The 56,255-nt window shown below is 70.3% G+C and carries 54 protein-coding genes (2 of these 54 running past the window's edge); 37 read left to right on the top strand and 17 right to left on the bottom strand.

Features of this window, described 5'->3' with window-relative positions; translation table 11 throughout:
* A protein-coding gene (locus tag INT51_RS22800; RefSeq protein WP_370540778.1) for a GNAT family N-acetyltransferase crosses the window boundary here: on the top strand, positions 1–64 show its 3' end. The gene continues 959 nt to the left of window position 1, outside the view; 64 of the gene's 1,023 nt are visible here — the last part of the coding sequence; its start codon lies beyond the left edge, outside the window; its stop codon occupies positions 62–64.
* 28 nt (positions 65–92) lie between these two features.
* Here the strand turns inward: INT51_RS22800 and hutG are convergent, their stop codons facing one another.
* A complete protein-coding gene (gene hutG, locus INT51_RS03325) occupies positions 93–1,106 on the bottom strand; it encodes a formimidoylglutamase (RefSeq protein WP_193103781.1) in 1,014 nt (337 codons plus the stop codon).
* A gap of 42 nt (positions 1,107–1,148) precedes the next feature.
* On the opposite strand from hutG, the gene INT51_RS03320 reads away from it, so the two are divergent.
* The 6 genes from INT51_RS03320 to INT51_RS03295 all read left to right on the top strand — a co-directional run bounded on the left by INT51_RS03320 (position 1,149) and on the right by INT51_RS03295 (position 8,440).
* Positions 1,149–1,961: an IclR family transcriptional regulator gene (locus INT51_RS03320; protein WP_193103780.1), complete on the top strand. Its 813-nt coding sequence runs from the start codon at positions 1,149–1,151 to the stop codon at positions 1,959–1,961.
* Between the two features lie 109 nt (positions 1,962–2,070).
* Positions 2,071–2,970: a formate/nitrite transporter family protein gene (locus tag INT51_RS03315; RefSeq protein WP_193103779.1), complete on the top strand. Its 900-nt coding sequence runs from the start codon at positions 2,071–2,073 to the stop codon at positions 2,968–2,970.
* A gap of 9 nt (positions 2,971–2,979) precedes the next feature.
* Positions 2,980–3,867 carry an alpha/beta fold hydrolase gene (locus INT51_RS03310; protein ID WP_193103778.1) on the top strand — a complete coding sequence of 296 codons (888 nt, stop codon included), beginning with the start codon at positions 2,980–2,982 and terminating at the stop codon, positions 3,865–3,867.
* A 131-nt stretch (positions 3,868–3,998) separates the two neighbouring features.
* Complete coding sequence (gene hutU, locus INT51_RS03305; protein ID WP_193103777.1) at positions 3,999–5,681, top strand: urocanate hydratase; 1,683 nt, start codon at positions 3,999–4,001, stop codon at positions 5,679–5,681.
* 69 nt (positions 5,682–5,750) lie between these two features.
* Positions 5,751–7,013, top strand: coding sequence for an imidazolonepropionase (gene hutI, locus INT51_RS03300; protein ID WP_193103776.1), 1,263 nt, complete (start codon positions 5,751–5,753; stop codon positions 7,011–7,013).
* An 11-nt stretch (positions 7,014–7,024) separates the two neighbouring features.
* The gene (locus tag INT51_RS03295; protein WP_193103775.1) at positions 7,025–8,440 is read left to right on the top strand and encodes a YjiH family protein; all 1,416 of its coding nucleotides are present in this window, start codon (positions 7,025–7,027) and stop codon (positions 8,438–8,440) included.
* Positions 8,441–8,475: 35 nt separating this feature from the next.
* Here the strand turns inward: INT51_RS03295 and INT51_RS03290 are convergent, their stop codons facing one another.
* Entirely contained in the window at positions 8,476–8,988 is a 513-nt protein-coding gene (locus INT51_RS03290) for a hypothetical protein (protein WP_193103774.1), read from the bottom strand.
* A 50-nt stretch (positions 8,989–9,038) separates the two neighbouring features.
* Here INT51_RS03290 and hutH point away from each other — a divergent pair, with 50 nt between their 5' ends.
* The 3 genes from hutH to INT51_RS03275 all read left to right on the top strand — a co-directional run bounded on the left by hutH (position 9,039) and on the right by INT51_RS03275 (position 12,118).
* Entirely contained in the window at positions 9,039–10,607 is a 1,569-nt protein-coding gene (gene hutH, locus INT51_RS03285) for a histidine ammonia-lyase (protein WP_193103773.1), read from the top strand.
* Between the two features lie 105 nt (positions 10,608–10,712).
* Positions 10,713–11,714: a TerC/Alx family metal homeostasis membrane protein gene (locus INT51_RS03280; RefSeq protein ID WP_193103772.1), complete on the top strand. Its 1,002-nt coding sequence runs from the start codon at positions 10,713–10,715 to the stop codon at positions 11,712–11,714.
* Positions 11,715–11,878: 164 nt separating this feature from the next.
* Positions 11,879–12,118: a lysoplasmalogenase family protein gene (locus tag INT51_RS03275; protein ID WP_304502064.1), complete on the top strand. Its 240-nt coding sequence runs from the start codon at positions 11,879–11,881 to the stop codon at positions 12,116–12,118.
* A 33-nt stretch (positions 12,119–12,151) separates the two neighbouring features.
* Here the strand turns inward: INT51_RS03275 and INT51_RS03270 are convergent, their stop codons facing one another.
* Positions 12,152–13,537 carry a TerC family protein gene (locus INT51_RS03270; protein ID WP_193103770.1) on the bottom strand — a complete coding sequence of 462 codons (1,386 nt, stop codon included), beginning with the start codon at positions 13,535–13,537 and terminating at the stop codon, positions 12,152–12,154.
* Positions 13,538–13,749: 212 nt separating this feature from the next.
* Between INT51_RS03270 and INT51_RS03265 the strand changes: the two genes are divergently transcribed.
* Positions 13,750–14,238, top strand: coding sequence for a hypothetical protein (locus INT51_RS03265; protein WP_193103769.1), 489 nt, complete (start codon positions 13,750–13,752; stop codon positions 14,236–14,238).
* 9 nt (positions 14,239–14,247) lie between these two features.
* Positions 14,248–15,930 (top strand): metallophosphoesterase, encoded by a 1,683-nt coding sequence (locus INT51_RS03260; protein WP_193103768.1) that lies wholly within the window; start codon positions 14,248–14,250, stop codon positions 15,928–15,930.
* Positions 15,931–16,021: 91 nt separating this feature from the next.
* Here the strand turns inward: INT51_RS03260 and INT51_RS03255 are convergent, their stop codons facing one another.
* On the bottom strand, positions 16,022–16,804 hold the full coding sequence (locus INT51_RS03255; RefSeq protein WP_193103767.1) for an ABC transporter permease: 783 nt from the start codon (positions 16,802–16,804) through the stop codon (positions 16,022–16,024).
* Positions 16,801–17,775, bottom strand: a complete 975-nt coding sequence (locus INT51_RS03250; protein ID WP_226831899.1) for an ATP-binding cassette domain-containing protein — start codon at positions 17,773–17,775, stop codon at positions 16,801–16,803. Before INT51_RS03250 ends, INT51_RS03255 begins: the two co-directional genes overlap by 4 nt.
* Positions 17,776–17,845: 70 nt before the next feature.
* On the opposite strand from INT51_RS03250, the gene INT51_RS03245 reads away from it, so the two are divergent.
* From INT51_RS03245 to INT51_RS03230, 4 genes are all read left to right on the top strand, one after another.
* Complete coding sequence (locus INT51_RS03245) at positions 17,846–18,619, top strand: TetR/AcrR family transcriptional regulator (RefSeq protein ID WP_226831898.1); 774 nt, start codon at positions 17,846–17,848, stop codon at positions 18,617–18,619.
* Between the two features lie 159 nt (positions 18,620–18,778).
* Entirely contained in the window at positions 18,779–19,987 is a 1,209-nt protein-coding gene (locus INT51_RS03240; protein WP_193103766.1) for a PLP-dependent aminotransferase family protein, read from the top strand.
* A gap of 116 nt (positions 19,988–20,103) precedes the next feature.
* Positions 20,104–21,039 (top strand): CPBP family intramembrane glutamic endopeptidase, encoded by a 936-nt coding sequence (locus INT51_RS03235; protein ID WP_193103765.1) that lies wholly within the window; start codon positions 20,104–20,106, stop codon positions 21,037–21,039.
* Between the two features lie 37 nt (positions 21,040–21,076).
* The gene (locus INT51_RS03230) at positions 21,077–21,244 is read left to right on the top strand and encodes a hypothetical protein (protein ID WP_193103764.1); all 168 of its coding nucleotides are present in this window, start codon (positions 21,077–21,079) and stop codon (positions 21,242–21,244) included.
* A 29-nt stretch (positions 21,245–21,273) separates the two neighbouring features.
* Here the strand turns inward: INT51_RS03230 and INT51_RS03225 are convergent, their stop codons facing one another.
* From INT51_RS03225 to INT51_RS03215, 3 genes are all read right to left on the bottom strand, one after another.
* Positions 21,274–22,074: an SDR family oxidoreductase gene (locus INT51_RS03225; protein ID WP_193103763.1), complete on the bottom strand. Its 801-nt coding sequence runs from the start codon at positions 22,072–22,074 to the stop codon at positions 21,274–21,276.
* A gap of 82 nt (positions 22,075–22,156) precedes the next feature.
* Positions 22,157–22,705, bottom strand: coding sequence for a DUF488 family protein (locus INT51_RS03220; protein ID WP_193103762.1), 549 nt, complete (start codon positions 22,703–22,705; stop codon positions 22,157–22,159).
* A 29-nt stretch (positions 22,706–22,734) separates the two neighbouring features.
* A complete protein-coding gene (locus INT51_RS03215) occupies positions 22,735–23,349 on the bottom strand; it encodes a TetR/AcrR family transcriptional regulator (protein WP_193103761.1) in 615 nt (204 codons plus the stop codon).
* 97 nt (positions 23,350–23,446) lie between these two features.
* Here INT51_RS03215 and INT51_RS03210 point away from each other — a divergent pair, with 97 nt between their 5' ends.
* Entirely contained in the window at positions 23,447–24,235 is a 789-nt protein-coding gene (locus INT51_RS03210) for an SDR family oxidoreductase (protein WP_193103760.1), read from the top strand.
* A gap of 133 nt (positions 24,236–24,368) precedes the next feature.
* Here INT51_RS03210 and INT51_RS03205 read toward each other — a convergent pair whose 3' ends face one another.
* Both INT51_RS03205 and INT51_RS03200 read right to left on the bottom strand, forming a co-directional pair.
* The gene (locus tag INT51_RS03205) at positions 24,369–25,010 is read right to left on the bottom strand and encodes a cysteine hydrolase family protein (protein WP_193103759.1); all 642 of its coding nucleotides are present in this window, start codon (positions 25,008–25,010) and stop codon (positions 24,369–24,371) included.
* Positions 25,007–25,969, bottom strand: coding sequence for a DMT family transporter (locus tag INT51_RS03200; protein WP_304502063.1), 963 nt, complete (start codon positions 25,967–25,969; stop codon positions 25,007–25,009). Before INT51_RS03200 ends, INT51_RS03205 begins: the two co-directional genes overlap by 4 nt.
* Before the next feature lie 82 nt (positions 25,970–26,051).
* Between INT51_RS03200 and INT51_RS03195 the strand changes: the two genes are divergently transcribed.
* Positions 26,052–26,987 carry a LysR family transcriptional regulator gene (locus INT51_RS03195; protein WP_193103757.1) on the top strand — a complete coding sequence of 312 codons (936 nt, stop codon included), beginning with the start codon at positions 26,052–26,054 and terminating at the stop codon, positions 26,985–26,987.
* A gap of 23 nt (positions 26,988–27,010) precedes the next feature.
* Here INT51_RS03195 and INT51_RS03190 read toward each other — a convergent pair whose 3' ends face one another.
* Together INT51_RS03190 and INT51_RS03185 are read right to left on the bottom strand one after the other, a co-directional pair.
* Positions 27,011–27,769 (bottom strand): alpha/beta fold hydrolase, encoded by a 759-nt coding sequence (locus tag INT51_RS03190; protein WP_193103756.1) that lies wholly within the window; start codon positions 27,767–27,769, stop codon positions 27,011–27,013.
* Between the two features lie 89 nt (positions 27,770–27,858).
* The gene (locus INT51_RS03185) at positions 27,859–29,361 is read right to left on the bottom strand and encodes a cytosine permease (RefSeq protein WP_193103755.1); all 1,503 of its coding nucleotides are present in this window, start codon (positions 29,359–29,361) and stop codon (positions 27,859–27,861) included.
* Positions 29,362–29,650: 289 nt separating this feature from the next.
* Here INT51_RS03185 and INT51_RS03180 point away from each other — a divergent pair, with 289 nt between their 5' ends.
* Positions 29,651–30,730, top strand: a complete 1,080-nt coding sequence (locus INT51_RS03180) for an FUSC family protein (RefSeq protein WP_193103754.1) — start codon at positions 29,651–29,653, stop codon at positions 30,728–30,730.
* A gap of 42 nt (positions 30,731–30,772) precedes the next feature.
* On the top strand, positions 30,773–31,579 hold the full coding sequence (locus INT51_RS03175) for a methyltransferase domain-containing protein (RefSeq protein WP_193103753.1): 807 nt from the start codon (positions 30,773–30,775) through the stop codon (positions 31,577–31,579).
* Between the two features lie 73 nt (positions 31,580–31,652).
* On the opposite strand, the gene INT51_RS03170 is transcribed toward INT51_RS03175, so the two are convergent.
* On the bottom strand, positions 31,653–32,615 hold the full coding sequence (locus tag INT51_RS03170; protein WP_226831897.1) for a DMT family transporter: 963 nt from the start codon (positions 32,613–32,615) through the stop codon (positions 31,653–31,655).
* 39 nt (positions 32,616–32,654) lie between these two features.
* Here INT51_RS03170 and INT51_RS03165 point away from each other — a divergent pair, with 39 nt between their 5' ends.
* Positions 32,655–33,074 (top strand): DoxX family membrane protein, encoded by a 420-nt coding sequence (locus tag INT51_RS03165; RefSeq protein WP_193103752.1) that lies wholly within the window; start codon positions 32,655–32,657, stop codon positions 33,072–33,074.
* A 49-nt stretch (positions 33,075–33,123) separates the two neighbouring features.
* Here INT51_RS03165 and INT51_RS03160 read toward each other — a convergent pair whose 3' ends face one another.
* Entirely contained in the window at positions 33,124–34,419 is a 1,296-nt protein-coding gene (locus INT51_RS03160) for an RNA polymerase sigma factor (RefSeq protein ID WP_193103751.1), read from the bottom strand.
* A gap of 4 nt (positions 34,420–34,423) precedes the next feature.
* Positions 34,424–34,774, bottom strand: a complete 351-nt coding sequence (locus INT51_RS03155) for a YciI family protein (RefSeq protein ID WP_193103750.1) — start codon at positions 34,772–34,774, stop codon at positions 34,424–34,426.
* A 172-nt stretch (positions 34,775–34,946) separates the two neighbouring features.
* On the opposite strand from INT51_RS03155, the gene INT51_RS03150 reads away from it, so the two are divergent.
* Positions 34,947–35,681, top strand: coding sequence for a phosphatase PAP2 family protein (locus tag INT51_RS03150; protein WP_193103749.1), 735 nt, complete (start codon positions 34,947–34,949; stop codon positions 35,679–35,681).
* A 211-nt stretch (positions 35,682–35,892) separates the two neighbouring features.
* Here INT51_RS03150 and INT51_RS03145 read toward each other — a convergent pair whose 3' ends face one another.
* Positions 35,893–36,837 (bottom strand): hypothetical protein, encoded by a 945-nt coding sequence (locus INT51_RS03145; RefSeq protein WP_193103748.1) that lies wholly within the window; start codon positions 36,835–36,837, stop codon positions 35,893–35,895.
* A gap of 283 nt (positions 36,838–37,120) precedes the next feature.
* On the opposite strand from INT51_RS03145, the gene INT51_RS03140 reads away from it, so the two are divergent.
* The 4 genes from INT51_RS03140 (at position 37,121) to INT51_RS03125 (ending at position 41,074) form a co-directional block, all read left to right on the top strand.
* Positions 37,121–38,125: a siderophore ABC transporter substrate-binding protein gene (locus tag INT51_RS03140; protein WP_193103747.1), complete on the top strand. Its 1,005-nt coding sequence runs from the start codon at positions 37,121–37,123 to the stop codon at positions 38,123–38,125.
* Between the two features lie 66 nt (positions 38,126–38,191).
* Positions 38,192–39,193: an ABC transporter permease gene (locus INT51_RS03135; protein WP_193103746.1), complete on the top strand. Its 1,002-nt coding sequence runs from the start codon at positions 38,192–38,194 to the stop codon at positions 39,191–39,193.
* The gene (locus INT51_RS03130) at positions 39,186–40,322 is read left to right on the top strand and encodes an iron chelate uptake ABC transporter family permease subunit (RefSeq protein ID WP_193103745.1); all 1,137 of its coding nucleotides are present in this window, start codon (positions 39,186–39,188) and stop codon (positions 40,320–40,322) included. The genes INT51_RS03135 and INT51_RS03130 overlap by 8 nt, the downstream gene beginning before the upstream one ends.
* Positions 40,319–41,074 (top strand): ABC transporter ATP-binding protein, encoded by a 756-nt coding sequence (locus tag INT51_RS03125; RefSeq protein ID WP_193103744.1) that lies wholly within the window; start codon positions 40,319–40,321, stop codon positions 41,072–41,074. Before INT51_RS03130 ends, INT51_RS03125 begins: the two co-directional genes overlap by 4 nt.
* Before the next feature lie 205 nt (positions 41,075–41,279).
* Here INT51_RS03125 and INT51_RS03120 read toward each other — a convergent pair whose 3' ends face one another.
* The gene (locus INT51_RS03120) at positions 41,280–42,116 is read right to left on the bottom strand and encodes an aldo/keto reductase (RefSeq protein ID WP_193103743.1); all 837 of its coding nucleotides are present in this window, start codon (positions 42,114–42,116) and stop codon (positions 41,280–41,282) included.
* A 115-nt stretch (positions 42,117–42,231) separates the two neighbouring features.
* Here INT51_RS03120 and INT51_RS03115 point away from each other — a divergent pair, with 115 nt between their 5' ends.
* The 11 genes from INT51_RS03115 to INT51_RS03065 all read left to right on the top strand — a co-directional run.
* Positions 42,232–43,893, top strand: coding sequence for an LssY C-terminal domain-containing protein (locus INT51_RS03115; RefSeq protein WP_193103742.1), 1,662 nt, complete (start codon positions 42,232–42,234; stop codon positions 43,891–43,893).
* 124 nt (positions 43,894–44,017) lie between these two features.
* Positions 44,018–45,484: an APC family permease gene (locus INT51_RS03110; protein WP_193103741.1), complete on the top strand. Its 1,467-nt coding sequence runs from the start codon at positions 44,018–44,020 to the stop codon at positions 45,482–45,484.
* Positions 45,485–45,566: 82 nt separating this feature from the next.
* Positions 45,567–45,980, top strand: a complete 414-nt coding sequence (locus INT51_RS03105) for a universal stress protein (protein WP_193103740.1) — start codon at positions 45,567–45,569, stop codon at positions 45,978–45,980.
* A gap of 143 nt (positions 45,981–46,123) precedes the next feature.
* Positions 46,124–48,724 carry an alkaline phosphatase PhoX gene (locus tag INT51_RS03100; protein ID WP_193103739.1) on the top strand — a complete coding sequence of 867 codons (2,601 nt, stop codon included), beginning with the start codon at positions 46,124–46,126 and terminating at the stop codon, positions 48,722–48,724.
* A gap of 256 nt (positions 48,725–48,980) precedes the next feature.
* Positions 48,981–52,103, top strand: a complete 3,123-nt coding sequence (locus INT51_RS03095) for a DUF4040 family protein (RefSeq protein WP_193103738.1) — start codon at positions 48,981–48,983, stop codon at positions 52,101–52,103.
* The gene (locus tag INT51_RS03090; RefSeq protein WP_193103737.1) at positions 52,100–52,432 is read left to right on the top strand and encodes a sodium:proton antiporter; all 333 of its coding nucleotides are present in this window, start codon (positions 52,100–52,102) and stop codon (positions 52,430–52,432) included. The genes INT51_RS03095 and INT51_RS03090 overlap by 4 nt, the downstream gene beginning before the upstream one ends.
* On the top strand, positions 52,429–53,970 hold the full coding sequence (locus INT51_RS03085; RefSeq protein ID WP_193103736.1) for a monovalent cation/H+ antiporter subunit D family protein: 1,542 nt from the start codon (positions 52,429–52,431) through the stop codon (positions 53,968–53,970). Before INT51_RS03090 ends, INT51_RS03085 begins: the two co-directional genes overlap by 4 nt.
* Positions 53,967–54,449, top strand: a complete 483-nt coding sequence (locus tag INT51_RS03080; protein ID WP_193103735.1) for a Na+/H+ antiporter subunit E — start codon at positions 53,967–53,969, stop codon at positions 54,447–54,449. The genes INT51_RS03085 and INT51_RS03080 overlap by 4 nt, the downstream gene beginning before the upstream one ends.
* Positions 54,446–54,706, top strand: a complete 261-nt coding sequence (locus INT51_RS03075; RefSeq protein WP_193103734.1) for a monovalent cation/H+ antiporter complex subunit F — start codon at positions 54,446–54,448, stop codon at positions 54,704–54,706. The genes INT51_RS03080 and INT51_RS03075 overlap by 4 nt, the downstream gene beginning before the upstream one ends.
* A complete protein-coding gene (locus INT51_RS03070; protein ID WP_193103733.1) occupies positions 54,703–55,098 on the top strand; it encodes a monovalent cation/H(+) antiporter subunit G in 396 nt (131 codons plus the stop codon). The genes INT51_RS03075 and INT51_RS03070 overlap by 4 nt, the downstream gene beginning before the upstream one ends.
* Positions 55,099–55,420: 322 nt before the next feature.
* Positions 55,421–56,255, top strand: partial view of an MFS transporter gene (locus INT51_RS03065; RefSeq protein ID WP_304502062.1) — the 5' portion only. The gene runs 587 nt beyond the window's last position; the window shows 835 of its 1,422 coding nt (coding positions 1–835); its start codon is at positions 55,421–55,423; its stop codon lies off the right edge, out of view.

The raw sequence follows: 56,255 nt of genomic DNA, 5'->3' as shown, positions 1-56,255 counted from the left end.
GCTCGGCTTCGTCGAGGCCCACGAGCACGACGCGGAGCTGCGCTCCTTCGTGCGCCTGCAGTAGCCGTTCTTCCCCGGCGTCACCGGGTCGCTCAGGCGCCTATGGCTCCCACCAGACGCACCGCATCGTCGATCAGCCGGGCGGCGGAGCGCGCGGTGCGGCCATCGATGTCGAGGCTCGGGTTCAGCTCGACCACGTCGAGCAGGGCCAGTTTGCCGCTGCCCGCCGCAGCCCGTACCGCGGCCGCGATGAGGGGGAGCGGGACCCCGTAGGCCGCTGGCGCCGAGACCCCGGGCGCGGTGGCGGCGGGCAGCACGTCGAGGTCGATGGTCAGGTAGAGCACATCCAGGTCAGCGGTGAACTCCTCGACGAAGCGACGGATCCCATCGACCCCTGCGGCCAGGCACTGCTCATCGGTCCACCAGCGCACGCTGAGCTCCAGCGCCCGCGCGAACAGGGCGCCGGTGTTCGACGGCTCTGCGATCCCCAGCACCGCGTACTGCAGCTGACGACCAGCCGCCTGCTCGGCGACGGCCATCTGCGCGAAGGGCGTGCCGGACGTGGGGCGCGGCTCCTCGCGCAGGTCGAAGTGGGCATCGAGGTTCAGCACGCCCCATCGCCGGCCTGCGGTCGGGCCGATCCCGGAGTCGGCCAGGCCGATGTACGAGGACCAGGCGGTCTCGTGGCCGCCGCCGAGCACCACCGTCAGTCGCGACCCTGCCCGGTCCAGGGCCGCCGTGGTGAGCGCGGCGGCGCTGGCCTGCCCGCCCTCGAGGTCCACGCCGAGCGTCTCGGCGTCGCCCAGATCGTGCAGCTCCACCTCACCGAGGGCGAGCGGACCGTGCAGGGCCAGGGGGGCGAGGGCCCGGCGCAGTGCAGCCGGTCCGTGGGCCGCGCCGACCCGGCCGCGGTTGCGGCGCACGCCCTCCTCGGAGCGGAACCCCAGCAGTGCGACGTGCGGCGCGGCGGGATCCGGGTCGCCGCCTGCGGAGAGCTCATGGGTGTCCACCACCTGCACGCTCCGGTGCCAGCGGGCGTGCTCGGGGCCGTGACCGTCGTGCCGACCGGTCCAGACGCTGGCCGCGTCACCGGGGGTGTTCGTCATCGAGGCTCCTCACGCCGTCGCCGGGTGGCATCCTGAACCATCATGGCACCTCCGAAAGCTCCGGCCGCCGACGCGACGCTGCGCCTGCTGACCTATCTCGCCTCGCGCCGCTCCCCGGTCCCCGCGGTGCGCATCGCCGAACAGCTCGACCTCCCGCGCTCGCGCACCTACGACCTGCTCGCGACCCTCGTCGAGCACGGGTACGTCATGCATCTGGGCGACGAGCGCCTCTACGGGCTCGGGCCCGCAGCGCACGAGCTCTCCGGCGCCTACCTGCGGCAGGAGCCGCTCGCACGTCTCGGCCGACGCGTCATCGAGACGATGGTCGATGACGTCGGGGAGTCCGGCCATCTCGCGGTGCTGCACGGCCGCGACGTGCTCTACGTGATCGAGGAGAGGGCCCGCAACCGGCCCAGTCTGGTCACCGACGTCGGTGTGCGCCTGGCCGCGCACCTCACCGCCAGCGGCCGCGCGATCCTCGCCGAGCTCCCGCCTGCTCAGCTGCGCACACTCTACGGCCGCGATGCCGACTTCACCTCCCGCACCGGCGTGCCCGGACCGGAGACGCCGCGCGGCCTGCGCGAGCTGCTCACGCGGGTGCGTCGTGACGGCATCGCCCGGGAGGCCGGGGAGGTCACCGACGAGCTCGCCTCGGTGGCCGCCGTGGTGCGCGATCACGCCGGCTGGCCGGCGGCGGCCGTCGCGCTCACCTTCGTCGAGAGCCGGATCGACGAGGAGGGCCAGGAGCGTCTGGCCCGGGCAGTGCGCGCCGCGGCCCAGGAGCTCACCCGCCGCCTCCTCGGGCGGCCCGAGGGTCATCCGGCCGGACGCCCCGAACCATCTGCCGGAAAGTAGTCGGACTGGTGCCTCGCCTGATCGTGCGAGTGGCCCGGTGACTCTCCGTTCACGGTCGTTCCTGCTGGTAGCGTGCGCCGCAGTCGGATCCGCAGAGGAGGCGCCGCCCATGAGCGACGAGACGCAGCAGGGCGGGAAGGCTCCTGATCACCGTGCGCACGACGGTTCGGCGGGAGACCAGGTGCGTGAGCGCGTCCAGCTCGGCGAGTCCGACGAGGCGGTCGAGGACAAGCTGGTCGAGGAGTTCCGCAGCACCGTCGAAGAGGGTGCGAACCGCCTGAACCGGACCTGGCGCGCCCTGATCATCACGGGCCTGTTCGGTGGGATCGACGTGGGGCTCGGGCTGATGGCCATGCTCGCCGTGCTCGCGGCCACCGACTCGAAGCTGTTGGCCGGGCTGGCGTTCGGCATCGGCCTGTATGCGCTGCGCCTCGCGCACTCGGAGCTGTTCACCGAGGACTTCCTGGTGCCCATCAACGCGATCGCCGCCGGCCACGGCACCTGGAGGCAGCTGCTGCGACTGTGGACGGTGACGCTGGTGACGAACCTGGCCGGCGGCTGGTTGTTCGCGTGGTTCATCGTCGCCGCCTTCCCCCGCTTCGACGCCGTGCTGATCGAGGCCGGCCGCGGGTACATGGAGAAGGGCCTGACGCTCGAGACGGCGGCACTGGCGCTGCTGGCGGGCTTCACCATCACCCTCGCGACACGGATGTCGCAGGGGTCCAGCGAGGGCATCACCACCTTGGCGAACGCCCTGATCAGCGGTTTCCTCGTGGTGGGTCTCGGCATGCTGCACGGAGCGCTGAACTCCGCGGTGATCTTCGGGGCGATGCACGCGGGGGCCGACATCACCTACACCTCCTGGCTCGTGTGGTTCGCCTGGGTGATCCCCTTGAACATGGCCGGCGGGCTGGTGATGCTCACCCTGCCGCGCCTCGTGCGCACCCGGGAGCTGCTGGCGCGGGAGCGCGCCGCGCAGCGGGAGAGACGTGCCGCGAGCACGGGATAGCGTCGGGTCATGGACTTCGTGACGATGAGCGACGGCGCTCGCCTGGCGACCTGGACCGATCCGGGCCCGGCGGAGGCGCCGGCCGTGATCCTCGTCCACGGCGGCCCGGGGTTGTGGGACTACCTCGCCCCGCTCGCCGGGCTGCTCGCCGGGCGGGCCGTGGTCCACCGTTACGACCAGCGCCGCTGTGGCAGCTCGACCGGTCCCGAGGGTGCCGAGGCACGCGCTGTCGGAGCTCGCCCCGGCGCTGCCACGGCGCCCGCGGATCTCACCATGGAGCGCTTCGTGGCAGACATCGAGGAGCTGCGAGCAGCGTTCGGTCACGAGCACGTGGTGCTGATCGGGCACTCCTTCGGCGCAACTCTCGCTCTCGCCTACGCCGGCGTGCACCCCGAGCGGGTGATCGCCCTGGGTTACGTCGACGGGGTCGGGGTCGGGAACTGGCGCGCCCCGTACCGCACCGAGCGCATGCGCCGCCTCGCGCCCTGGGCGGAGCGCTTCGCACAGCTCGACGGGCGCGAGCGCACCGCTGCGGAGGAGATCGAGTGGCGGCGACTGCAGTGGGCGACGGACTACGCCGACCCGCGGGCCGGCTACGACCTCGCCCTGCCGATGGCGCGCTCCCCGCACCGGATCAATCGCTCGGCGAATCAGGCCCTGACCTTCGATGACATGGACCAGATCACCTGGGCGACGGCAGTGCGCTGCCCCATCACCTTCATCCACGGCTCCGCGGATCCCCGCCCCGTCGGCCCTGTGGTGGCGCTCGCCGCTCACACCCGTGCGCCCCGCAAACGGATCGTGCCCGACGCCGGGCACCTCCCGTGGGTCGAGCAGCCCCAGCGGATGCAGGAGCTCCTCGCAGAGGTCGTGGTCTCCGCGAGTCACCGCGACTGACCAGGTCACTGCCCGCACCTCGACCCTCGTGTCCGGCATCCCGGACACAACCGGTCTGCGGGGCCTTCACCAGCGCCGGTGGCAATGGTGTCCTGGGTGGAACGACCGTCCCCGCGACCCAGGAGCCGATGATGACCCTTCCCGGAGCCCGCCCCGTCCGCGCCCCCCGCGGCACCGCCCTCACCGCGAAGTCCTGGCAGACCGAGGCGCCGCTGCGGATGCTCATGAACAACCTCGACCCCGAGGTCGCCGAGCGCCCCGACGACCTGGTCGTCTACGGCGGCACCGGCCGCGCCGCCCGCTCCTGGGAGGCCTACGACGCACTCGTCGAGACGCTCGAGGACCTCGAGGACGACGAGACGCTGCTGGTCCAGTCCGGCAAGCCCGTCGGCGTGCTGCGCACGAACGAGTGGGCGCCGAGGGTGCTGCTGGCCAACTCCAACCTCGTCGGTGACTGGGCGACCTGGCCCGAGTTCCGCAAGCTCGAGGCCGAGGGCCTGACCATGTACGGGCAGATGACTGCCGGCTCCTGGATCTACATCGCCACCCAGGGCATCCTCCAGGGCACCTACGAGACCTTCGCCGCCGTCGCCGAGAAGCGCTTCGGCGGCACCCTCGCCGGCACCATCACGCTGACCGGCGGCTGCGGCGGCATGGGCGGCGCGCAGCCCCTGGCCGTCACCCTCAACGACGGCGTGTGCCTGATCGCCGACGTGGACCGCACCCGCCTTCAGCGGCGCGTCGCCAAGCGCTACTGCCACGAGATCGCCGACGACCTCGAGGACGCGATCGCCCGTGCCAACGCCGCCACGGCGCAGAAGCGCGGGCTCTCGATCGGCATCGTCGGCAATGCGGCCGAGGTCTTCCCCGCGCTGCTGGAGCGCCACCGCGCCGGCGACATCCACATCGACGTGGTCACCGATCAGACCAGCGCCCACGACCCTCTGTCCTACCTGCCCACCGAGGTGAGCGTGGAGGACTGGCAGCGCGAGGCCGACTCGGATCCTGAGGGCTTCACCAAGAAGTCCCGCGAATCCATGGCCCGCCAGGTCCGGGCCATGGTCGAGTTCCAGGACGCCGGCGCCGAGGTCTTCGACTACGGCAACTCGATCCGCGACGAGGCCCGCCAGGCCGGCTACGACCGTGCCTTCGAGTTCCCCGGTTTCGTCCCCGCCTACGTGCGCCCCCTGTTCTGCGAGGGCATGGGGCCCTTCCGCTGGGTGGCGCTGTCCGGGGACCCCGAGGACATCGCCGTCACCGACGCGGCGCTCAAGGAGCTGTTCCCCGAGAACGAGCACCTGCACCGCTGGCTCGACGCCGCCGCCGAGTACGTCGAGTTCGAGGGGCTGCCTGCCCGCATCTGCTGGCTCGGATACGGCGAGCGCCACCGCGCGGGGATGCTCTTCAACGACCTCGTGCGCGACGGGAAGGTCAAGGCCCCGATCGTCATCGGTCGCGACCACCTCGACTCCGGCTCCGTCGCTTCCCCGTACCGCGAGACGGAGTCCATGCTGGACGGCTCCGACGCGATCGCCGACTGGCCGCTGCTGAACGCCCTGACCGCCACCTCCTCCGGCGCCACCTGGGTATCCATCCACCACGGCGGCGGCGTCGGCATCGGCCGCTCGATCCACGCCGGCCAGGTGGGTCTGGCCGACGGCACCGAGCTCGCCGGCCGCAAGCTGGAGCGCCTGCTGACCAATGACCCCGCCATGGGCGTGATCCGCCACGTCGACGCCGGCTACTCGCGGGCCGACCACGTCGCCCACGAGCGGGGGGTGCGCGTCCCGATGACCCCCACCCGCAGGGACTGACCCCGCCCTCACCGCGTGCGCGACCAACCCCCCCCCCGCACGACCCCTCATCGCCCAGGAGGCACGCCCATGACGAGCACCCTGATCACCGGCATCAGCGAGCTGTGGACCCTGGATCCCGCACTCGATGACCCCGCCCGCCCCGGCCGGGTCACCGACGAGCAGGTCCACCGGAAGGCGGCCCTGGTCCTCGAGGACGGCGTCGTCGCCTGGAGTGGCCCGGCCGCGCAGGCCCCGCCGGCCGACGCCGCCGTGGACCTCGGTGGGCGTGCCGTCCTGCCCGGGTGGGTCGACTCCCATACGCACCTGATCTTCGACGGCGATCGGGCCGCGGAGTTCGAGGCGCGCATGGCCGGGCAGGCGTACGCCGCCGGCGGCATCGGCGTGACCACCGGGGCCACCCGCTCGGCCTCCGAGGAGCGCCTGCGCTCCCTGGTGCGCTCGCGCGTCGCCGAAGCGGTCGCGGGCGGAACCACCTGCCTGGAGACGAAGACCGGGTACGGCCTCACCGTGGAGCAGGAGCTGCGCGCGGCCCGTCTCGCCTCGGCCCTGGTGGAGGCGGGCGAGCTCGACGAGGTCACCTTCCTCGGTGCGCATCTGGTGCCGAGCGAGTTCGCCGGGAGGGCTGAGGAGTACGTCGACCTGGTCACCGGCGACATGCTCGCCGCGGTCGCCCCGCACGTGCGCTGGATCGATGTGTTCTGCGAGGACGGCGCCTTCGACCCGGAGCAGTCGCAGCGGGTGCTGCGCGCCGGAGCCGAAGCGGGACTCGGCCTGCGGGTCCACGGTCACCAGCTGGGCCGCTCCGGTGGCGTCGCCCTCGCAGTCGAGCTCGGAGCGGCGAGCGTGGACCACGTGAACCACATGGAGGACTCCGACGTCGAGGCGCTCGCGGCGACTGCCGATCGCGACACCCGCCCCGGGAGCGCGGCGGGCCACCTCGCCGTCGATGCCGGGCCCACGGTCGCCACCGTGCTGCCGGCCTGCGACCTCTCCACCCGCGCGCCGCTCGCCCCGGCCCGCCGTCTGCTGGACGCGGGCGCGGCCGTCGCGATCGCCTCGAACTGCAACCCGGGCACCAGCTATACGAGCTCGATGAGCTTCTGCGTGGCCACCGCGGTGCTGCAGATGCACCTGTCCCTGGCCGAGGCGATCCGCGCCGCTACCCGCGGCGGGGCCCTCGCCCTGCGCCGCGAGGACGTCGGCCACCTCGCGGTCGGGGCCCGCGCCGACCTGCACGTGCTCGACGCCCCCGCCGCCATCGACCTCGCCTACCGGCCGGGCATGCCGCTCACCCACCAGGTGTGGCGCGCCGGGGCCCTGATCTCCTGAGGAGGCCGTCGATGACGACGCCTGATTCCCTCGCGACCCCCGACGACTCCCGCCCCGGCGCAGGAGACGAGTTCTTCACCGGCTCCGCTGCGGACCGCGCCGGCTCCGTGATCTGCGCGGACGGGAGCGAGCGCGCGATCCCTCCGCACCGCTGGCGCTTCCTCGTCTACAGCGTGGTCGGCCTGGCCATGTTCTTCGCGTCGATCGAGATCGGCGGCACGTCCACCATCCCTGTGGACCACGTCCTGACCCTGGTGCAGTGGGTGCTGGGCCCCCTCGTCCCGTGGGTGGTGGTGGCCCTGGTGCTGCTGGGGACGATCCGTCCCTTCATCACCGGGTCCTGGCGCAAGGGCGCACTGCGCACCTGCTTCGCGGTCGTGAACGTCGTCGGCCTGGTGGTCGCGGTGTGCGCTGCGGCCGGCTACTACCCCGGGCCCCTCGCGAACCCCGACATCGGACCCTTCCTGTGGGAGAAGCTCGCCATCCCCGTGGGCCTCATCGTGCCGGTCGGCGCGGTGTTCCTCGCGCTGCTGATCAACTACGGGCTGATGGAGTTCATCGGCGTGCTGGTGCAGCCGATCATGCGCCCCGTGTGGAAGGTTCCCGGCCGCGCCGCGGTCGATGCGGTCGCCTCCTTCGTCGGCTCCTACTCGCTGGCCCTGCTGATCACGGACAAGGTCTACCGCGAAGGTCGGTACACCGGCCGGGAGGCGTCGATCATCGCGACCGGCTTCTCGACGGTCTCGGCGACCTTCATGGTGATCGTGGCCAGCACCCTGGATCTGATGCATCACTGGACGCTCTACTTCTTCCTCACCCTCGCGGTGACCTTCGCGGTCACGGCGATCACCGTGCGGATCCCTCCGCTGCGAGGGGTGGCCGATGTCCCCGTCGAGGGCGTGGAGCATGCGCCGGAGCCGGTGGCGCACGGCAACCGCTTCGCCCACGCCTGGGACGAGGCGATGCGGGCCCTCGCCGGAGCGCCCGGTCTGGTGCGCGGCACCTGGTCGACCGTCAAGGACGGCGTGCTGATGAGCTCCGCGATCGTCCCCTCGATCCTCTCGATCGGGCTGGCGGGCCTGCTGCTCGCGACCTATACCCCGGTGTTCGACCTGCTCGGCTGGTTGTTCGTGCCGTTCGCATTCGTGGTGGGTCTGCCGGACCCGGCTCTCGCCGGGAAGGCCGCCGCGGTGGGCATCGCGGAGATGTTCCTGCCGGCCACCGTGGTCGCCGGCCACGAGTCGGAGGTGCTGCGCTTCACGATCGGCGTCACCGCCGTCTCGCAGATCATCTTCTTCTCGGCTCTGGTGCCCTCGATCCTGGCCACCTCGATCCCCGTCAGCGTGGGCCGGCTGGTGGTGCTCTGGTTCGAGCGTGTGGCGCTGACGATCCTGATCACCGCGCCCCTGGCGCACCTGCTGCTATGAGCGCGGTGCAGCGATCAGTGCCCAGCGCCCGGGCCCTACCGGCCCCGCCACGCGTCGTAGGGGCCCCAGTCGAACATGGTGCGGTGCGCATGGACCTTCCGGCCGTCACGACCTTCCACCGTCAGGGTGCGGACGCCGCGGCTCTCGTATCCTCTGACGTCCGTGATGTCGGCATACCGCACGGTGCGGGTCCCGCCGAAGAAACCGCGCCGGGTGAAAGCCTCCGGCCCCGCCTCGACGCAGATGATCACGGTGCCCCAGTGCAGGACCACCGCGCCCAGCATCACCAGAGTGCTGGCGAGCAGCCGTCCGCGGAGGCCCGCAGGGTCCGAGCCGTCGGTCGCGCCGGTCGCAGCCAGCACCGCGCCGATTGCCAGCAGGAGCGTGGCGAGCGCCGCGGCCCACACCGGCATCCGCCTCCGAGTGGGACGGCGGCGATCCACCCGGAGCACGACATAGATCACCAGCAGCCCGATGCCCGCCGTGAACACACCGAGCAGCACCACGGAAAGCACCCCCGCGATCGGATCCGCCCACAGCTGTTCCACCGCTCCAGACTACGACCGCACTTCCCGTTCCTCCCAGGAGTTGATCCCCGATGACCAGCACGACCACCCGCCCCACCGACGACCCCACCGTCGCCCTCTCCAGCTCCGGTCTCACCGCCGCGGACGTCCTCGCCGTCGCTCGGCACCACGCCCGCGTGGACCTCGACCCTTCCGCCCGTGAGCAGGTCGCCTCCGTGCGCGCGCATATCGACGCGCTCGCCGCCGGCGAGACCCCCGTCTACGGCGTCTCCACCGGCTTCGGCGCACTCGCCGACACCTCGATCCCGCCCAGCATGCGCCACGCCCTGCAGCGCTCCCTGATCCGTTCCCACGCCGCCGGCGCCGGCCCGGAGGTGGAGACCGAGGTGATCCGCGCCCTGATGCTGCTGCGAGCCCGCACCCTCGCCTCCGGTCGCACCGGAGTGCGCCCCGTCGTGGTCGAGACGATCCTCGCCCTGCTCAACGCCCAGATCACCCCGATCGTCCACGAGTACGGCTCCTTGGGCTGCTCGGGCGACCTCGCGCCGCTGTCGCACTGCGCGATCGTGCTCATGGGGGAGGGACGCGCCCGGGACCGCGACGGCGTGGAGCGCCCCGTGCCCGAGCTGCTCGCCGAGGCCGGTATCGAACCCGTGCTGCTGGAGGAGAAGGAGGGCCTGGCTCTCATCAACGGCACCGACGGCATGCTGGGCATGCTGCTGATGGCGATCGCCGACCTCGACGAGCTGGTGCGGACCGCCGATCTCGCCACGGCTCTCACGGTGCAGGGGCTGCGTGGTCGCGACAGTGTGTTCAGGCCCGAGCTGCATGCGCCGCTGCGCCCGCATCCGGGCCAGGCGGCATCGGCCGCGAACATCTTCGCGGTGCTCGCCGGGTCCCCGATCGTCGCCGACGTCGCCGCCGAGGGCTCCCGCGTGCAGGATGCGTACTCGCTGCGCTGCGCCCCGCAGGTCGCCGGCGGTGTGCGCGACACCCTCGAGCACGCCCGGACCGTCGCCGAGCGGGAGCTGGCCGCATCGATCGACAACCCCGTCGTGCTCGAGGACGGCACCGTCACCTCCAACGGCAACTTCCACGGCGCCCCGGTCGCCTACGTGCTCGACTTCCTCGCCGTGGTCTCCGCGGATCTCGCCTCGATCGCCGAGCGTCGCACCGACCGGATGCTCGACAAGTCCCGCTCGCACGGGCTGCCGCCCTTCCTGGCCGACGATCCGGGCGTGGACTCCGGCTTCATGATCGTCCAGTACACCCAGGCGGGATTGGTCTCGGAGATGAAGCGGCTCGCGGTCCCGGCGAGCGTGGACTCGATCCCGTCCTCCGCGATGCAGGAGGACCACGTGTCGATGGGCTGGCACGCTGCCCGGAAGCTGCGCACGAGCGTGCAGAACCTGCGCCTCGTGCTCGCCATCGAGCTGCTCACCGCGGCCCGCGCGATCGACCTGCGCGCGCCGCTGACTCCGTCGGCCGCCTCGGTCGCAGCGATCGAGGTGCTGCGCCGCACGGTCGAGGGTCCCGGGTCGGACCGCTTCCTGGCCCCCGACATCGCCGAGGCCGAGGCGCGGCTGCTGGACGGGACGGTGCTCGCCGCCGCTGAGGAGGTGACCGGGCCGCTTCGGTGAGCGGGCGGTCGATCCGGGCCACATCAGGGGGTGGTGGAGGAGTACCCTGTCTCGGTCCGTCTCGGTTCCACGGGGCGAGAAGCCCTCACAGTCGGAAGAAGGCCCATGGGAGAACTGAGCCTCGGCTTCGAGATCACGGCCCTGGTCGTGCTCGTCGCCATCCTCGTCACGGATCTGCTCCTGGTCCTGAAGCGCCCCCATGTGCCCTCCATGCAGGAGTGCGCCCGGTGGATCGGGTTCTATGTCAGCCTCGCACTGGTCTTCGCGGTGGTCCTGTACTTCGTGGGCGGTATGGCGCCGGCCTCCGAGTTCGTCACCGGCTGGCTGCTCGAGTACTCGCTGAGCGTCGACAACCTGTTCGTCTTCATCGTGATCATGGCGAAGTTCGCCGTGCCGAAGCGCTACCAGCAGGAAGCGTTGATGGTGGGCATCATCATCGCGCTGATCGCGCGCGCCATCTTCATCCTGGCGGGCTCGGTGATCATCGAGAACTTCGCCGGCGTCTTCTACCTGTTCGGCGTGTTCCTGCTGTGGACCGCCTGGAAGCAGACGAGGGAGGACGAGGACGGCGGCTCCGACTCGTTCATCATGCGGGCGGTGCGCAAGGTCCTCCCTGTCTCCGACGCCTACGACGGGAAGAAGCTGCGCACGGTCGTGGACGGGAAGAAGCTGTTCACGCCGATGCTGCTCGTGTTCATCACCATCGGCCTGACCGACGTGATGTTCGCGCTCGACTCGATCCCCGCGATCTTCGCAGTCACCCAGAACCCGTTCCTCGTCTTCACCGCGAACCTCTTCGCGCTGATGGGGCTGCGCCAGCTGTACTTCCTGCTGGGTGGCCTCGTCGACCGCCTGGCCTACCTCAAGTACGGGATCGCCGTGGTGCTCGGCTTCATCGGCATCAAGCTGCTGATCCACGCGATCCACGAGGCACCGATCGAGTTCGTGCCCGGCTTCTCGACGCTGGAGAAGATCCCCGAGGTGCCGATCTGGCTCTCGCTGGCCGTCATCGTTGTGGCCATGGGGGCGGCGGTGCTGGCGTCGATTCTCTTCGCGCCGAAGACCCCTACACAGGCCGACGAGAGCGGCGTGGACGCGGATCACTGAGCCCTCGCTCCGCCGCCGACTGATGTCGCGCACCGTGAGCCGACCGTCGGGCCGCTGCGGTGACCTGGCCACGCCGAGGCGGGACGGTCGGCCCACGGGTTCGCCCGCAGTCCGCCTGATGCTCACACGCCGTGGGGGCAGGGGCCAGCTGTCCGAGCGGGGAGGTGCCGGCAACCACGTCGACAGCCGCGCTCGCGACCGGACTCGGTCCCGTGGCGGGTATCGGGGGAGCGGTCTTCGTCGTCTCCGACGCGCTCATCGCAGTGGATGCCTTCGACGTACTGCCGCTGCCGGCCCAGGGATTCTGGGTGGTGAGCACCTACGTCCTCGCCCAGCCACTGCTCGTGCTGGCGGCGCGTCACGACCCCGGTGCCCGACGGATGCAGAAGGCGCCCCCCGGATGATCCGGGGAGCGCCTTCTGCGAGACGGCCGGGGCTTAAGCCTTGAACGCGGTGCGAGCTGCTTCGCGCTCGCGGTGCTTGGCCTCCTTCTCGGCGAGAGCGGCCTCCTCCTCCGCGACGGTGGTGACATTGCCGTTGGGGTCGGTCGAGACGGTGCCGTCGGCCCGGGTGACGACGAGGCCCTCGGGCTGCTTGTCGGAGCGCTCGCTGCGCTCATTGAAGCTGACACGCGTGTCATGGACCTTGTGGGCGTCCGCGAGCAGCTCACGCACGTTCTTCTCGGCGACGACCATGTCCTGGAATCTCGCGGGCAGGCCGTCCACGATCTTCTCGTGCTCGATCATGCGTTCGTACATCGTGTCGCGCTTGGCCTCGAAGGCCGCATAGGTCATCTCCACGTAGGCGAGGGCCTCGCGGTGCGCGTTGTTGACGGCCGCCTGGGCCCGCCCCTTCGGCGACAGCAGCGACCACAGCACTGTGAGGATCAGGACGCCGAGGATCACGGTCAGCGACACCGGCGTGGAGACCTCGGACACGTTGAAGGGCTCGCCGCCATTGATGAACGGGAGTTCGTTGGTGTGCAGCGCATGCAGGACGAGCTTCACGCCGATGAAGGCGAGGATGATCGACAGGCCGTAGGAGAGGTAGACCAGGCGGTCGAGCAGTCCGTCGATGAGGAAGTACAGCTGGCGCAGGCCCAGCAGTGAGAAGGCCGTCGCGGTGAACACGATGAAGGTGTTCTGGGTGAGGCCGAAGATCGCCGGGATCGAGTCCAGGGCGAACAGCAGGTCGGTGCCGCCGATAGCGATCATGACCAGCAGCATCGGGGTGAGGACGCGCTTGCCGTTCTCGATGGTGAACAGCTTGTCGCCGTCGTACTCGTCGCTCGCCGGCAGGACCTTCTTGACCACGCGGACGAAGAAGCTGTCCTTCTGCTCCTCCTCACCGTCGTCGCCCCCGCTGCGCAACTCGTCGAGGAGCATTTTGCCAGCGGTGACCAGGAGAATGGCGCCGAAGATGTAGAAGGTGAAGGAGAGGAGTTCGATCGCTGCGGCGCCGATCGCGATCATGCCCGAGCGGGCGATGATCGCGAAGGTGATGCCGAACAGCAGCACCTTCTGCTGATCCTCACGGGGCACCGCGAAGGCACCGATGATGATGAGGAACACGAAGAGGTTGTCGACCGAGAGGGCCTTCTCGGTGACGTACCCAGCAAAGTACTCGGTGCCCATGACCGTGCCGCCGAAGACCAGGACGGCGACGCCGAACAGCAGGGCGATGCCGACGTAGATCGAGGACCAGACCGCTGCTTCGCCGATGGTGGGGATATGCGCCTTGCGCACATGGAAGAAGTAGTCGAAGGCCAGAAGCCCCAGGATCAGCACGATCGTGAGGATCCAGATCAGGGGGGAGACAGTCATGTTCCTGCTTTCCTGGGTCGCGTGATGGACCCGGGTCTCTCCACCTGTCGAGTCGCTCGACAGGCCACTGCACTCGGAGAACCTTCGTCAGTCCTCGTGATGACGTGTGCAGCGTGGCGGATACTCCCCCGTTGCCAGTACGAACTCTATCGGACCCCGGCCAGGACCGGATGCGAGGGTTCTCACGCCCCGGTGCCGATCCTCCCTCGGCAGTGCGTACCGCGATAGTCCGGGTGTGCCCTGCCGCACCCGTCGTCGACGGCCGGTACAGCGTCGAGCAACTGATCGCGGGCTCGGACAGCTCGAACTTCTACACGCCCGATCGTCCTGCGATCGCCGACACCTACGGCGGGCCGTCCGAGACGGTCCTGGGCGAGGAGCTGTGGACGCTGATCGAGTTCCTACCCGGCTTCTCGATACTGGAGAAGATCCCCGAGGTGCCGATCCGGCTCTCGCTGACGGTGATCGTGGTATCCATGGCGACCGCGACCGTTGCCCCGCTCCTGTTCCACCGAAGCACTCCGACCACTCCGAGCAGAAGGCCGAGAGTGAGTCCTCCTCGGACGAGTGACGTCGGGGCGGCCCGCGGGTTCGCCCGCAGTCCGCGTGATGGTCACCCGCTGTTGGGGCGGGGGCCAGCTGCCCGAGAGGGGAGGTGCCTAGCCTCGGGCGTGATCGTTCACGTCCAGCTGCCCCGATGAGGAGACCTCATGCCTGTCCCGTCCCCTATGGACCGACGCACCGTCCTGCGACTGCCGATCGGCGTCGGTGCGATCGGCGCCGGTGCGGGCGCGTTCGCCGCCTCGGCCTCCGCGGCTCCGGCCGCTCCGACGGTTCCTGTCTCGGACGAGGCCTGGACCTTCGGCCTGATGTGCGACACCCAGTGGGGTGCCGACGCCGACGGGGAGAACCCCGGCTCCATCGCCGGAGGCCTCCAGCGGCTGATCGACGAGCGCATGATCGAGCAGGGTGTCGCCTTCCTGATCCAGGTCGGCGACAACGTCGACGTGGAGGACGACCGGTACAACGATCGCCCCGACGTGCGCACCCTTCCGATCAAGGGCGAGCTCGTCCAGCCCCTGTACGACGCCGGGATCGGCTTCTACACCCTGCGCGGCAACCACGAGTCCTCGCAGACCGCCGCCCAGGAGCTGCCGCAGGTCTTCCCCCAGCACCTCGGCGAGGGCGAGAACCCGCTGGGCGGCGCCACGGACTTCTCCTCCCCGTCCGATCTGCTCGCGGGACTGTCGTACTCCTTCGACGTGAAGAACGTCCGGATCATCATGCTGGACCAGTTCACCCGCCCCGACGGCTCGGGCTCGACGGGGGACAACATCCTGGACCAGCTCGACTGGATCGAGGAGCGCGTGATGAGCCGCGGCGAGGGCATGCACTGCATCATCGCCGCCCACAAGAACCTCGTCGGCGGCAACCATGTTGATTGCTTGTTCGGCTCGGACCCCTCTGACAACCCGGATGGCGTCGATCGTTTCCTGCGGATCTGCGACGAGGGCGGCGTCGCCTTCGTCTGGGGCGGGCACGACCACCACCACAAGCGCTCCGTCATCACCAGCGCCGACGGCAGGCACAGCGTCGAGCAGCTGATCGCGGGCTCGGACAGTTCGAAGTTCTACACGCCTGATCGTCCCGCGATCGCCGACACCTACGGCGGGCCGTCCGAGACGGTCCTCGCCGAGGAGCTGTGGACGCTGACCCACTACGTCATCACCGTCGACGGCCCGAACCTGAGTGTCGACTTCTTCTCCATGAGCACGGGCGTCGACTACGGCCCGGCGTCCCTCTCCGCGACCCCGCCGGAGACCGGCTGGTCCTGGCGCGAGAGCTGGGGCACCTCGCTGAACGGCGCGAGCTTCGTGGTCGCCCCCGGTGAGCAGTACACCGCGGTGACCGACGAGTTCGAGGGCTCCACCGCCTCGATCATCGACGGGACGAACACCTCCGAGCTGACCGACTACGCCGGGCGCGTCATGTCCCGGCGCATCGTCACCGGCTGGGAGCCCGCGCAGGCCGGGGACGCCTCCCACCGTCTCCACCTCCGGGGGATGCACCACAACATCGCACTGCACGACGAGGAGCTCACCGGGCAGCTGCCTGACCAGGACGAGACCGGCCAGGGGGACCGCTTCGTCCTCGAGCTCACCGGCGATGCCCGCACCTTCCGCGCGGACGGCAGCTACGGGCTGGCCCAGCGCACCGACAGCGGCCGCTGGGTCAATGCCGTGGACAGGAATCACGCGGGCACCAAGGAGTTCGTCAAGGGCGCCTACCGCGAGGGCCACGAGGTCGGCACCTACGGCGTGGATCCCCGCACCAAGAAGGCCTGGGCCGTGCTCGACCACGGCGGAGTCTTCGCCCTGCGTCGCGGGATCTGAGGGCGCTCCGAGAAGTAGAGGTCGAGGGCCGGATGTCGTCGCCCCCGGGGCAGAGCCACTGATCGGTTCTGCCCCGGGGGCGACGACGATCTCACCGGCGCAGCCGCCGGTACGCCCTCGCGGACAGCGGCACGAACACCACCAGCAGGACCGCCGGCCACGTCACCGCGGCGAGCAGGGCGTGCTCGGCGAGCCATCCGGTGGTCATCCCGGTCGGGTTGCCGAAGAGACCGCGGATCGCCGTTGCCGTGGCGGAGAGCGGGTTCAGGGTCGAGATCCACCCCAGCCATCCCGGCATGAACTCGGGGGAGACGAAGGCCGTGGACAGGAATCCGGCCGGCCACACCAGGGCCTGCACCGCCATGGTCGCCCCCTCTGTGCGCCCCAGGGTCAGGCCCAGGAAGATCCCCACCCACAGCATCGCCAGGCGCAGCCACAGGAGCAGCAGCACGGCGAGCACGGCGGCGCTCGCGGATCCGGTGATCCGCCATCCGATCGCGAGGCCGCCACCGAACAGCACGGCAAGTTCGACGAGGGCCGTGGTCATATCCGCGCCCACTCGACCCAGGGCCACCGCGGGGGAGGAGATCGGCAGCGATCGGAAGCGGTCGGTCACTCCCTTCTTCGCGTCCGTGGCCATTGCAGTCATGGTTGCCTCGAGACCGAACAGCATGGTCACCGCGAGCATGCCCGGGAGCAGGTAGGAGATGTACTCGCCTCCTCCGGGCAGTTGGATGGAGCCGCCGAGGATCACGGCGAACATCAGCAGCAGCATGATGGTGAACGCCAGGTTCATCACCGGGGTCCAGGGCTGGCGCCGCCAATGGCGCAGATCGCGCTCGGCGATGATGAGGCCTTCGCGAAGGACGGTCATCGGGTCTCCTCCTCGGTGAGGGCGAGGAAGACCTCGTCCAGGGTCGGTCGGCGCAGGGCCAGGTCGTCGGGCGTGATCCCGGCGGCATCGAGCCGTCGCACCACGTCGATCAGGTCCGGGGCGCCGTGCGGGGCGGGGACCGTGACGAGGCCCGCCTCCTCGTCGGTGGTGGGGGCTTGTCCATCGGGGGCGGTGAGCGTCGCCGCCACGTGCGAGGCGCTGTCGCCGACCGGGACGGTGACCTCCACCCGGTCGCCTCCGCGTCGACCCTTGAGCTCGCGCGGGCTCCCCTCGGCGATGACCCGCCCGGAGCGCATGATCGAGATGGTTCCCGCCAGCAGATCGGCCTCCTCGAGGTACTGCGTGGTCAGCAGCACCGTGGTCCCGCGCGCGGCGATCGCGGTGACCGCGGCCCAGACGTCGAGGCGGCCACGGGGGTCCAGGCCCGTGGTCGGCTCGTCCAGGAACAGCACCTGCGGTTCGGCGATCATGCCGGCGGCGATGTCCAGCCTCCGACGCATCCCTCCCGAGAACGTCGAGACCGCCCGCTGTGCGGCATCGGCGAGTCCGAACAGCTCGAGCAGCTCGTCGGCCCGACGATGCGCCTCGCGGCGACCCGCTCCGTGCAGCATCCCGAACATCACGAGGTTCTCGTGCGCACCGAGGATCTCATCGACGGCGGGCTGCTGCCCGACCAGCCCGATCCGGCGCCTTACCTGCGCGCCCTGGGTGCGGACGTCGGCCCCGGCCACCTCCGCCGTGCCGGAGTCGATGTCCAGAAGCGTGGTCAATGCCCCCACCGCGGTGGACTTCCCGGCGCCGTTGGGTCCCAGCAGGCCGTGGATCGTTCCCGTGGCGACCTCGAGGTCGAAGCCGTCCAGCGCCGCGATCGATCCGTAGTGCTTGTGCACCCCGTGCGCCCTGATCGCCGCACCGCCGTGCGCGGCGCGGTCCTGTCTCATCCGTTCCATCTGCTCTCCAAGTCTCTACACCGTACGAAGTAGGAGCTGAACCGTACACCATACGGAGTAGGGTGCGCCTATGGCCGAGATGACGAGTACTCCTTCCGGGGGCATGAGCGAGGTGACGCGCGTGCTGCAGCTGCTGTGGAGACGCCAGTTGGGCAGCCCGCGGGGCAGCAGGGGGCCGCGGCAGAAGGTCAGCATCGACCAGATCGTCGCCGCCGGTATCGAGCTGGCCGATGCCGAGGGGCTCGCGGCCGTCTCCGTGCGCAAGGTTGCCCAGAGCGTCGGCCTCTCCGCGATGTCGCTGTACACCTACGTGCCGGATCGGGGCGCACTGATCGGGTTGATGGTCGACGAGACGATCGCTCGCTCCCCGCTCCCGAGCTGGGACGGCAGTGTGCGCGAACGGCTGTGCACCCTGTCGGACCTGCTGTGGGACGAGTACCACCGGCACCCGTGGCTCCTGGACGCCCAGAGTCACCGGCCGTGGATCGGCCCGGGCGTCTCGGACCGCTACGAGGCCGAGCTGCTCGCGATCGAGGGCAGCGGGCTCGACGACATCTCCATGGACCACACCATCGGCGTGATCGAGACCCATGCCTCGGCGGCGGCGCGACGCCACCTCGAGTCGCTGCGGGCCATCGAGAACTCCGGGCAGAGCGACCTCGAATGGTGGGAGGCCAGCGCTCCCGTGCTCGAGCAGGTCATGCCGGCGGGTGCCTACCCGATCTCCGGGCGCGTCGGCACCGCGGTGGGGACGGAGTATCAGGCGGTGACCAGCATTCGGGCGGCCTATGAGTTCGGGCTGCAGATGATCCTCGACGGGATCGACGCCCGCCTCGAGCGCTGACTCGGATCGGCGCGCCCGCACGAGCACGAGTCGGCAGAGGGGGCATCACCCGTTCTCTGCGACGCCCCGGATCATGTCCAGCGGTGGGCGGCCGACGACGTCGCACGACGGAATGAGACGGCCCTTCGGGGCGCCCGCGAGCTGAGTACGCTTTCGTGGATGATCCCCCTCAGCGCCGCGGCCCGGCGGATGACGTCGAGCGCCATCCGAGAGATCCTCACCGTCACCCAGCAGCCGGACGTCATCTCCTTCGCAGGCGGGCTGCCGGCCCCGGAGCTGTTCCCGGTCGAGGAGATCCGTGCCGCGACCGACCGGATCCTCGTCGAGAGCGGCCGCGAAGTGCTGCAGTACTCGTCCACCGAGGGGCATCTCCCGCTGCGGGAGTGGATCGCGGCGCGCGGGGGCACCACGGCGGACCGCGTGCAGATCACCTCGGGCAGCCAGCAGGGCCTGGACCTCCTGGGTCGCGTTCTGATCGACCCCGGCGACGTGGTCCTGGTCGAGCGGCCCACATACCTCGGGGCCCTCCAGGCCTTCAGCCCCTACGGTGCGCGATTCGTCGAGGTCGCGACCGATGCGGAGGGCATCGTCCCCGAAGCCCTCGCCGAGCTGCTCGACCGGACGCCTGCGAAGCTGCTCTACACGATCCCGTCGTTCCAGAACCCGACCGGTCGCACGCTGACGCTCGACCGGCGACGGGCGCTGCTCGAGGTGACACGGCGCCATGGCGTCACCGTGATCGAGGACGGCCCCTACAACGAGCTGCGCTTCCGCGGGCCGGAGCTCCCCACCTTGTTCGAACTGGCCCGCGAGCAGGCCGAGAACCTGGACGACTCGCACGTCGTGCACCTGGGCACCTTCTCGAAGATCCTTGCTCCCGGCCTGCGCGACGCCTGGGTGCAGGGGCCGCAGCACGTGATCGAGAGACTGGTGCTCGCCAAGCAGGCGGCCGATCTCCACTCGCCGAGCCTGAACCAGATGATCGTCCACGCGCTCGTGGAGACCGTGCTGCCGCAGCAGATCGCGCGCGTGCGAGGGACCTATGGCCACCGCGCCGCCGTCATGTCCGATGCCCTGGCCCGGCACTTCCCGTCGGGCACGGGAGTGAGCGACCCTGAGGGCGGCATGTTCACCTGGGTCGACCTGCCGCCGGGGGATGGCGGGGCCCTGGACACCGGTGCCCTGCTGGCCACGGCTGTCGAGGCCAAGGTCGCCTACGTTCCCGGACAACCCTTCTTCGCCCACGGTGACGGCAGCAGGACTCTGCGCCTGAACTTCACGAACTCCACCGATGAGCAGATCGAGACCGGTATCCGGGCGCTCGGTGAGGTCTTCGCCGCCGCAGGGGCTGCGGCGGCCTCTCGGTGAATCGCGAGAGCCGGACCGCCTCACGGTCCAGCTCGCCGCACCGGCGATGGGAGGCTGCCCCGACAATCCGTCCGGAGCTGGTGACAGCCTGCTCACCACGGCTCATGCTCTGAGGCATGAGCACACCTCGCGCCACCCGAATCCACGAAGCCCCCCGAATCGACAGCGTCGATCCCGTCGACCGCAGCGACCGCCGTCGCTGGTGGCAACTGCTGCTCGGCATCGTCCTGTTCGTCGTCGCCGAGGTGGTGGCGATGGCTGTGACCCGCCTCGGCACCGCAGTCTCCGGAGGCTCCTCCGCGGAGGGTCCCGCAGCGTGGGCGCTCCTGCTCGGTGCGTGCGTCGGAGCGGCCGTCGCCCTCGGCGGGTTCCTCGTCATCGTCGGTCCGATCGGCCGCAGCCCCGGACTCGCCCTGCGGGGCAGGGGAAAGGCAGCCGAGCTGGGGCTGGGGCTGGCGATCGGTGCCGCGCTGATCTCCCTCAGCGTGGGTCTGATCGCGCTGCTGGGCGGCTATCGCGTCACGGGGTTCGCGGAGTCCCCGCAGCTGCTGGTACCACTCGCGATCGGTATCGGCGCCGGGGTCATCGAGGAGGTCCTGTTCCGCGGGATCCTGCTGCGTGTGCTCGAGGCGTGGATGGGCAGCTGGGCGGCGCTCGCGATCACCTCGGTGCTGTTCGGGCTGGTGCACCTGACCAATGACGGGGCGTCCATCCTGACGGCACTAGGGCTCGTGATCGAGGCAGGGGTCCTGCTGGGAGCCGCCTACCTCCTGACCCGACGGCTCTGGCTCGCGATCGGGATCCACATCGCCTGGAACGCGGTGCAGGCAGGCATGTTCTCCTCGACCGTCTCCGGCACGGGGGCGCAGCACGGACTGCTCGTCGCCGAGGTGGACGGGCCCACGTGGCTGACCGGTGGGTCCATGGGCATCGAGGGTTCGCTGATCAGCGTGCTGCTGGGGCTCGGTGTGGGGATCGTGCTGCTCGTCCTCGCGTCCCGGCGCGGGCATCTGCTGCCGTCGGTGCGGGCGGAGCGCGGCGTACAGTCGTGAGGGCGGAACCAGGTGGAATCGACGTGAGGAGTCACCGGTGGACGAGGACGTCGACCCGGCCGGCCCGGCTGGTGAGGCAGCGTGCTGGATCGGTCTGCTGTGCCCGGAGTGCGGCGCCGTGCCCGAGGGGGACGGCGCGCAGGACCAGAGCGTGCCCTGCTGGCGCTGCGGGACCGTGCGGACGCACGATGCCGAGGACGGCTGACCGGCGACGTTCGAGGCTCCGGTGATGCCTCACAGGGCAGGGGAGGCGAACCCTCCGTTGGAGTAGAGCAGCTGGCCGCGGATCCACGCACCCTGCTCCGAGACGAGGAAGCGCACCAGGTCCGACACGGTGCCTGGGCCGCCGAGCTCCCCGGCCGGGGTCGCGGCCGCGCCGGAGGCACGGATCTCCTCGGTCATCCACCCGGTGTCGATCGGACCGGGATTGAGGACGTTGGTGCGCACCCCGCGGTCGGCGAGCTCGTGGGTGCCGGCCAGCACCAGGCGGTCCAGCGCTCCCTTGGTCGCGCCGTAGGGGAGGTTGTGCACGGTGTGGTCGCTGGTCAGCGCGACCATCGCGCCGCCTGCGGTGGCAGTGCCAGTTTCGGTGCCGGGCTCGACCTGCTCGGCGAAGGCCTTCAGCAGCAGCCAGGTGGCGCGCACGTTGACCGCGTAGTGACGATCGAAACTCTCCACGGTGGTGTCCAGGATCGAGGAGTCCACCGACTCGCAATGGCAGGTGACGAGCACGCCGAGCGGTCCCAGCGCGGCGCCGGCGGAGTCGACGACAGCGGGCGGCACGGCCGGGTCCGAGAGATCGCCGGGGATCAGTTCGACGCGGCGGCCACTCTCGCGCAGCTCCTGCGCGAGCAGCTCGACGTCCGAGGGCTCGTCATGCACGCGGCGGTCGTAGTCGTCGAAGAAGTTCAGGGCCAGGTCGAAGCCGTCCTCGGCGAGCCCACGGGCGATCGCGGCACCGATGCCGCGACGACGGCCCACGCCGGTGAGCAGGGCGGTGCGGGGGAGCCGCGGGAGGTGTGTGGGGGAGTGCATGGTCCGACGGTAGGGCGTGGTCGGCGCGGCGGCCACCGGATTTCCGCGGTACGCCTCGTCCCAGCTGCGCCCCACCGTGACCTCAATCGTGGTCGGTTCCGTCCCACACCACGTGGTCGTCGTCGTCGAGCCGCGCTCCTCCGCTCGGTTCGTGAGCGCGAAGCTGGCCGGCGGGCATCAGATCCTCCACCGTGACCTCGTGCTCGAGCAGCATGACGTCGGCGATGAGACGGCGGTGGCAGCGCCACCACACCGACTCCGAGCACATGACCGCCGTGCGGGTGCGGGCCACATCGGCGCGCAGATCCTCGATCCCGGCCCGGAAGTCCTCGCTGCGGGTCCAGCCGGCGTAGGCGCGGAACTGCCGGACCCGCCACCACGTGTCCGGGGACGCGGCGTCCTCGCCCTTGGTGAGCCGGCGCCTCCCGCCCAGCCGTTCATCCCAGCGGTAGCTGATGCCGGCTTCGGCGCAGATCTCCTCGACCGCCCCTCGAGCGGCGGCGTCATTGGCTCGCGAGCCGGGGAAACGGCGCACGTCCACGAGCTGCTCGACCTCCGCGCCGCGCAGCAGCTCGGCGAGCTCGGTCCGCGACAGCGTGCCGTGTCCGACGGTGATCAGTGACGAGGCCATGGACCCAGCTTCCCACCCTGACCCCGAGGTCAGCTCGTCGACGTGTAGAGCTCGAGGTCGTGCTCGGTGCTGCCGATGCCCCCGAGCAGGGTCTGCATGATGAGGTTCGCCCACTGAGCGGCAGCATCGCCGTCGGGCCGTGCGGTCGCCGCCTCGTGGATCAAGGCCATGTACACGGTGCGCGCCCACCGTATGTCGACGCCGGGGCGCAGGAGTCCGACATCGAGGGAGCGCTGCAGGAGGGAATCGAGCGCGGCGATGTTGTCGGGGTCGATACCTCGAGCACTCTCGCTGCCGAGATCGACGAACTGCCAGGACGCTCGCCAGTCGACCTTGAGGTCGAGCGTGGCAACGGTCAGCTGGTACAGGGCGACCAGTGGGGGCGCCGTATCGACGTTCGCGCCGGCGATGGCTTCGCGCAGCTTCGCATTGACCACGTCGACGAGGGCATCTCGCAGGTCCTCCCTCGAGGAGAAACGACGGTGCACGGTCGTGCGCGCGACGCCGGCAGCTGTGGCCACGGCTGCGAGGCTCGCCGTGGGGTCGGCTGCGAACACGTGCTCTGCCGCCTCGAGGATGCGCGCGATCGAGTTCTCGGCGTCGGCACGGAGGGGCCGTGGAGGGCTCAGGTGATTTTCGGGCATAGGGAGGATTGTACAGTCCCACCTCTTGACGTAACTGCGTCATTCGTGTTGCAGTTATGTCGTCGGCGCACGGCCGACCTCACGGAAAGAGGACATCATGGATCTCCAGCTCTCGGGCAGGACTGCACTTGTCACCGGTGCGAGCAAAGGAATGGGTCTGGAGGTCGTGCGTGTCCTCCAGGAGGAAGGAGTCACCGTCGTGACCGCCTCGCGCACCGTCACGCCAGAACTCGCCGAGACCGGGGCGGTGTCCCTGATCGGCGACCTGTCGCAGCCCGATGTCCCGGCCCGGATCGTGGCCGAGGCACTCGAGGCCGTGGGAACGCTGGACATCCTCGTCAACAATGTCGGCGGCGGCGACGCGGGCGCTCCCGGAGCGGGATTCCTCGACGTCCCCGATCACGCATGGTCATCCACGTTCGACCTGAACCTCTTCGCGGCCGTGCGGACCACGCGTGCAGCTCTGCCCGCCCTGCTGGCTTCGCGGGGAACCGTCGTGAACGTCTCGTCCGACAGTGCTCGCAGGCCCCACACCGCACCCCTGCCGTACGGCGCGGCGAAGGCGGCCCTGAACGCCGTGACGAAGGGCTTGTCCGAGGAATTCGGCCCGCAGGGGGTGCGGTTCACCACCGTGTCACCGTCGTCGACCCGAACTGCCCTGTGGGAAGGCGAGCAGAGCTTCGGCGCTGACCTCGCGCAGGCGATGGGCGTCACGCAGGAGGAGCTGATCGCTGCTCTTCCGTCGCAGATGGGAATGCTCACCGACCGATTCATCGAGCCGCGTGAGATCGCGACCACGATCGCCTATCTCGTCTCGCCGCTCGCGGCCAGCGTCCACGGCGCCAACTGGGTCGTCGATGCCGGCGTCTCGAAGACCATCGCGTAAGACGTGGTGTGGCGGTTCCGTGCTTCGCGCTGAGGCATTGCCTCTGCTGAGCACCACCCGCCGCCACCAGCAACAGCACCCACCGCAGTGCCTGCACAGGCCCTGCTTCCCGGCCGCGAGCGCGGTGATCGGATCATTCGTCGCCAGCAGTGCCCGTCTCCGAGGTCCCGACCGGTGCCGTCCCCGTCCAATCGTCGAGGATCTCCCCGCTCGAGCGCAGGTCCACCTGCGGGGGGAACAGGCTCATCGCGTGCAGGGCCGCGGCGGCGTTCTGCGCGGTCGACGCCGCACAGGCGTCGGTGACCACGGTGACCCGCACACCCGCATCGGCCGCGGCGAGCACTGTCGAGATCACGCAGCAGTCGGTGGAGACGCCCGTGACCAGAAGGTGCGGACGTGAGCCGGGGGCCGCGCCGATCCGCGCAGCGAGCTGCGGGCCCCACTTCCCGAAGGTCGGCTCGTCGACCGTGGGGTGGACAGACAGGTCCCGGGCCGCGCCGACCAGCTCGTACAGCGGATCGGTGGCGGGAACGTCGGCGAACGGCCAGGCGGCGAAATAGTCCCCCCAGGCGGTCGCTCGGTCGGCGGTGGGCAGCCAGCGGGTGACCAGAGTGCGTTCGGGGCCGACCTGCGCCGCGAGAGCTGCGATGTGCGTCATCGCCGCCGGGAAGAACGGGGAGGCCCAATCGGATGCTGGATCGGCGAAGATCCGTTGGGGGTCGATGACCAGCAGCCAGGGCGAGGCCCCGGATTCCGGGCCGGGGTCAGTACTCATGGCCGCACCTTACGGTCCTCCGGTGCCGCTGCGGGCACCTTCAGGTCCGGCTGCGACCCGCGCAGAGCGGCGAGCACATTCGGTGCGACGGCGAACCCCGCGCCGACCAGGCACAGCGCGCCGCCGGCAGCGGCCAGCGCCGGGGGCACCTCCCCGAGCTGGATCCACGCGAGGACGACGGTGATTCCGGGGACGATGAGCGAGGAGGAGGTCAGCACGCCGGCCGGCGTGCGCGTCAGCGCGTACCCCCACAGCAGGAAGGCGAGGGCCGTGGGGAACACCCCCATGTACACGACGGCGACCACGGAGCTCGTCGGCGCGGAGCCGAGATCGGACATCAACTGCGACGCGAACGGGAGGCACGCGAGGAATCCTGCGGAGATTCCCACGACGGTCATGGAGGTCGAGTCGACGTGGGACAGCAGCGGCTTCTGGGCCAGGACGCTCCCGGCGTACAGCATGGCGGCGAGCAGCCCGAGCAGCAGGCCGATGCCGGAGACATGTCCGGTCGAGGTGGCCACGGTGATCAGAGCGATCCCGCCGAGGGCGACGAGCATGCCTGCGATCAGTCGCACCGAGATCCCCTCCCCGAGGAGCAGCCCCGAGGCCACGGCCACGATGAGTGGGGCGACGTTGACCAGCATCGATGTCGTGGCGGCGTCGAGCAGCAGCTCCGTCGCGTTCAGCACGATCGTGTATGCGGCGAACCAGGCGATTCCCCAGACGATCACCGCGAGCCACAGTCGCGGGGTCCTGGGCGGGCGCACCCGCCCGATGACGAGGAGCGGGAGCAGGGCGACGGCGGCCGCCCCGGTGCGCAGCAAGGACATCGCACCGGGGGAGAAATCGGCACCGCCGATGCGGATCACGATGAACGAGGACGCCCACATGAGCATCACCGCAAGAGCGGCGAGCCAGGGCAGCGCGGGGTGGGCGGAGCGGATCGGCACGGTGGACACAGGACCATGGTGGGGCGCGGAGCTGTTCTCTCCAAGCCCAGAAACACGCACAGGTGTGCGGCGCGGGAGTACAGTCGCTCCCATGCGCGACCTGAAGCAGCTGCAGTACTTCCGGTCCACGGCGCTCGCCGGCAGCGTTCGCGGCGCGGGCGCGCGGTTGGGCACGGCCCCGTCGTCGATCAGCCAGCAGATCCGAGCACTCGAGCACGATCTCGGGCTCGAGCTCTTCACCCGGGTGGGCCGTCGTCTGGAGCTCACCCCGGTCGGGAAGGAGCTGCTGGTCGAGGCCGAGAAGGTCTTCGAGGCACTCGGGTCCCTGGAGGACCGGGCGACGGACCTGCGCGCCGAGCGCTCCGAGCGCCTGGTCATCGGATACTTCTCCAGCGCCGGGGCGCACTGGATCGCGGACCTCGTGGCGTATCTCGAGTTCGTGCATCCGAGCCTCTCCGTGCGTCTCGAGCTGACCGCCGGAGGCGTCGTCGAGACCGGCCAGGACCTCCAGCTCGTGGTCTCCGGTGAGCGGGAGCTGGTCGTGCCTGCATCGCTGGGATCCGAGCTGCTGCTGGGGGACCCCTTTCTCGCAGCGGTCCCGCGGGCACACCCCCTGGCCGCACGAGGATCCGTGACCCTGGAGGACCTCACCGCGCTGCCCTGGATCGACAACGACGATTTCTCGACCTCGGACGGTCGGTGCCGACAGATCTTCCTCGATGCGTGCCGCGTCTCGGGCCTGGACATGACCTTCCGGCACCAGGCGCACGACTACCGCACGGCGCTCGAGATGGTCGATCGTGGACTCGGCGCCACCATCCTCCCGCGGCTGGGGCTCGTCGGCGTCGGCGAGGCCACAGCGGTCCTGCCGATCGTCGAGCCGAGGATCGAGCGCTGGGTCCATGTCGTGTGGCGCCGCGAGACGCCGATCGCCGGGGCCGTGGCCGATGGGCGACGGGCGCTGCGGGACCTGGTGGCCGAGGAGTCCGGGCCGGGCTCCCTCCAGGGCGTGCCGGCCCTCGTGTGAGCTGCGGCCCGGCGGATCGCTGATCAGCCGCGGGCGGCGGCGCGTCGCGCGCGCTCGACGAGCAGGGCTGCGAGGTCGTCGGGCCTGCTCCACTGCGGCCAGTGCCCCGTGGGCAGATCCACGAGCTCGAGATCCCGCACGGCGGTGACAGGAGCCATCATCGGATGGCCCTGCTCCGCCATGGACTGCACGTCCTGCGAGGTCAGCGAGCAGCACACCATCGTCGCCGGCAGATCACGCCACCCGTCCCCGGCGAGCCGCAACGCCTCCCGCAGCACCGCAGCGGGTTGCGGCACGGCCCGCTCCCGGAAGCGCTGGAGCTGCTGCGCGGTGAGACCGTCGAGGCTCGCCTGCTGACCGAGCTCGTCGTAGGGAGGAAGGGGCGACTCGGCGACGTCGGCAGGCAGGTCCGGGGCGCCGATGGTGCCGTCGGCCTGGGGGCCGCTGTCCACCCAGACGACATGGGCCACCAGTTCTGGTCTGCGCCCGAGGACGCGCATCACCGGGAGGTTCCCACCACTGTGCGCGACGAGTACCACCGGTCCGGATGCCGCGGCGAGCTCTGCCACGAGATGCTCGAGGTGGACCGCCTGATCCTCGAGCCCGCGGGACGCGCGGTCGGGATCCTCGGGATCCATGCCGGGCAGGGTCACCGCCGAGGCCGGGACGCCGTCGGCCGCGAGGTGCCGGACGACCTCGTCCCAGGCCCAGCCGCCGAGCCAGTGCCCGGGAACCAGGACCACGGGGCGAGCGGTGGGGAACAGATGGGGATCAGTGCTCATCGATGTCATACCTGCACGCTAGAAGTCTAAGAGGACAGAGGCTGTCCTCGAAGCGGTGCGGAGGTACGCCCCGATGGTCTGCTTTCGTGTCAGCCCTGCTCCTGCCGACGGATCGTCCCGCGCCGCGCGATCATCGTGACCACGAACCCGAGCACCAGCGCGAGCAGCACCCCGATGTTGGAGTACGCCCAGTTCCCGTCCCAGTACGCCCCGGCCGGGTCGTCCACGAAGGTGCCCAGGCCCAGCGGCTGCAGCAGATAGCCCTGCCAGTTGTTCCACGGGGCGGCGTCGGCGAAGGAGTTCACCACCAGGCCCCAGCCGAGCACGGAGGCGACCACCATGGTGATCACCGAGGTCCAGTCCACGGCGCCGTACCGCCCACGCGGATCGAACAGGGCCTTCTCGTCATAGTCGGCGCGGCGGGTGAGGATGTCGGCGATGAGGATGCCGGCCCACGCCGCGATCGGCACGCCGAGGGTGATCAGGAAGCTCTGGAACGGCCCGATGAAGCTGGTCGCGAAGAACGCCACCCAGATGGTGCCGGCGGTCAGGATCAGCCCGTCGACCGCGGCGGCCGCCGGGCGGGGGATGTTGATGCCCAGGCTGATCAAGGTCAGGCCCGAGGAGTAGATGCCCAGCACGGCGCCGGAGACCAGGGTCAGCACCGCGACGATCCAGAAGGGGATCAGCGCCCACAGCGGCAGGATCGTGGTCAGGGCGCCGATCGGGTCGCCCTCGATCGCGCCGCGCAGGGCCTCGTCGGAGCCCGCCAGCAGCAGCCCGAAGATCACCAGCACCACGGGGGCCGCCGCGCCGCCCACGGTGTTCCACGCGACGATGGAAGCGTCGGAGGCGGAGCGCTTCTGGTACCGCGACCAGTCGGCGGCGATGTTGATCCAGCCCAGCCCGAAGCCGGTCATCACCATCACCAGCGCGCCGATCATCGCCTGCGGCGAGCCGGACGGCGCGGAGAGCACGGCGGCGAGGTCGATGTGAGGGATCGTGAGGATCATGAACACGATGGTCATGGCACCGGTCGCCCAGGTCAGGATCGACTGCAGCTTCATGATCGTGTGATAGCCGAGCACGCTCGCGGTGACGATCAGAGCGGCGATGAGGATCGCGGCGATCACGGTGACAGCCTGCCCGGAGGCCAGACCCAGCACGTCGAACACGGTGGCGGTGGCGAGCACCGCGGAGATCGCGAGCGAGGTCTCCCAGCCGATCGAGGTCAGCCAGGAGACGATGCCGGGCACCTTCTGACCGTGCACCCCGAAGGCCGCCCGGGAGAGCACCATCGTCGGTGCGCTGCCGCGCTTGCCGGCGATCGCGACCAGGCCGCACAGCAGGAAGCTGATGATGATGCCGAGGATCGCGACGACCGTGGCCTGGACGAAGCTGATGCCGAAGCCGAGGAGGTACGAGCCGTAGCTCATGCCGAACACGGAGACGTTCGCGGCGAACCAGGGCCAGATCAGATCGCGCGGCTTCGCCGTCCGCTCGGATTCCGCGATGATCTCGATACCGGTGGTCTCGATGACGCCGGCGCCGCCGACGGGGGCGGGAGCGGCGGTGCTGTCAGGGGATGTCATGTCGGCTCCGGAGGAGGAGGGCCGGCCGCGGCCGGACGACGAGGATGCAGCAGGAGTGACCAGCAGTCTCCCACGGGTGTGAGCAGATCAGGGGGTGACCTGCCGCGTTTCCGGCAATACCCTGGGAGGGCGCGCCTCGCGGCGCGCTCTCCCCGTGGACGCCCCGGCGCTCCCGGTCGCTCGAGAGAACGCGACCGGCACTGCGCCCGGCCGCGCCCCCGTCGACCACCGCCACCAGTGCAGGGACGGTCCGCGGCCCGGCCCGCGGCGCCGCCCCGGAAGGAGCTCCGTGCCCGCAGCGTCCACCCGGATCCGCAGTTCGATGCAGCGGCTCGTGAGTCTCGCCCCCAGCCGCGTGGACCACATCCCCGCGCTCCGCATCGCGGTGGGCCTGGCGATCCCGCTGACGATCCTGCTGGTCACCGGGCACGTCTCCTGGGCGATGTATGCGGGCTTCGGGGCGTTCACCGGTATCTACTCGCGGTACGAGCCCACCAGGGTGCGGTTCCGGCGGCAGGCGCTGGTCGGGGCGATGCTCACCGTGTGCGTGAGCATCGGCGCGGCCCTCGCGCAGCTCGGTGAGCACATCTCCCCGCTCGCGGAGTCGTGGATCGCCCTGGTGGTCGCTGCCGTGGTCGCGGGACTCGCCGCCGCCCTGATCTCCTCCCGCGGCATCAAGCCCGGTGGCGCGGTGTTCCCGCTGTTCGCCGTGGCGGCGATCGCCTCTGCCCCGCCGGCAGCCCCGATCTGGGTGGCAGCCCTGATCGCGGGCGCGTCCGCCGCCGCGTGCGTGGTGCTGGGCCTGCTCGGGCATTGGGCAGGCGAGCGGCATCCCGGCGCGAACCACAGCCAGACGTCGCGGACCTGGACGCGCGCGCAGCTGGCCACCGAGGTCGGCCGCTACGCGGGGGTCGCGATGATCGCCGGCGCGCTGGGCCTCGCCTCGGGTCTCCCCTTCCCGTACTGGGCGCAGATCGCGGCCATCGTGCCGATGTCGGGCCTCGGGCGCACCCTGCAGGTCGAGCGCGGGCTGCATCGCATCGTCGGCACCACCGGGGGCATCCTGACCACGGCGTTCCTGCTGTCGTTCCCTGTCGAAGCGTGGCAGCTGGTGGTGTGGGTGATCGTGCTGCAGTTCCTCGCCGAGATGTACGTGCTGCGCAACTACTCCTTCGCGCTGCTGTTCATCACGCCGCTGGCCCTGCTGATGGTGCAGCTGGCGCACCCGCAGCCCGTCGGCCCGCTGCTGCAGGCGCGCGTGCTGGAGACCGCGATCGGCGCGGTGGTCGGCATCGGCGCGGTGGTCGGCGGTGCGCTGTGGGACCGGCGCCGGTCAGCCCTTCCCGCGCCTGCGGCGCCCGGTGGGTGAGCTCTGCTGGAGCCCCGGGCAGAGGATGCGTAGCGTCGGCCCATGAACACGACCCCCGCGTACACCCACGGCTACAGCGCCGCGGTGCTCGACAGTCATCGGGCCCGCACCGCCGAGAACTCCGCCGCCCACCTCCTGCCGCATCTGCGTGCGGGGCAGCGGCTGCTCGATGTGGGCAGCGGTGCGGGCACGATCACCGCGGACCTCGCCCGGATCGTCGGCCCCGAGAACCTGACCGCGCTCGAGGTGGGCGAGGAGGCGGCGGCTCTGACCCGCACCGAGCTGCAGCGACAGGGGCTCGACGGGGTGGAGGTGGTGGTCGGCGACGCCCACGAGCTGCCCTTCGCCGACGACACCTTCGACGTGGTCCACGCCCACCAGGTGCTCCAGCACGTGCCCGGACCCGTCGCCGCCCTCGCGCAGGCCCGTCGGGTCACCCGACCCGGCGGCATCGTCGCGATCCGCGACAGCGACTACGAGGGCTTCCGCTGGTTCCCCGAGGTCCTCGGCCTCGACCGCTGGCTCGAGCTGTATCTGCGGGCGGCCCGCGCCAACGGCGGCACGCCCGACGCCGGTCGCCGACTGCTCTCCTGGGCGCACGAGGCGGGCTTCTCCGAGGTGACGGCGAGTGCGTCGACCTGGCTCCATGCGACGCCGGAGACCCGCGAGGCCTGGGCGCTGACCTGCGCCGGGCGACTCACCTCCGGCCCGTTCGCGCAGCAGCTGGAGCGCGAGGGATGGGCCGACGCCGACGAGCGCGACGCCCTCGCGGCAGACTTCCGCCGCTGGGCCGAGGACCCTGACGGCTGGTTCTGCCTGCTCCACGCGGAGATCATCGCCCGCGCCTGACGGGGCGCGGGACGTGCGGGGCCTGTCGGACCTGCCGGACCTGCCCACGGTGCCGCGTCGACGGCGACACCGCTCAGACGGCGATGAGCACGATCCCGACGAGCACGATCGCCGCCCCCGCCATTCTTCGCAGGGGATCGGGCTCCTTGAACAGCCACCAGGCCAGCAGCGAGCCCACCACGATGCTCGACTCCCGGGCGGGGGCGACCAGGGACACCGGTGTGGTGCGCATCGCCTCCAGCACCAGCACGTAGGCCAGCGGTGACAGCACCGCCACCAGAGCGATCTCCCTCCCGTGCTGCTGGAGGACCGGGCCCACGCTCTCGCGGTGTCGCCGCAGCAGCGTCGGCGTCATGAACACCACCTGCCACAGGCAGCTGGTGACGAAATAGGTGACCGGTGGCAGGCCGAGAGTGGTGACCGAGTAGCTGTCCCACAGCGTGTAGGCGGCGATTCCGATCCCGGTCGCGCCGCCCCAGGCGATCCCGGCGCGCGCGCCGTGGCGTCCTGCCGCGGAGCGTCCGGTGGCGACCACCACGATCCCGCCCACCACGACGAGGGCGCCCGCAGCGGCTACCCAGCCGGGCCGTTCGCCGAGCACGAGGATCGCGATCGTCATGCTCAGCACCGGTCCGACGCCGCGAGCCACGGGGTACACGACCCCGAGATCGGCCCTCGCATAGCCGGTCTGCAAGGTCAGCTGATAGGCGATGTGGAGGATCCCGGAGACGCAGGGGGCGAGCAGCAGCGCCGGGGAGAACCCGGTGCCGGAGTGCACCAGTATGACCACCGCGAGCGGGGCCCACAGCAGAGCCGATCCCAGGTTGTAGAGCCAGACGAAGGCGTACCCGTCGGTCCGGACTCGTTTGGCGGCGAGGTTCCAGATCGCGTGGCAGAGGGCGGCCACCAGGACCATGGTGAGGGCGAGGGAGCTCATCGGGACCGGGGCCGGGGACGGACGGCCCGCGGGGGCGCGGTCGGGAAGAGCATCGACCCAGTATCCCGTGAGGGTCGACAGGGCGGGCCCTCCTGACATATGGTTGAAAGCGCAACCATCCCGATTCAGGAGATTCCCATGAGCCTCAGCACCGCGATCCTCCGCGCCGTCCCCGGCGCCTTCATCCTCAACTCCGGCATCGGCAAGCTCGGCATGCCCGCCGAGATGGCCGAGGGCCTGCAGGGCATGGCCGCCAAGGGCGTGCCGCCGCTGGGGAAGCTGACCCCCGAGCAGTTCGCGAAGTTCCTCAGCTACGGCGAGATCGCCGTCGGTGGCGCGCTGCTGCTGCCCTTCGTCCCGTCCCGGGTCGCCGGGCTGGGCCTGGCCGCCTTCTCCGGGTCCATGGTGGCGATGTACCTGCGCAGCCCGGAGATGACCGAGTCCGACGGCGTGCGCCCCAGCCAGGCAGGCACTGCCGTGGCCAAGGACAGCTGGCTGCTGGCGATCGCCGGCGCCCTGGTCCTCGCGCAGGGCAGCAAGAAGCCCACCGACGGCTGAGATCGTCGGCCCCTGCGTCCGCTGATGACGCGGAGCGCTGGGGCGGACCTCACGGGTCGCCGGATGCCGTGGTGGTCGCGGCATCCAGCCGCCGCTCGATGAATCGGCGCTCGGCGGAGTTGTCGACCAGCTCGAGCGCCCGGCGCCATGCGGCCACGGCGTCGTCGAATCGCTCCACCTTCTCGCAGAACAGGGCGTGGGCGATGTGGAAGGGGTGGTGGCGCGCGAGCTCCGGGTGCTCGGCCAGCTGCTCGAGCAGCGCCAGAGCGTCCGTGGGCTCCCTCGCCCGGCCGACGGCGATGGCGCGGTTCATCCGTACCACCGGGTCCTCGCCACGAGCCAGCAGCAGGTCGTAGAGCACGACGATCTGCTCCCAGTCGGTCTCCTCGAAGCGGTCGGCCTCGGCGTGCACCGCCGCGATCGTGGCCTGGATGGTGAGCCGGCCGGCGTCCTTGCGCCCGGCCGCCTCCTGCACGAGGGCGAGCCCCTCCTGGAGGAGAAGCCGGTCCCATCGGGAGCGGTCCTGGTCCTCGAGCGGGACCGGCACGCCGTCCGAGTCCTCGCGGGCGGGGGAGCGGGCGTCGGTGAGCAGCAGCAGCGCGAGCAGCCCCTGCGGCTCAGCAGTCGACGGCAGCAGGTGATGCGTGATCCGCGCCAGTCGGATCGCCTCCGCGGTGAGCTCGCGCCGAATGGGAGTATCGCCGCTGGTCGCGGCGTATCCCTCAGTGAAGATCAGGGAGATCGCCGTGAGCACGAGCGGCAGTCGACGGTCCCGCTCGGCCGGATCTGCGGGCACGGTGAGCGGGATCGCAGTCGCCGTGATCCGCTTCTTCGCTCGGGTGATCCGCGCCTGCAGCGTCGGCACCGGCAGCAGCAGGGACTGCGCGACCTCCGCCGTGCTCAGCGAGGCCACGAAGCGCAGCATGAGCGCGATGCGGTCGGCCGGGGCGATCGCGGGGTGGCAGCAGCCCATGAGCATCGCGAGCCGGTCATCAGGCAGATCCTCGGCGGCGAGTGCCTCCTCGTCGGCCGGTGGGGCCGCCACGGGACCCTCGCGCACGTGCAGCTGCGCCAGTCGGCGCGCGACGGTCGCGTCCCGGCGCACCCGATCCAGCGCGACCCGCTTCGCGACCGTGGTCAGCCAGGCCAGCGGCCGCTGCGGGACTCCCTGCTCGGGCCAGCTGCGCAGGGCGGATTCCATCGCCTCCTGCGCGGCATCCTCGGCGAGGTCCAGGTCACCGAAACGGCGCACGAGGGTCGCCAGCAGACGGCTGTGCTCCTCCCGGTGCACCCGGGCCAGCACGTCGTCGGCGGGCAGCTGCTCGTGCGCCGCGCGGTCGACCATCGGCTCAGAGGTCGAGCAGCGGGCGCACCTCGATGCGACCGCCGATCGCCCCCGGACACTTCGCGGCCCAGGCGAGGGCCTCGTCGAGATTCGCGACGTCCAGGACGATCGTGCCGCCCACGAACTCGCGGCTCTCGGCATAGGGGCCCGCAGTGATCACGGGCTCCGCGTCGCGGTCGGCCTTGGTGAGGCTCGTGCCCTCCTCGGGATCGGTGAGGCCGAAGCCGCCGGCGAGCACCCCGGCCTTCTCGAGCTCGGCGTCGAAGGCGATGAACTCCTCGACGCCGGGGCCCTCCTCGGTCTCGCCGCAGCGTTCGTCGGCAAGGTTCCCCATCAGCAGCAGTACGTACTTCATCGTGACTCCTCCAGCGGTGCGGTGACCGAGCCGGGCGGCTCGGTCACCACTATGACGAACGGGGATCGCCCGGATCGACAGTTCGCGGCACCTTTCTCGAGACTGCTCCGTCGACCGCCGCGCCGCGTGCCCGCCCGCATCGTGGAGCGTTGCTGCAGTGGACACTTGGCCTGTGGACACACCGAGGCCTGACACCCCCGCGCGCAGAGTGATGCGCCCTCCTGCGCGCAGCGGGCCCCTCGGTGCTCGAGGAAAGGTCGTCCTGTCGATGCTGGGGGCAGTGGTCCTGACTGCGGTGCTCGGGCGCGTGCTCCTGGCGGTGCCCGCCGTCGGCGAGTTCGACCTGCGCCTCGTCGCCGCGGCGCATCGCGGGCTCGACGGCCCGGCGGCGTCGTGGGCACTCGGTATCGATGCCGCCTTCGGCCCGCTCGCGGCGGCCGTGCTCGCCGCTCTGGCGGCATTGGTGGGGGCCCTGCTGCGACGCAGCGTGTGGGCCGGGGTGCGCTCCGGGACCCTGGTCGCCGTGCCCTGGGGGATCGTCGAGGGGCTCAAGCTCCTCGTGCGGCGCCCTCGCCCCGAGATCGAATCGCTCCCGAACCAGCTCCTGCTGCCGCCGGGTTCCTTCAGCTTCCCCAGTGGGCACACCGCCTTCGCCGCCGCCTTCTGCGTCGCGATCCTGCTCTCGCTGCCCGCCGGCTGGGTCCGACGGGTCGGCATCGTGCTCGCCGTCCTCGTCACCGCGATGACGGCCTGGTCGCGGGTGGCGCTCGGGGTGCATCACCCCACCGATGTGCTGGCCTCGATGCTGCTGGCGCCGGTGCTGGGCCTACTGCTGGCTCGACTGCTCGATGCCACCGGGTCCTCGCCTCACCCGGACCCTCCCCGCACCCCGACCCCCGCCCCCTGACGCCGCGGGATGCCCGGGCTGTGGGGCGGCGAGACGGCGGGCCGGCGAGACGGCAGGGCTGCTGGATGGCCGGGCGGGGGCGATCGCGCCGGTCGATCTCGTCGGTGCGCGCAGCTGCCAGGCCCCCACGGTCTGCTCCTGCTCCTGCTACTGCGGGGAGATCCCCCGCCGTCGTGGATCGCGAGCTCCCCTCATCTCGCCGCCGCAAGGCTCATCCCGTCACCGCAAGGCTCTCGACCATCGCGTCGAGATCGGCGACCTGTCCGTCGAGCCCGGTCGCGGCGCCTCCGATGAAGGCGGCCGGGCCCTGGGGTGCGTCGACCACGATGACGACGAGATCCCAGGCGTCGGTGCTCTCGAAGACCTCGTTCTCGGCCAGCTGCACCGTCCCGCCGACGATCCAGGCGTCGTGCCCGTCGATGGTGATCTCCTCGTCGCGCAGGTCCTGCACCGTCAAGGGATCGCTGTAGAGATCCGTGACCATGTCGCGGGTGACATCGCACTGGAAGATGGTGCGGGCCGCCTCCTGGGCTCCCGGATACCCGCCCTCGTCCTCAGGGAACTCGACGCCGCCGACGGTCGCCACCGAGTGCCAGCCGGCCTCGACGTACTGGTCGGAGGTCGCGACATCGACCACGTACGAATCCTGCACACCCCAGTCGATGGCGCTTGACCAGCCCTCCTGCAGCTCGTACTCGATCCCGCCTCCGCGCACCGTCCCCTCGACCTGTGGAGTCCGCGAGGTGCCGTCGTGGAGGGTGCAGGGCCGCGTGGGGGCGGCGGTGATCGTGGGGGAGGCGCCTCCGAGCGGCTCCTCCTCCTGTCCGGGGACGTACTCCCCTGGCTGCTCCGAGGGGGACTCGGAGCCCTGGGTCGTGGGTCCCGTGCTCGGGTCCGACGCCGTGGGAGAGGCGACGGCGTTCCACAGCACCAGCGCCACCACGAGGATCAGCACCGCCAGCAGGCCGCAACCGCCGAGAAGGCTGAGGACCAGCCCCTTCCGCGGCCCGCCGGGCCGCCCTGTCGACGAGTCGCGCCCCTCGGGGTCGCGCGTCCTCGGGCCGCCCACCGCATCGCCGGCGCCGGAGCCGCCTCGGAAATCGGGCAGTGGCTCGACCGGACCACGCTCGCCAGGCCCCTCTTCTCGTGCATGCATCTCTGCTCCCCTCAGGATCCCCCGATCCTCGATCAGGGACAGACTACGGATCCGCAGGCCCCGAGATCGACCTGTTCCGACCGTTCAACACCGGGACCCAAGTCCCCCCAGGTGAGGCGCTGTAACAACCATCACAGCCATCTGGGCAATTAACGCAAGTCCTCAGTGGCGTAAAGACCAGAGGTGAGGCTAGCCTCAGTAGCGTCCCTGGCGCGTTGTCATTCGCGACGCCGACCGGCGATCTGTTCCGACCGACGTCAGACCCACGACAGAAGGCCTCTCCATGACCTCCCTCTCCCGTCGCCACTTCGGTGCCGCCTCCGCCGCCGGTGCGCTCGGCCTCGTCCTGACCGCCTGTGGCACGTCCACCGATGCCGCCGAGGGTGGTGCCTCCGACATCGGCGACGCCGCGGGCACGGTCGAGATCGAGGACAACAACGGCACCCACAGCGTCCAGACCCCTCCGGCGTCCGTCGTCGCGACCGACAACCGCACCTTCGAGACCCTCGAGTCCTGGGGCGTCACCCTCACCGCCGCGGCCCGTGCACTGATGCCCTCGACCAACTCCCTCAAGGACGACGAGTCGATCATCGACCTCGGCAACCACCGCGAACCCGACCTCGAGGCCGTCGTCGCCGCCGAGCCCACCTTGATCCTCAACGGCCAGCGCTTCGCCCAGTACCACGACGACTTCGTGAAGTACGCGCCCGAGGCGACCATCCTCGAGCTCGACCCCCGCGATGACCATCCCTTCGCCGAGGAGCTCGCGCGCCAGGTCACGGCGCTGGGGCAGATCTTCGCCAAGGAGGCCGAGGCCGAGGAGCTCGCCACCGGCCTCGACGCCGCCATGGAGCGCGTCAGTGCCGCCTACGACGGTTCCGCGACGGTGATGGCCGTCACCGTCTCCGGCGGCGAGATCGGCTACATCGCCCCCGGCGCCGGCCGCACCCTGGGTTGGACCTTCGACGCCTTCGGCTTCGTGCCGGCGCTCGAGGTCGAAGGCGCCAGCGACGACCACCAGGGCGACGACATCTCGGTGGAGGCGATCGCCAGCTCCAACCCCGACTGGATCCTGGTCATGGACCGCGATGCCGCCATCTCCGCCGACGACCCGGCCTACCAGAGCGCCGCCACGATCCTCGAGGCCTCCGAGGCGCTCGCCGGGGTCACCGCCGTCGCCGAGGGGAACATCGTCTACATGCCCGCGGATACGTACACCAATGAGTCCATCCAGACCTACACCGAGTACTTCGGGACCCTGGCCGACGCCCTCGAGGGCTCGGCCTGAGCCAGGTTCTGCCCCGCCGTCCCTGCCCCCGACGCCCCTCACTGATCCCCTTGCCCAGGTGACCTGATGCCCACTCCCTCCCTCGCCGCCGACGCGACCGCTGTGCGGCGGCGCGGCCGCGAACGCCTGCTCGACGGCAAGCTCGTGCTCGGCATCGTCCTGGTGGCGCTGCTGCTTCTCGCCTCATTGCTGACGGGGGTCTACGACATCTTCGGCGCCGAGGACGGCTCGGAGATGTTCGCCATCACCCGCGTGCCCCGCACCATCGCCCTCGTCCTGGCGGGCGCGGCGATGGCCATGTCGGGGCTGATCATGCAGTTGATGACCCAGAACCGCTTCGTGGAGCCGTCCACCACCGGCACCACCGAGTGGGCAGGTCTCGGCCTGATCCTGGTGATGATCATCAGTCCTCAGGCCGACCTCCTCACCCGCATGGTCGTTGCGATCTTCTTCTCCTTCGTCGGCACCATGGTGTTCTTCGCGTTCCTGCGTCGGGTCACCCTGCGCAGCTCGCTGATCGTCCCGATCATCGGGATCATGCTGGGCGCCGTCGTCGGTTCCATCTCCACCTTCGTGGCGCTCCAGTTCGACGCGCTGCAGAACCTCAGCGTGTGGTTCGCGGGCTCCTTCACCTCGGTGCTGCGGGGACAGTACGAGGTGCTGTGGATCGTGCTCCTGGTGGGCATCGCCGTCTTCTTCGTCGCTGACCGGCTCACCGTGGCCGGGCTCGGCGAGGACATCGCCACCAACGTGGGCGTCAACTACGGGCGGGTGCTGCTCCTGGGTACCGGCCTGGTCGCGATCGCCACCGGAGTGGTCACCGTGGTGGTCGGCAACCTGCCGTTCCTCGGGCTCATCGTGCCCAACGTGGTGTCGATGATCCGGGGCGATGACCTGCGCAGCAACCTGCCGTGGGTGTGCCTGCTCGGCATCGCCATCGTCACCGCCTGCGACCTCGTCAGCCGCACGATCATCATGCCGTTCGAGGTGCCGGTCTCCCTGATCCTCGGCATCCTCGGCGCGATCGTCTTCATCGCCCTCCTGCTGAGGCAGCGCCGCCATGGATGAGCTCAGCACGCGCAGCCCCGTGGGTCGGAGGCTCGGCGCCCCGGCCGAGAACGACCGGCTGGAGATCTCCACGGCGCCCACCGATACCGCGGAGGATCTCGGCACCCTCGGCGCGCCCCGTCGGCCGCGCGGAAGCTCCGGTGCCTTCGCCGACGCGCGGTCCCGCCGGCGCTACTGGATCGTGCTCGGGGTGCTGGTGGTGCTCGCCGCCGGCTTCGCGCTGGGCCTGCTCGCGGTCGGGAACCCGATGCCGGTGGGCAGTCGCGGCTTCTGGCTGATCGCGGAGCTGCGCACGACCTCGCTGGTCGTCATGGGGGTGGCCGCGTTCTGCCAGGCCACCGCCACGATCGCCTTCCAGACGGTGACGAACAACCGCATCATCACGCCCTCGATCATGGGCTTCGAGTCGTTGTACACGGCGATCCAGACCACCGCCGTGTACATGCTCGGAGCGGCCGGGGTGGTCGCCCTGCAGGGCACCGGCCAGTTCCTCCTGCAGGTCGCGGTGATGGTGGGGCTCTCGGTGCTGCTGTACGGCTGGCTGCTGCGCGGGAAGTACGCGAACCTGCAGGTGATGCTGCTGGTGGGCATCGTGCTCGGCGGGGGCCTGGGGTCCGTCTCGAGCTTCATGCAGCGCCTGCTCACCCCGAGCGAGTTCGACGTGCTCAGCGCGCGTCTGTTCGGCTCCGTCACCAACGCGAGCGTCGAGTACCTGCCCTACGCGATCCCACTGTGCGTGGTCGCCGGGGTGCTGATCTGGCTGAACGCCCGCACCCTCAACGTGATCTCGCTGGGCCGGGACGTGTGCATCAACGTCGGCATCGACCACGGCCGGCAGACCATCTACACCCTGGTGCTGGTCTCGGTGCTGATGGCGGTCTCCACCGCCCTGATCGGCCCCATGACGTTCTTCGGATTCCTGGTGGCGACGCTGACGTACCAGCTCGCGGGCACGCACGACCATCGGCTCCTGCTCCCGGTGGGCGTGCTGGTCGGCTTCGTCGTACTCGCCGGCGCGTACTTCGTCATGAACCACGTGTTCTACGCGCAGGGCGTCGTCTCCATCATCATCGAACTCGTCGGCGGGATCGTGTTCCTCGCCGTCATCATGCGAAAGGGGCGCCTGTGATCTCCATCGACGCGGTGCGCAAGAAGTATTCGTCCACAGTGGAGATCGGGCCGGTCACCCTCGACATCCCCTCCGGCGGGGTGACCGCCCTGGTGGGGCCCAACGGTGCCGGCAAGTCGACCCTGCTGACCATGGTGGGGCGCCTGCTGGGGATCGACGACGGCACGATCGAGGTCGCCGGGTACGACATCAGCTCGACCGCCTCGAAGGATCTCGCGAAGATCGTCTCGGTGCTGCGGCAGGAGAACCACTTCGTCACCCGGCTCACGGTGCGTCAGCTGGTGGGCTTCGGTCGCTTCCCCTATTCCAAGGGCCGGCTCACGCCGCTGGATGAGCAGAAGATCTCCGAGGCGATCGACTTCCTGCATCTGGACGAGCTCGAGGATCGCTACCTCGACCAGCTCTCCGGCGGCCAACGCCAGCGCGCCTACGTCGCCATGGTGCTCGCCCAGGACACCGAGTACGTGCTGCTGGACGAACCCCTGAACAACCTCGACATGCAGCACAGCGTGCAGATGATGGGCCGGCTGCGCGACGCGGCGCGCGAGCTGGGCCGCACCGTCGTGGTGGTGCTGCACGACATCAACTTCGCGGCCCACTACGCGGACCACATCATCGCCATGAAGGACGGCGGCGTGGTCGAGTCCGGGCCGGTCCCCGAGATCATGGTCGGCGAGGTGCTCACCCGCGTCTTCAACACCCCGGTGCAGGTCATCGACGGCCCCAACGGACGACTGGCCGTCTACTACTGACCCGATCCGCCTCCCGGCCCTGAGGAGGCGACGTGGAACGTGGGCCCGGCACCTGGGCTCTCGCTCTCACTCTCGCTCTCGCCGCCGTCGCCGACGCCGCGTCGCCCTCGGCGCCGGAAATGTGGGCGTACGACCGATGTGCGAGTTGGCATCGGTCGTACGCCCACATTTTCGCCCGGGCTCGGGCCCGGGCCCGGGGTGCGGCTCAGGCGGTCTTGGTGGCCGGGTCCGCGCCGCCGCGCCCGTCCGGACGGTCCAGCGTGTCGATCGCCGCGACCTCGTCGGCCGTGAGCTCCAGCTCGACGGCAGCGAGGTTCTCCACGATCCGCGAAGGCGTCACGGACTTCGGGATCGTCACGATGCCGTGCGCAAGGTGCCAGGCCAGCACCACCTGTGCCGCGGTCGCGCCGTGCGCCGCCGCGATATCGGTGATCACCGTGTTGTCCAGCAGGTCCGACTTGCCCTGACCGAGCGGGCCCCACGACTGCGTCGCGATCCCGTGCTGGGCGTGGACCGCGCGCAGCTCGCGCTGCTGGAAGTAGGGATGCAGCTCGATCTGGTGGATCGCCGGCACGACGCCGGTGGCGGCGATGATCTCCTCGAGCTCGGGCAGCGGATAGTTCGAGACGCCGATGGAGCGGACCAGTCCGCGCTTCTGCAGCTCGATGAGCGCCTGCCACGCCTCGACGTACGTCCCCTGGGCGGGCACGGCCCAGTGCACGAGGTAGAGGTCCAGGTAGTCCAGGCCGAGACGCTCGAGGGAGGCCTCGCAGGCGGCGATGGCGTCGTCGAAGCCCTGCGCGTCGTTCCACAGCTTGGTGGTGACGAACAGATCCTCGCGGGCGAGGCCGGAGGCCCGGATCGCACGTCCGACGCCCTCCTCGTTGCCGTAGATCTTCGCGGTGTCGACATGGCGGTAGCCGGCCTCGAGGGCCTGGGCGGTGACGTCGGCCGCGACGTCGTCGTCGACCTTGAAGACGCCGTAGCCGAGCTGGGGGATCTCGTGACCGTCATGGAAACGGACGTGGGGAACACTGGTCATCAGGTACTTCTCCTTCGAACGGGGGCCGGGCCACCTTAATCCCGCCCGGTGCGGCGCCCCTGGATCGTTCGCCTTACGATGGCCCCATGAGATCGCGGCGCCTGGGGCGCACCCGATGACGCCGATCCGCGCATCGCGGATGGCCCCCTTCGAGCGGCCCGTCCCCGACGAGTCGCCCGTCTACGACCATGCCCGCGGGCACACTGCCCGCGGCCGCCGGTTCGAGCTGTACTCCCTGCTGGACACGCTGTTCATCGCCGCGGGCGTGGTGGTCTCCGTCTGGCTCGCCCTGCTGTACCTGATCGAGGGCTTCTCCCTGACCCCGGTGCGGCTGCTGTACCTGGTCGGCTTCTGGCTCCTGCTCACGTACATCACGCTGCCGCGCCTGCACCAGCTGATGACCTGGATCTATCTGCCGGACTACTTCTTCGGTCGCACCCGCACCACCGAGGGGGTGCTCTCGGATCCCATCAACCTCGCCTTCGACGGCCCCGAGCGGGACCTGCATGTGGCGATGCGCCGTGCAGGCTGGGTGCTCGCCGAGGAGCGCACGCTGGCGTCGGCCTGGTCGATGGTCCGTTCCACGCTGCTGCGCCGGTCCTTTCCGGCCGCGCCCGTCTCCGACCTGTTCCTCATGGGCCGACGCCACGAGTTCACGTACCAGCAGGAGGTGGGCGGGACCACGACCAAACGCCACCACGTGCGGTTCTGGCGGATGCCCTCGGACTTCGTGCTGCCCGGCGGCTACCGCACCGACTGGCTCGCCGCCGGCACCTATGACCGCGCGGTCGGCTTCTCCTTCTTCACCCTGCAGATCACCCATCGCATCGACGAGAACATCGACGTCGAGCGCGACTATCTGATCGACACCGTGCGCTTCGCCGACCCCGAGATCCCGGTCGAGGTGATCAAGGAGTTCTCGACCGCGTATCACGATCGCAACGGGCAGGGCGACCGGTTCCACACCGACGGGCATCTGCCGGTGATCGACCTCGCCGGCGTCGCGGGCCGCTCCGACGGGGCGAGCGCGATGATGCTGCCCCGGCATCGGCCGACGGGGACCACGGTGATGAAGGCCCGCGCCCGCGCCGCAACCCAGTCGGCACTCGCCGCGGCCCGTATCACCAGCAGTGATGCCGACCGCGCGGCGCTCGGCGGCGAGCTCTCCGCGCAATGGCACGGCACGGTCGACGACTTCCACGAGATCGTCGCCCGCGCGGCCGATCACCACCTGCCGCCGCCGACGGTCGCCTTCACCGGCGCCCTCGTGCTGCTGCAGTCGTGCCTCGTGATCGCGCAGTGGCTGGGCCAGCTGCTGGGGGTGAACTTCTCGAACCTCTTCGCCGACGCCTCCCTGGTGCTGACCGAGGACGAGGGGATCATCCTGGCCTCCGTCTTCGCCGTGGTCCTGGTGCTGCTGCTGGTGGGAGTGCTGCGCCGCAGCCGGTGGGCCCGGATCGCGCTGATGGCACTGTTCACCGCCGACGCACTGGTCCGCCTGGTGGTGGCCACCTCGACGACGGGCGACGTCGCGCACTCCCTGCTGGTGGGTGCCGGGGCCTCCGCCCTCGGCGTGCTGGCGATCAGCTCCGACGCATCCCGGCAGTGGGTGCAGACGCTGCGCCTGACCTCCCGGGAGGCCGAGGCGGAGGAGCTCACGGGTCCCGAGGACCCTGACCCGCCACCCGGGCCCGCTCCCGTGGGGACGAGCAAGGGTCGTGACCAGCCGGATCAGCAGGATTCCGCCTCGGCGCGCTCGCCCGCCACGACCGTGTGAGGGCGGAGACGACGGAGTAGAGTGCGCGCACAGTCGCCCACGGGTTCCCTGGGCAAGGGTGCTCCTCGCGAGCACGTTGCCGCCCTGAGCGCACTGCACGTCCCATCGTCCCGGGAGGATTCCCATGAGCGAGCCGCACGAGGCCGCCCCCACGGCACCCGAAGGCTCCGGCCCTCCGGCAGCTGCGTCGGATCAGCCGGAGCTGAAGAAGGCGATCACGCCCAAGCTCCTGCTGCTGTTCATCGTCGGCGACATCCTGGGCACCGGCGTGTACGCCCTGACCGGCAAGGTCGCCGGTGAGGTCGGCGGCGCCGGGTGGTTGCCGATCATCATCGCCTTCTCGGTGGCGATGGTCTCCGCGCTGTCCTACGTCGAGATGGTCACCAAGTATCCGCAGGCGGCGGGCGCGGCGCTGTACGTCCACAAGGCGTTCGGGATCCACTTCCTGACCTTCATGGTCACGTTCGCCGTGCTGTCCTCGGGCATCACCTCGGCCTCGACCAGCTCGATCTTCCTCGCGGAGAACTTCCTGAAGGCCTTCCAGCTCGAGGAATCCCTCGGCGATGCCGCCGGAGGCACCGCCACCGCCATCGCCCTGGTGTTCCTGGCCCTGGTCGCCGTGATCAACATGTACGGCGTCTCGGAGTCCGTGAAGGCCAACGTGGTGCTCACGCTGATCGAACTGTCCGGTCTCACCCTCGTGATCCTGGTGGCCTTCTTCGCGATCGCGAAGGGTCAGGCCGACTTCTCCCGCGTGATCCTCTTCGAGACGGCGGGGGAGAAGAGCCTGTTCATGGCGGTCATCAGTGCGACCGCGCTCGCCTTCTTCTCGATGGTCGGCTTCGAGGACTCCGTGAACATGGCCGAGGAGACCGTCGACCCGGTCAAGAACTTCCCGCGAGCGCTCATCGGCGGCCTGTCCGTCACCGGGCTGGTCTACGTGCTGATCTCGGTGCTCGCCGTGGCGGTGGTCCCGATCGGCCAGCTCACGGAGGCGACCACCCCGCTGCTGACGGTGGTCGAGGTCGGTGCCCCGGGCATCCCGATCGACACGATCTTCGCCTTCATCTCGATCTTCGCGGTGGCCAACACCGTGCTGATCAACATGATGATGGCCTCCCGCCTGCTCTACGGCATGTCCAAGCAGGGCGTGCTGCCCGGGTTCCTGCGCGGGGTCCTCCCCACCCGCCGCACCCCGTGGGTCGGCGTCCTGTTCTCCACCGGTCTCGCCATCGCGCTGGTGCTCACAGTGCGCTTCGTGCTCGCCGAGGGCACGATCTCGGCGCTCGGCGGCACCACTGCCCTGCTGCTGCTGGCCGTGTTCGGCCTGGTGAACGTCGCAGTGCTGGTACTGCGCAAGGACAAGGTCGACGCGCGGCACTTCCGGACCCCGACGGTGCTGCCGGTGATCGGTGCGCTCACGTCCTTCGCACTGATCACCCCGATCGCGCAGCCCACCCAGAACTACGTGATCGCCGGTGGTCTGCTCGGGATCGGCCTGGTGCTATACATCATCACCTGGTTCTACAACAGTGCGGTCCGCGCCCGGCGCACGCGCTTCCGCCACCCAGACGATCTGGGTCGGCAGTGAACCGCCGGAGCGTCGAGCTCGGGCCGCGCAGCGCGCGCCGCATCCCGTCCCTTCCCATCGATCGTCCACCCAGGGAGATGCCATGACCACCATCCTGCTGGCCTACGTCCCGAGCGCCACCAGCGAGGCCGCGCTCGACTTCGCCGTCGCGGAGGCCCACCGGCGCGACGCCAAGCTCCTCGTGCTGGCCTCCGAGCGGGCACCGGATCCGCGCAAGGCGCGCGGCGTGCTCGACCAGCGTTCCCTGACGGAACGACTGGCGGAGACCGGCCTGGAGCATGAGCTGCGCACCGTCCCCAAGCGGGACGACCCGGCGGACGACATCCTCGATGCCATCGACTCCGATCCCGTCGACCTGGTGGTCCTCGGCATCCGTCGGCGCACCCCGATCGGGAAGATCCTGCTCGGCTCGACGTCGCAGCGCATCGCGATCGAGTCGCCCGTGCCGGTGGTGCTCGTCAAGCCCGACACCTTCGTGGCCCCCGCCAGGCCCTGACCCCGGGCGTCCCGCGTCTGCAGTGCACTGTTCATCCCGTCTTTGCCTGGGGGAGGGCCCCGCCTCACTTCGCTGTTGCATCGTCGTCTCGACTCCGCCGCCGAGGCGGCGAGACCCCGACGGACAGCAAAGGACGCCCACCCATGGCCCTGATCGATCTCCCCCTGCTCATGAAGGACGCCGCGCGCGGCAAGCGCTCGTCGGTGACCTGTGCGCTGAAGTGCGCCAACCAGTGCGCCTTCGGTCCGTGCAACCACTCCGACAACCCGACCTTCCGGGACATCGCCTCCTCCGCGCTGTCGCGCCGCACCATGCTCGGCGGCACCGGCGGCGCGATCGCGATCGCGCTGGCCGGCACGCAGGGAGCGGTCGCCGCCCCCGGGGCCCCGGTCCCCGCACTGGGCCCCGTCCCCGCACTCGCGCCCAGCGGCACCTCGCTGGACTTCACAGCGATCGCTCCGGTCGACTTCGAGACCGACGAGTTCACGGTCCCCGAGGGCTTCGACTGGCACCCGGTGATCCGATGGGGCGATCCGCTGTTCGACGACGCCCCGGACTTCGACTGGAACGCCCAGAGCGCTGACGCCCAGAAGCTCCAGTTCGGCTACAACAACGACTACACGGAGATCCAGGAGATCCCGGAGTCCGACGGCAAGCGCGCCGTGATGTTCGTGAACCACGAGTACACGAACGAGAACATCATGCTGCCCACGGGCACCGACGAGGACGAGGCCCTCGAGATCGGCATGGCCGCCCACGGGCTCACCGTCGTCGAGCTCGAGCGCGCCAGCTCGACCAAGCCCTACGCCTACGTCCAGGGCGCGGAGCTGAACCGCCGCATCCTGCTGGACAGCCCCTTCACGCTCACCGGCCCCGCCGCCGGCAGCGACCTGGTGAAGACCGTCGAGGATCCCGAGGGCACGACCGTACTGGGCACCCTCGGCAACTGCGCCGGCGGCCTCACCCCCTGGGGCACGCTGCTCTCCGGCGAGGAGAACTTCCACGGCTACTTCCGCTCCGCCGGCACCTCCGAGGCGGAGCAGCGCTACGGCCTGGCCGATTCGGCGACCGCCCGCGGCTGGGAGACGAAGTACGACCGCTACGACGCCCGTACCGAGGGCTACGAGAACGAGCCCAACCGATTCGGCTGGATCGTCGAGGTCGACCCGTGGGATCCGGAATCCACCCCGCGCAAGCACACCTCGCTGGGTCGCTTCAAGCACGAGGGCGCGAACGTGATCCTCGGCGAGGACGGCCGCGCCGTGGCCTACTCCGGCGACGACGAGGTCTTCGACTACCTCTACAAGTTCGTCTCCCGCGACACCTACGTCGAGGGCGACACCGCGCACAACATGACCCTGCTGGAGAACGGCGACCTGTACGTCGCGAAGTTCACCGGCAACTCCCCGGCCGGCGAGATCGACGGCTCCGGCGCGGTCCCCGTCGACGGTGCCTTCGACGGCACCGGCGAGTGGCTCCCGCTGGTCGTCGGCGGCGAGTCGAAGGTCCCCGGCTTCACGGTCGAGCAGGTCCTGGTCACCACCCGCCTCGCGGCCGACGCCGTCGGCCCCACCAAGATGGATCGCTGCGAGGACGTCGAGCCCTCGCTGCTGACCCGCCGCGTGTACGTGGCCTGCACCAACAACTCCGGGCGCGGCACCGAGGGCAAGGCCCCGGCGGACGAGATGAACCCGCGCGCCGAGAACCGCGACGGCCACGTCGTCGAGATCGACGAGCAGGGCGACCAGAGCTCCACCACCTTCGCGTGGAACCTGCTGATGGTCTGCGGCGACCCGGCGCAGGGTGACCAGACCTACTTCTCGGGCTTCCCGGTGGACCAGGTCTCGCCGATCTCCTGCCCGGACAACCTGGCCTTCGACACGGTGGGCAACCTGTGGATCTCCACCGACGGCGCCCCCTCCGGCATCGGCTACAACGACGGCCTGTTCCGCGTGACGCTCGAGGGCGACGCCCGCGGCCGCGTCGAGCAGTTCCTGTCGGTCCCGCGCGACGGGGAGACCTGCGGCCCGATCATCCGCGACCAGGACCGCACCGCCTTCGTGGCGGTGCAGCACCCGGGCGAGGACGGCGAGTGGGGAGCGCACACCTCCCACTTCCCCGACTTCGACGGCCAGGGCCCCAAGCCCTCGGTCATCCAGGTCCTGCCCCGTGTCGTGGAGCACCCGTTCTCGGACATGGGCCCGGGGATGGAGCACTACGAGTCGGTCCTGTGGGCCTACGAGAACGGCATCGCCAAGGGCTACAAGGATGGCACCTTCCGCCCGGTGCAGCCGGTGAACCGCGACGCCATGGCCGCCTTCCTGCACCGTCTGGCCGGCTCCCCGGAGGTCACTCCTCCGCGCAGCGAGCCGTTCCGGGACGTCAAGCGCGGCCAGGAGCACTACGACGCGATCATCTGGGCTTACCAGCAGGGCATCACCACCGGCTGGAGCGATCGCACCTTCCGTCCCACCCAGCCGATCGCCCGGGACGCGATGGCGGCGTTCGTGTACCGCTACGCCGGCTCGCCCGACGCGCCGACGCCGACCGAGCGGCCCTTCGCGGACGTCCCGCTGTCGAACCTGTACGCCACGGAGATCGCCTGGCTGAAGTCCGAGGAGATCTCGAAGGGCTGGGCCGACGGCACCTACCGTCCGCTGAACCCGATGAACCGCGACGCCACCGCGGCATTCCTCTACCGCATGCGCGAGGAGCAGCAGATCACCTTCATGATGGGCGGCTGATCAGCTGACGGTGAGGACGCGACGGCTCTGCCGGGCCGAGAAGCAGGGCCGTCGCGGGCACCGTCGAGCGTGATCTTGGGCATAGAAGCAGGGGATCTGGCCTCGCTCCGGCACCGGAGCGAGGCTAGTTTCTTCTCGCGCATGCGCGCGAGGCGGTCGCTCGCTCGGGGCGCAGGACCGAGTTGGGCAGTAACCGGGATCTGGCTAGAATCCTGGGCATGACCCGCCTCAACACCACCGCCCTCTCCGGGCCGGGGTGCTGACGGTGTCGGTGCTGTGGACTCTGCTGATCCTCGTCGCGACGGTCGCGATCACGCCGGTCCTGGACCGCGCTCTCGGCCGCTCCGCGTGCTGGATCCTCGCTGCGCTGTATCTCGTGGCCACCGCTGCCCTCGTGCCGGCGGCCGCCGCTGTTCTCGGAGGCTCCACGGAGCCTGCGGCCACGACGTTCTCCGTGCCCTGGGCCCCGCAGTGGGGCATCGACTTCGCCCTGCGGGCGGACGGCATCGGGATCGTGTTCGCGATGATCGCCCTGGTCATCGGGGCTGTGGTGCTGGCCTACTCGGCGCGCTACCTGGATCCCGGGCGCCAGCTCAGCTTCTCCCTGGTGATGGCCCTGTTCACCGCGTCGATGGTGGGTCTCGTCCTCGCCGATGACCTGGTGCTGCTGTTCATCACCTGGGAACTGACCTCGATCGCCTCCTTCCTCCTGATCGCCCGCTCCGGACGAGGCGGCCAGGCCGCCTCGATGCGGACCCTGCTGATCACGTTCCTGGGCGGTCTCGCCCTGCTGATCGCGGTCTCGCTGATGATCCTCCGCCTCGGCACCTCCTCGGTGAGCGAGGTGCTGGCCGCCGATGTCTGGTCCGAGGATCCGGCGTTCACCACGCTGGTCGCCGTGCTGGTCGCGGTCGCGGCCTGCACGAAGTCCGCCCAGTTCCCCTTCCACGTCTGGCTGCCCGATGCGATGGCCGCGGCGACTCCGGTCTCCGCCTATCTGCATGCCGCCGCCGTCGTGAAGGCCGGCATCTTCCTGCTGCTGCGCTTCAGCCCGGCGTTCCACGATGTGCTGGCCTGGAACGTTCTGCTGATCACCGCCGGTCTCGTCACCGCCTTCGTCGGCGGGTTCCTGGCCCTGCAGCAGCTCGACCTCAAGAAGCTCATGGCCTATTCGACGGTCAGCCAGCTGGGCCTGATCGTCACCCTGATCGGCGTGGGGACCGAGGCTGCGATCCTTGCTGCGGTGCTGCACACCATCGCGCACGCCCTGTTCAAATCCGGGCTGTTCATGATGGTCGGAGTGATCGACCACGCGGTGCATACCCGCGAACTGCGCCGGATGCCCGCCCTCGTGCGGGCTCTGCCCGGCAGCTTCGTCGTGACGCTGCTGGGTTGCATGTCCATGGCGGGTCTGCCGCCGATGCTCGGCTTCATCTCCAAGGAGGCCCTCCTGACGGGGGCCCTGGAGATCGAGGGCGCTGCCTGGGTCGGATGGGTGGTCGCCCTCGGCATTGCGGGTGCCAGCGTGCTCACCTTCGCCTATTGCGCGAAGATCGTGCTCGGGGTCTTCGTGGACGGCCGCGACGAGGACCTGCTGTCCCGTATCGACGCCGACGCCGACGCCGACGCCGACGCCGATGCCGCGCAGGCCCAGGACCGGGGCCCGCAGGCCTCGCCTCGCACGGACCGGACCGGCGCCCTGAAGGACGCACGGGACGCCCACCGCCCCGCGCCGCTGCTGCTGTGGCCCGCCGCCCTGCCGATCCTCGCCGGTCTCCCGTTGGCGCTCGTCGTCGGCGTGCTGGACACTCCGGTGGCTCGTGCGATCGACGCGGCCCTCGGCGGTGAGCACCACCCCCACCTCGCGCTCTGGCACGGTCTGACCGTGGAACTGGGGCTCACGGTGGGCGTGGTCGTGCTCGGTGTGCTGATCGCGCTGGGTCGCCGCCGGGTGCTGCCGCCCCTGGAGGCGAACCCGTTCCCCGTCGATGGTGCCCGGATCCTGTCGGCTGTGGATCGTCTGGCCCGGCGCCTCGCGCTCCTGCTCGTGCGGCCCATCGCCAGCGACGACCCGATGCGCCACCTCGCCGTCATCCTGGGTGCGTTCGCCGCCGTCGTGCTGGCGGCCCTGGCGGTCCTGGCCGGAGATCTCGCGCCGTCGGCCCCGGGCCTCAACGCCCCGATCGACGCCGTGATCCTGGTGCTGATGCTCGCCGCGGTCGTCGTGGTCTGCACGCGGCGCGACCGGCTCGGCGCGGCCGTCGCCCTCTCGGCGGTGGGGATCCTCGCCACCGTGCAGATCCTCGCGCTCGGTGCTCCGGACGTCGCGCTCACCCAGCTGCTGGTGGAGTCGCTGACGATCATCATCATCATGCTCGTGCTGCAGCGCCTTCCGAGGCGCTTCGATTCCCCCGAACGCCCCGGACGCCGGGGAGCGCTGCCCCTCGCAGTGCTCGTGGGACTCGCCGCCGGTGCAGGCATGTACATGTTCATGGGTCGACGTGGCCGCAGCGACGTCGCCGAGCACTACATCGCGCACGCCGAGGAGATCACCGGCGGCCACAACATCGTCAACGTCATCCTGGTGGAGTTCCGCGCCCTGGACACGCTCGGGGAGCTGTCCGTGCTCGGCATGGCGGGCGTCGCCATCGTCGCCGTGCTCTCCAGCGTTCGGAACGTGTTCATCGACCCGACCGCAGAGCAAGGGAGCACGTCCGAGAGCGGGAGCGAGGACGAGGCCGACGCAGTGCCGGCCCTGCGGGGGGAGGGGACCTCGGCCCACCGCGCGATCACCAGCGCCTGGGGCAATGCCGCTGCACTGCAGCTGATGGTGCGGGTCACCGCTCCGATCCTCGCGATCATCTCGATCATGCTCTTCCTGCGAGGGCACAATGCACCGGGCGGCGGCTTCATCGCCGCACTCGTCGGCTCCGCGATCGTCGCCCTGATGTACCTCTCCTCCTCGACGGACCGCCAGATCGGGCCACCCCGGATGCCGCTGTTCCTCATCGGGGGCGGCATCGTGGTGGCGCTCGGCGCCGGAGCCATCGGCTTCCTCCGGGAGGGCTTCCTCGAGCCGCTGCACGGCTACGTGCTGGGCATCCACCTGTCGACCTCGATGATCTTCGACCTCGGGGTGTACCTCGCGGTCCTGGGCCTGGTCATGGTGGCGGTGAACCTGCTCGGTGTGGGGGCCGCCACCGGGTCCGTTCCCCCGGGCGAGAGCACCCGGGAGCGGACCGATGAGGCCGTCGAGGGCGAGCTGCCCGGTCCGCTGGACACCACCCGAGGCGAGGCGGCACCTCCTCGGCGCCGGGTCGGGGTCGGCACCTCCCACCTGACCGCGGGGACGAAACCGAAGGAGATCGGTCGCCGATGATCCTCAGCCTGACTGTGGCCGTCCTCGTCACCGGCGGCGTCTACCTGCTGCTGCAACGCAGCATGGTCCGTGCGGTGTTCGGGATGACGCTGCTCAGCCACGCCGCGAACTTCGTCCTGCTCGCGTCGGGCGTGCCGGGATGGCGCGCTGAGCCGCTCACCGATCTCTCCGCCCGTGCCGACATGGCCGATCCCCTGCCGCAGGCCTTCGTGCTCACGGCGATCGTCATCACCATGGCGGTCACCATCTTCATGCTGACCCTCGCCGTGATCGGCCGGGACGACGACATGTCACGCCACCCCGCAACCGGGGAGAGCCGAGACTCATGATCCCTTCCGTGCCGCCGTCCTTGCTGCCGCTCTTCGTGGTGATCCCCCTGCTCGGGGCTGCCGCGCTGCTGCTCGTGCGCCGTCGTGAGGTCGAGACCACGGTCATGATCGGCGCGCCGATCGTCGTGGGGATCGGCGCCCTCTGGCTGCTGGTCCATCACCGCACCGAACCGGTGGTCTCCCACGCCGTCGGCGGCTTCTCCGACGTGCTCGCCATCCCCTTCGTCTCAGATTCCCTGAGCGCGGTGATGTTGCTGGTCACGGCGGTCTCGACGCTCGCTGCGAGCGCCTTCCTCGTGCTCACGGGCGAGTCCCGCTATCGGTTCGCACCGCCGTTGGTGCTGCTGCTGAGCGCCGGCGTGAACGGTGCCCTGCTCACCGGTGACCTCTTCAACCTGTTCGTGTGGGTCGAGGTCATGCTGATGCCGTCCTACGCACTGATCGCTCTGACCGGCACCTGGCGGCGCCTTGGCATCGGCCGCCTGTTCGTCCTGGTCAACCTGCTCACCTCGACGGTGCTGCTGATCGGTGTCGGTTTCGTCTACGGCACAGCGGGCACCGTGAACCTCGCCTCGCTCGCCGGCGCCGGCAGCGAGGACCCGGCGACGGCCGCGGCACTGGCCGTGGTCCTCCTCGCGCTGGCGGTGAAGGCCGGCATGGTGCCGGTCCATTCGTGGCTGCCGCGCGCCTATCCGGGCACGTCCGCCGGGATCATGGCGCTGTTCTCCGCGCTGCACACCAAGGTCGCGCTGTATGCGATCTACCGCATCGTCGCGGTGACCTTCTCCGACGGATTGCCGTTCTTGCTGGTCCTCGCGGTGCTGGTGCTGGTCACCATCATGGTGGGCGCGTTCTCCACGGCAAGTGCCACCCGGGTGCGGACGGCGATGGGCCACCAGATGGTCGCCGGGGTGGGCCACATCCTGCTCGGCCTGGTGCTGTTCACCCAGCTCTCCGTCACCGCCGGCATCCTGTACCTGATCCACCATGTGATCACCATGTCCGCCCTGCTGCTGACCACCGGCGCGATCGAGCACACCTACGGCTCCGGCCGCTTGGAGCAGCTGTCGGGCCTGGCCCGACGCGACCCCTGGGTGGTCGCGGTCCTGGCGCTGGGCCTGTTCAGCCTCGTCGGCCTGCCACCCACCTCGGGCCTGTGGGGCAAGGTGGGTCTGCTGCGAGCCTCCGCGGAGCAGGCGACGCTCGGCGACGCCGTGCTGGGCTGGGCGGCGATCCTCGTCGTGATCCTCGCGTCGGTGGGCTCGCTGCTGGGCCTGCAGCGCGTGTGGCGCGGCATGGCATGGGGTGAGGACATGACCACCTACCGCCCCGACGATCCACGCACCGGCCGCGGCGACCCCGTGCCCCTCCCGGACGATGTGCGCGTCCCGCGGCGGCTGGCCATGCCCGGAGCGGTGATGATGGCGCTGTCACTCGCGATGTTCCTCGGCATCGGTGCGGTGCTGCCGACGATCGACCTCGCGGCGACGGACCTGCTGGACGTCGACGCCTACGTGGAGGCGGTGGTCGGCCGATGAGACGCCTGTGGAACACGATCACCTACGTCCTGTGGATCCTGGTGGAGATCATCAAGGGCTCCCTCGAGGTGGCCAGGGGCGTCTACAGCCCTGGCACCCGCAGTTCTCCGGCGATCGTCGAGTACCCCCTGCGGGCGACCACCGACGTCGAGATCGTCGCGATGGCCTCCTCGATCACGATCACGCCGGGCACGCTGGTGGTGGGCATCGCCCACGGCACCCTCGAGGAGGACTGCAGCCTGTTCGTGCACGTGCTGTTCGCCGAGTCGCGGGACCAGGTCATCGCCGATCTGCGCGAGATGGAGGAGCGACTGCTGCGCGCGACGCGAGGACACAGCGGAGCGGACGCCGGCCTGCAGCCCCGCGGAGGACGGGACGACGGCGAGTTGTTCGCGGACGGCCTCGCCGCCCGGAAGGTGCATGAGCACGGTCGGGATGCGCAGCCCGGCCACCCCACCACCTCGGAGGAGGAACGATGAGCGTCGTCATATGGGTGACCGTCGGCCTGCTCGGTGCGACGATCCTGGTAGGCCTCTTCCGCGTGGCCACCGCCCCGGATGCTGCCAGCCGGGCCGTCGTCGGCGACCTCGTGTTCTTCTGCGGAGTCGGCCTGATCGTGCTGGTAGGGCTGCTCAATGCCTCCGCCGCCGCCGTGGACGCGGCCCTGATCGCCTCGGTGCTGGGGATCCTCGCCACCGTGGCGCTCGCCCGGATCCTCACCAGGGGGCGTCGATGATCGCCGTGCTCGACGTCGCTCTGATGGTTCTCATCGCCGTGCTCCTGGTGGGCGGGGCGTTCTGGATGCTCACCGCTGCCCTGTCGATGTTCCACGCCCGCGACTCGCTCAGCCGCATCAATGTGCTCTCCCCGGCCACCGGGCTGGGGCTGCCCATGATCGTCGTGGGGGCGTTCCTGGAGCATCTCCGGGTCGACGGGTTCGCCACGGGACTGCTGCTCAAGACGGTGATCACGGTGCTCGCGCTCGTCATCGTCTCCTCGGTCGCCTCGAACGTGTTGGCCCGCGCCGCCTACCTCTCGGGGGCCCCGGTGGATCCCAGGACGGCGCCGCAGGATCTCGAGCGGGCCCCCGGCGAGGGCGAGCAGGTTCCGCACCGCGACGACCACTGAGCGCGGGCGCCCCGGCAGAATGGACGACGGGTCGACCGAGCGACCTACCGGGTGGTCATATGTGACCGCGATCCCGGCGTGACCAGTACGGATGTAATGGTGGACGGATCCCCACGTGGCGGAGCGACGAGGATCTGCGTACCGTGAGCGTGTTTTTGGGCGGAACGCGCTGCTGGTCGACGCGTCGACCCTCCGCGCCCGCCGATCGCCCGATGACCATCCGTCATCGGCCGCTTCCGGAGTATCGGGCGCCTCCTCGCGCCGCCGGGAGCGCCGCCACAGCGTGCCTGAGCACGTGCGTGAAGAACGGGAAGTTCCGTCCGTGACGACGCAGACCACCACCGCCCCTGATTCCGGGGCTCCCTCGGGCACCGCCTTCGAGGATCTCCCTCCCCGCCGGACCATCCGTCAGGCCGTCGCGGCCTCCGCGATGGGCAACGCCACCGAGTGGTACGACTACGGCGCGTACGCCGTGGTCGCCACCTACATCGCGGCCCACTTCTTCCCCTCGGGCTCCGAAGGACTGTTCTGGACCTACGCCTTCCTCGCGATCTCCTTCATCGCCCGCCCCTTCGGGGGATTCATCTGGGGGCCGCTCGGCGACCGCCTGGGCCGTAAGCACGTGCTCGCCCTGACGATCATCCTGATGTCCGCGGCGACCTTCCTCATCGGGGTGCTGCCGACGTACGAGCAGGTAGGCATCCTCGCCCCGATCCTGCTGGCGGTGCTGCGCCTCGTGCAGGGCTTCTCCACCGGCGGCGAGTACGGGGGCGCGGCGACCTTCATGGCCGAGTACGCGCCGGACAAGCGCCGCGGTCTCTACGGCAGCTTCCTCGAATTCGGCACCCTGGGCGGCTTCGCCCTGGGCACCATCGTGGTGCTGGTCCTGCAGCTGAGCATCGGCGAGGACGCCATGGCGGCCTGGGGCTGGCGCGTGCCGTTCTTCGTCGCGGGCCCGCTCGGCATCATCGGCCTCTACCTGCGGTCCCGTCTCGACGAGACCCCGGTGTTCCAGGACCTCGAGGAGGCCGGCGAGTCGGAGGAGACCGCCACGGGCGGCCTGCGCGACCTGATCGTGAAGTACTGGAAGCCGATCCTCGTGATGGCCGGCCTCGTGGTCCCGCTGAACATCGCGAACTACACGCTGCTGACCTACA

This window comes from Brachybacterium sp. FME24 (genome assembly GCF_014897705.1).
Classification (GTDB): domain Bacteria; phylum Actinomycetota; class Actinomycetes; order Actinomycetales; family Dermabacteraceae; genus Brachybacterium.
Note: the sequence above shows the minus strand (reverse complement) of the source record. Positions and strands in the feature narration are given on the sequence as shown.

Excerpts from the sequence above, each read along its gene's own strand:
- INT51_RS03090 (WP_193103737.1), top strand. The coding sequence starts at position 52,100 with ATGATCCTCAGCCTGACTGTGGCCGTCCTCGTCACCGGCGGCGTCTAC.
- INT51_RS03115 (WP_193103742.1), top strand. The coding sequence starts at position 42,232 with ATGACGCCGATCCGCGCATCGCGGATGGCCCCCTTCGAGCGGCCCGTC.
- INT51_RS03280 (WP_193103772.1), top strand. The coding sequence starts at position 10,713 with ATGGGAGAACTGAGCCTCGGCTTCGAGATCACGGCCCTGGTCGTGCTC.
- INT51_RS03140 (WP_193103747.1), top strand. The coding sequence starts at position 37,121 with ATGACCTCCCTCTCCCGTCGCCACTTCGGTGCCGCCTCCGCCGCCGGT.
- INT51_RS03270 (WP_193103770.1), bottom strand. The coding sequence starts at position 13,537 with ATGACTGTCTCCCCCCTGATCTGGATCCTCACGATCGTGCTGATCCTG.
- INT51_RS03225 (WP_193103763.1), bottom strand. The coding sequence starts at position 22,074 with ATGCACTCCCCCACACACCTCCCGCGGCTCCCCCGCACCGCCCTGCTC.
- INT51_RS03085 (WP_193103736.1), top strand. The coding sequence starts at position 52,429 with ATGATCCCTTCCGTGCCGCCGTCCTTGCTGCCGCTCTTCGTGGTGATC.
- INT51_RS03100 (WP_193103739.1), top strand. The coding sequence starts at position 46,124 with ATGGCCCTGATCGATCTCCCCCTGCTCATGAAGGACGCCGCGCGCGGC.
- hutH (WP_193103773.1), top strand. The coding sequence starts at position 9,039 with ATGACCAGCACGACCACCCGCCCCACCGACGACCCCACCGTCGCCCTC.
- INT51_RS03255 (WP_193103767.1), bottom strand. The coding sequence starts at position 16,804 with ATGACCGTCCTTCGCGAAGGCCTCATCATCGCCGAGCGCGATCTGCGC.
- INT51_RS03170 (WP_226831897.1), bottom strand. The coding sequence starts at position 32,615 with ATGTCAGGAGGGCCCGCCCTGTCGACCCTCACGGGATACTGGGTCGAT.
- INT51_RS03245 (WP_226831898.1), top strand. The coding sequence starts at position 17,846 with ATGGCCGAGATGACGAGTACTCCTTCCGGGGGCATGAGCGAGGTGACG.
- INT51_RS03165 (WP_193103752.1), top strand. The coding sequence starts at position 32,655 with ATGAGCCTCAGCACCGCGATCCTCCGCGCCGTCCCCGGCGCCTTCATC.
- INT51_RS03075 (WP_193103734.1), top strand. The coding sequence starts at position 54,446 with ATGAGCGTCGTCATATGGGTGACCGTCGGCCTGCTCGGTGCGACGATC.
- INT51_RS03130 (WP_193103745.1), top strand. The coding sequence starts at position 39,186 with ATGGATGAGCTCAGCACGCGCAGCCCCGTGGGTCGGAGGCTCGGCGCC.
- INT51_RS03205 (WP_193103759.1), bottom strand. The coding sequence starts at position 25,010 with ATGAGTACTGACCCCGGCCCGGAATCCGGGGCCTCGCCCTGGCTGCTG.
- INT51_RS03215 (WP_193103761.1), bottom strand. The coding sequence starts at position 23,349 with ATGCCCGAAAATCACCTGAGCCCTCCACGGCCCCTCCGTGCCGACGCC.
- INT51_RS03235 (WP_193103765.1), top strand. The coding sequence starts at position 20,104 with ATGAGCACACCTCGCGCCACCCGAATCCACGAAGCCCCCCGAATCGAC.
- INT51_RS03110 (WP_193103741.1), top strand. The coding sequence starts at position 44,018 with ATGAGCGAGCCGCACGAGGCCGCCCCCACGGCACCCGAAGGCTCCGGC.
- INT51_RS03315 (WP_193103779.1), top strand. The coding sequence starts at position 2,071 with ATGAGCGACGAGACGCAGCAGGGCGGGAAGGCTCCTGATCACCGTGCG.
- INT51_RS03210 (WP_193103760.1), top strand. The coding sequence starts at position 23,447 with ATGGATCTCCAGCTCTCGGGCAGGACTGCACTTGTCACCGGTGCGAGC.
- INT51_RS03240 (WP_193103766.1), top strand. The coding sequence starts at position 18,779 with ATGATCCCCCTCAGCGCCGCGGCCCGGCGGATGACGTCGAGCGCCATC.
- hutI (WP_193103776.1), top strand. The coding sequence starts at position 5,751 with ATGACGAGCACCCTGATCACCGGCATCAGCGAGCTGTGGACCCTGGAT.
- INT51_RS03135 (WP_193103746.1), top strand. The coding sequence starts at position 38,192 with ATGCCCACTCCCTCCCTCGCCGCCGACGCGACCGCTGTGCGGCGGCGC.
- INT51_RS03250 (WP_226831899.1), bottom strand. The coding sequence starts at position 17,775 with ATGGAACGGATGAGACAGGACCGCGCCGCGCACGGCGGTGCGGCGATC.
- INT51_RS03190 (WP_193103756.1), bottom strand. The coding sequence starts at position 27,769 with ATGAGCACTGATCCCCATCTGTTCCCCACCGCTCGCCCCGTGGTCCTG.
- INT51_RS03105 (WP_193103740.1), top strand. The coding sequence starts at position 45,567 with ATGACCACCATCCTGCTGGCCTACGTCCCGAGCGCCACCAGCGAGGCC.
- INT51_RS03260 (WP_193103768.1), top strand. The coding sequence starts at position 14,248 with ATGCCTGTCCCGTCCCCTATGGACCGACGCACCGTCCTGCGACTGCCG.
- INT51_RS03185 (WP_193103755.1), bottom strand. The coding sequence starts at position 29,361 with ATGACATCCCCTGACAGCACCGCCGCTCCCGCCCCCGTCGGCGGCGCC.
- INT51_RS03175 (WP_193103753.1), top strand. The coding sequence starts at position 30,773 with ATGAACACGACCCCCGCGTACACCCACGGCTACAGCGCCGCGGTGCTC.
- INT51_RS03155 (WP_193103750.1), bottom strand. The coding sequence starts at position 34,774 with ATGAAGTACGTACTGCTGCTGATGGGGAACCTTGCCGACGAACGCTGC.
- hutU (WP_193103777.1), top strand. The coding sequence starts at position 3,999 with ATGACCCTTCCCGGAGCCCGCCCCGTCCGCGCCCCCCGCGGCACCGCC.
- INT51_RS03080 (WP_193103735.1), top strand. The coding sequence starts at position 53,967 with ATGAGACGCCTGTGGAACACGATCACCTACGTCCTGTGGATCCTGGTG.
- INT51_RS03320 (WP_193103780.1), top strand. The coding sequence starts at position 1,149 with ATGGCACCTCCGAAAGCTCCGGCCGCCGACGCGACGCTGCGCCTGCTG.
- hutG (WP_193103781.1), bottom strand. The coding sequence starts at position 1,106 with ATGACGAACACCCCCGGTGACGCGGCCAGCGTCTGGACCGGTCGGCAC.
- INT51_RS03120 (WP_193103743.1), bottom strand. The coding sequence starts at position 42,116 with ATGACCAGTGTTCCCCACGTCCGTTTCCATGACGGTCACGAGATCCCC.
- INT51_RS03195 (WP_193103757.1), top strand. The coding sequence starts at position 26,052 with ATGCGCGACCTGAAGCAGCTGCAGTACTTCCGGTCCACGGCGCTCGCC.
- INT51_RS03295 (WP_193103775.1), top strand. The coding sequence starts at position 7,025 with ATGACGACGCCTGATTCCCTCGCGACCCCCGACGACTCCCGCCCCGGC.
- INT51_RS03145 (WP_193103748.1), bottom strand. The coding sequence starts at position 36,837 with ATGCATGCACGAGAAGAGGGGCCTGGCGAGCGTGGTCCGGTCGAGCCA.
- INT51_RS03310 (WP_193103778.1), top strand. The coding sequence starts at position 2,980 with ATGGACTTCGTGACGATGAGCGACGGCGCTCGCCTGGCGACCTGGACC.
- INT51_RS03220 (WP_193103762.1), bottom strand. The coding sequence starts at position 22,705 with ATGGCCTCGTCACTGATCACCGTCGGACACGGCACGCTGTCGCGGACC.
- INT51_RS03160 (WP_193103751.1), bottom strand. The coding sequence starts at position 34,419 with ATGGTCGACCGCGCGGCGCACGAGCAGCTGCCCGCCGACGACGTGCTG.
- INT51_RS03070 (WP_193103733.1), top strand. The coding sequence starts at position 54,703 with ATGATCGCCGTGCTCGACGTCGCTCTGATGGTTCTCATCGCCGTGCTC.